The organism is Kitasatospora sp. NPDC041988, assembly GCF_055588525.1.
Map to the genome: position 1 here is coordinate 151806 of NZ_JBVJCO010000009.1, position 55631 is coordinate 207436.

The 55631-nt window shown below is 74.0% G+C and carries 53 protein-coding genes (1 of these 53 only partly in view); 27 read left to right on the forward strand and 26 right to left on the reverse strand.

What is annotated here, in order from left to right; all coding sequences use genetic code 11:
* Nucleotides 1-178: 178 nt before the first annotated feature.
* From ACZ6NC_RS12090 to ACZ6NC_RS12125, 8 genes are all read right to left on the reverse strand, one after another.
* Complete coding sequence (locus ACZ6NC_RS12090; RefSeq protein ID WP_465731603.1) at nt 179-1123, reverse strand: ABC transporter substrate-binding protein; 945 nt, start codon at nt 1121-1123, stop codon at nt 179-181.
* A 34-nt stretch (nt 1124-1157) separates the two neighbouring features.
* Nucleotides 1158-1835, reverse strand: a complete 678-nt coding sequence (locus tag ACZ6NC_RS12095; RefSeq protein WP_465731605.1) for an ABC transporter permease — start codon at nt 1833-1835, stop codon at nt 1158-1160.
* A complete protein-coding gene (locus tag ACZ6NC_RS12100; RefSeq protein WP_465731607.1) occupies nt 1832-2500 on the reverse strand; it encodes an ABC transporter permease in 669 nt (222 codons plus the stop codon). Before ACZ6NC_RS12100 ends, ACZ6NC_RS12095 begins: the two co-directional genes overlap by 4 nt.
* The gene (locus ACZ6NC_RS12105; RefSeq protein ID WP_465731609.1) at nt 2490-3689 is read right to left on the reverse strand and encodes an ABC transporter ATP-binding protein; all 1200 of its coding nucleotides are present in this window, start codon (nt 3687-3689) and stop codon (nt 2490-2492) included. The genes ACZ6NC_RS12100 and ACZ6NC_RS12105 overlap by 11 nt, the downstream gene beginning before the upstream one ends.
* A gap of 272 nt (nt 3690-3961) precedes the next feature.
* Complete coding sequence (locus ACZ6NC_RS12110) at nt 3962-4348, reverse strand: rhodanese-like domain-containing protein (protein ID WP_465731611.1); 387 nt, start codon at nt 4346-4348, stop codon at nt 3962-3964.
* Nucleotides 4342-4893 (reverse strand): cysteine dioxygenase, encoded by a 552-nt coding sequence (locus ACZ6NC_RS12115; protein ID WP_465731613.1) that lies wholly within the window; start codon nt 4891-4893, stop codon nt 4342-4344. The genes ACZ6NC_RS12110 and ACZ6NC_RS12115 overlap by 7 nt, the downstream gene beginning before the upstream one ends.
* 191 nt (nt 4894-5084) lie before the next feature.
* Complete coding sequence (locus ACZ6NC_RS12120) at nt 5085-5162, reverse strand: putative leader peptide (protein WP_107086570.1); 78 nt, start codon at nt 5160-5162, stop codon at nt 5085-5087.
* A gap of 47 nt (nt 5163-5209) precedes the next feature.
* Nucleotides 5210-8371, reverse strand: coding sequence for a hypothetical protein (locus ACZ6NC_RS12125; RefSeq protein ID WP_465731615.1), 3162 nt, complete (start codon nt 8369-8371; stop codon nt 5210-5212).
* A gap of 313 nt (nt 8372-8684) precedes the next feature.
* Between ACZ6NC_RS12125 and ACZ6NC_RS12130 the strand changes: the two genes are divergently transcribed.
* From ACZ6NC_RS12130 to ACZ6NC_RS12145, 4 genes are all read left to right on the forward strand, one after another.
* Nucleotides 8685-9527, forward strand: a complete 843-nt coding sequence (locus tag ACZ6NC_RS12130) for a nitrilase-related carbon-nitrogen hydrolase (RefSeq protein WP_465731617.1) — start codon at nt 8685-8687, stop codon at nt 9525-9527.
* A gap of 14 nt (nt 9528-9541) precedes the next feature.
* Nucleotides 9542-10957, forward strand: a complete 1416-nt coding sequence (gene hydA, locus ACZ6NC_RS12135; protein ID WP_465731619.1) for a dihydropyrimidinase — start codon at nt 9542-9544, stop codon at nt 10955-10957.
* Nucleotides 10958-11090: 133 nt separating this feature from the next.
* The gene (locus ACZ6NC_RS12140) at nt 11091-12122 is read left to right on the forward strand and encodes a TIGR03842 family LLM class F420-dependent oxidoreductase (protein WP_465731621.1); all 1032 of its coding nucleotides are present in this window, start codon (nt 11091-11093) and stop codon (nt 12120-12122) included.
* A gap of 5 nt (nt 12123-12127) precedes the next feature.
* Nucleotides 12128-13654 carry an NCS1 family nucleobase:cation symporter-1 gene (locus ACZ6NC_RS12145; RefSeq protein WP_465731746.1) on the forward strand — a complete coding sequence of 509 codons (1527 nt, stop codon included), beginning with the start codon at nt 12128-12130 and terminating at the stop codon, nt 13652-13654.
* 119 nt (nt 13655-13773) lie between these two features.
* Here the strand turns inward: ACZ6NC_RS12145 and ACZ6NC_RS12150 are convergent, their stop codons facing one another.
* Nucleotides 13774-15012 (reverse strand): glycosyltransferase, encoded by a 1239-nt coding sequence (locus ACZ6NC_RS12150; protein ID WP_465731623.1) that lies wholly within the window; start codon nt 15010-15012, stop codon nt 13774-13776.
* A 145-nt stretch (nt 15013-15157) separates the two neighbouring features.
* On the opposite strand from ACZ6NC_RS12150, the gene ACZ6NC_RS12155 reads away from it, so the two are divergent.
* A complete protein-coding gene (locus ACZ6NC_RS12155; protein WP_396320145.1) occupies nt 15158-15424 on the forward strand; it encodes a GlsB/YeaQ/YmgE family stress response membrane protein in 267 nt (88 codons plus the stop codon).
* Nucleotides 15425-15637: 213 nt separating this feature from the next.
* Here the strand turns inward: ACZ6NC_RS12155 and ACZ6NC_RS12160 are convergent, their stop codons facing one another.
* The 5 genes from ACZ6NC_RS12160 to ACZ6NC_RS12180 form a co-directional block, all read right to left on the reverse strand.
* Nucleotides 15638-16237 carry a TetR/AcrR family transcriptional regulator gene (locus ACZ6NC_RS12160; protein ID WP_465731625.1) on the reverse strand — a complete coding sequence of 200 codons (600 nt, stop codon included), beginning with the start codon at nt 16235-16237 and terminating at the stop codon, nt 15638-15640.
* Nucleotides 16238-16397: 160 nt separating this feature from the next.
* Nucleotides 16398-17411: an aldo/keto reductase gene (locus tag ACZ6NC_RS12165; RefSeq protein ID WP_465731627.1), complete on the reverse strand. Its 1014-nt coding sequence runs from the start codon at nt 17409-17411 to the stop codon at nt 16398-16400.
* A gap of 143 nt (nt 17412-17554) precedes the next feature.
* The gene (locus ACZ6NC_RS12170) at nt 17555-18010 is read right to left on the reverse strand and encodes a (4Fe-4S)-binding protein (protein WP_465731629.1); all 456 of its coding nucleotides are present in this window, start codon (nt 18008-18010) and stop codon (nt 17555-17557) included.
* Nucleotides 18011-18072: 62 nt separating this feature from the next.
* Nucleotides 18073-18312 (reverse strand): GNAT family N-acetyltransferase, encoded by a 240-nt coding sequence (locus tag ACZ6NC_RS12175; RefSeq protein WP_465731631.1) that lies wholly within the window; start codon nt 18310-18312, stop codon nt 18073-18075.
* 48 nt (nt 18313-18360) lie between these two features.
* On the reverse strand, nt 18361-18714 hold the full coding sequence (locus ACZ6NC_RS12180; RefSeq protein WP_465731633.1) for a hypothetical protein: 354 nt from the start codon (nt 18712-18714) through the stop codon (nt 18361-18363).
* Nucleotides 18715-19342: 628 nt separating this feature from the next.
* On the opposite strand from ACZ6NC_RS12180, the gene ACZ6NC_RS12185 reads away from it, so the two are divergent.
* From ACZ6NC_RS12185 to ACZ6NC_RS12195, 3 genes are all read left to right on the forward strand, one after another.
* Nucleotides 19343-21034 carry a sensor histidine kinase gene (locus ACZ6NC_RS12185; protein ID WP_465731635.1) on the forward strand — a complete coding sequence of 564 codons (1692 nt, stop codon included), beginning with the start codon at nt 19343-19345 and terminating at the stop codon, nt 21032-21034.
* The gene (locus ACZ6NC_RS12190) at nt 21031-21690 is read left to right on the forward strand and encodes a response regulator (RefSeq protein WP_465731637.1); all 660 of its coding nucleotides are present in this window, start codon (nt 21031-21033) and stop codon (nt 21688-21690) included. The genes ACZ6NC_RS12185 and ACZ6NC_RS12190 overlap by 4 nt, the downstream gene beginning before the upstream one ends.
* A 670-nt stretch (nt 21691-22360) precedes the next feature.
* Nucleotides 22361-23881: a M20 family metallopeptidase gene (locus tag ACZ6NC_RS12195; RefSeq protein ID WP_465731639.1), complete on the forward strand. Its 1521-nt coding sequence runs from the start codon at nt 22361-22363 to the stop codon at nt 23879-23881.
* 164 nt (nt 23882-24045) lie between these two features.
* Here the strand turns inward: ACZ6NC_RS12195 and ACZ6NC_RS12200 are convergent, their stop codons facing one another.
* On the reverse strand, nt 24046-24738 hold the full coding sequence (locus ACZ6NC_RS12200; RefSeq protein WP_465731641.1) for an ArsR/SmtB family transcription factor: 693 nt from the start codon (nt 24736-24738) through the stop codon (nt 24046-24048).
* Between the two features lie 372 nt (nt 24739-25110).
* Here ACZ6NC_RS12200 and def point away from each other — a divergent pair, with 372 nt between their 5' ends.
* The 8 genes from def (at nt 25111) to ACZ6NC_RS12240 (ending at nt 31178) form a co-directional block, all read left to right on the forward strand.
* Complete coding sequence (gene def / locus ACZ6NC_RS12205) at nt 25111-25746, forward strand: peptide deformylase (RefSeq protein ID WP_465731643.1); 636 nt, start codon at nt 25111-25113, stop codon at nt 25744-25746.
* Nucleotides 25747-26103: 357 nt separating this feature from the next.
* Complete coding sequence (paaA, locus tag ACZ6NC_RS12210; protein WP_465731748.1) at nt 26104-27186, forward strand: 1,2-phenylacetyl-CoA epoxidase subunit PaaA; 1083 nt, start codon at nt 26104-26106, stop codon at nt 27184-27186.
* Nucleotides 27183-27476 (forward strand): 1,2-phenylacetyl-CoA epoxidase subunit PaaB, encoded by a 294-nt coding sequence (paaB, locus tag ACZ6NC_RS12215; protein ID WP_218199217.1) that lies wholly within the window; start codon nt 27183-27185, stop codon nt 27474-27476. Before paaA ends, paaB begins: the two co-directional genes overlap by 4 nt.
* Nucleotides 27477-27493: 17 nt before the next feature.
* Entirely contained in the window at nt 27494-28468 is a 975-nt protein-coding gene (gene paaC / locus ACZ6NC_RS12220) for a 1,2-phenylacetyl-CoA epoxidase subunit PaaC (protein ID WP_465731645.1), read from the forward strand.
* Entirely contained in the window at nt 28462-28965 is a 504-nt protein-coding gene (gene paaD, locus ACZ6NC_RS12225) for a 1,2-phenylacetyl-CoA epoxidase subunit PaaD (RefSeq protein ID WP_465731647.1), read from the forward strand. Before paaC ends, paaD begins: the two co-directional genes overlap by 7 nt.
* Nucleotides 28966-30102: a 1,2-phenylacetyl-CoA epoxidase subunit PaaE gene (gene paaE, locus ACZ6NC_RS12230; RefSeq protein ID WP_465731649.1), complete on the forward strand. Its 1137-nt coding sequence runs from the start codon at nt 28966-28968 to the stop codon at nt 30100-30102. It begins immediately after the preceding gene.
* A gap of 77 nt (nt 30103-30179) precedes the next feature.
* Nucleotides 30180-30377 (forward strand): hypothetical protein, encoded by a 198-nt coding sequence (locus tag ACZ6NC_RS12235; RefSeq protein WP_465731651.1) that lies wholly within the window; start codon nt 30180-30182, stop codon nt 30375-30377.
* 3 nt (nt 30378-30380) lie between these two features.
* A complete protein-coding gene (locus ACZ6NC_RS12240; protein ID WP_465731750.1) occupies nt 30381-31178 on the forward strand; it encodes a YaaC family protein in 798 nt (265 codons plus the stop codon).
* A 128-nt stretch (nt 31179-31306) separates the two neighbouring features.
* Here the strand turns inward: ACZ6NC_RS12240 and ACZ6NC_RS12245 are convergent, their stop codons facing one another.
* Entirely contained in the window at nt 31307-32401 is a 1095-nt protein-coding gene (locus ACZ6NC_RS12245; protein WP_465731752.1) for an NAD(P)-binding domain-containing protein, read from the reverse strand.
* A gap of 250 nt (nt 32402-32651) precedes the next feature.
* On the reverse strand, nt 32652-33023 hold the full coding sequence (locus ACZ6NC_RS12250; RefSeq protein ID WP_465731653.1) for a YbjQ family protein: 372 nt from the start codon (nt 33021-33023) through the stop codon (nt 32652-32654).
* A gap of 228 nt (nt 33024-33251) precedes the next feature.
* On the opposite strand from ACZ6NC_RS12250, the gene ACZ6NC_RS12255 reads away from it, so the two are divergent.
* The 4 genes from ACZ6NC_RS12255 (at nt 33252) to ACZ6NC_RS12270 (ending at nt 37425) form a co-directional block, all read left to right on the forward strand.
* Nucleotides 33252-34187, forward strand: a complete 936-nt coding sequence (locus ACZ6NC_RS12255) for a hypothetical protein (protein ID WP_465731655.1) — start codon at nt 33252-33254, stop codon at nt 34185-34187.
* A 145-nt stretch (nt 34188-34332) separates the two neighbouring features.
* Nucleotides 34333-34833 carry a hypothetical protein gene (locus ACZ6NC_RS12260; RefSeq protein ID WP_465731657.1) on the forward strand — a complete coding sequence of 167 codons (501 nt, stop codon included), beginning with the start codon at nt 34333-34335 and terminating at the stop codon, nt 34831-34833.
* Nucleotides 34834-35107: 274 nt separating this feature from the next.
* The gene (locus tag ACZ6NC_RS12265; RefSeq protein ID WP_465731659.1) at nt 35108-36433 is read left to right on the forward strand and encodes a preATP grasp domain-containing protein; all 1326 of its coding nucleotides are present in this window, start codon (nt 35108-35110) and stop codon (nt 36431-36433) included.
* Between the two features lie 41 nt (nt 36434-36474).
* A complete protein-coding gene (locus ACZ6NC_RS12270) occupies nt 36475-37425 on the forward strand; it encodes a quinone oxidoreductase family protein (RefSeq protein ID WP_465731661.1) in 951 nt (316 codons plus the stop codon).
* A 214-nt stretch (nt 37426-37639) separates the two neighbouring features.
* Here the strand turns inward: ACZ6NC_RS12270 and ACZ6NC_RS12275 are convergent, their stop codons facing one another.
* From ACZ6NC_RS12275 to ACZ6NC_RS12285, 3 genes are read right to left on the reverse strand one after another with little or no spacing between them, the layout of a single operon-like run.
* Nucleotides 37640-38170 carry a MaoC family dehydratase gene (locus tag ACZ6NC_RS12275; protein WP_465731663.1) on the reverse strand — a complete coding sequence of 177 codons (531 nt, stop codon included), beginning with the start codon at nt 38168-38170 and terminating at the stop codon, nt 37640-37642.
* A 19-nt stretch (nt 38171-38189) separates the two neighbouring features.
* Entirely contained in the window at nt 38190-39434 is a 1245-nt protein-coding gene (locus ACZ6NC_RS12280; RefSeq protein WP_465731665.1) for an aminotransferase class I/II-fold pyridoxal phosphate-dependent enzyme, read from the reverse strand.
* Nucleotides 39431-40411: an HpcH/HpaI aldolase/citrate lyase family protein gene (locus ACZ6NC_RS12285; protein WP_465731667.1), complete on the reverse strand. Its 981-nt coding sequence runs from the start codon at nt 40409-40411 to the stop codon at nt 39431-39433. The genes ACZ6NC_RS12280 and ACZ6NC_RS12285 overlap by 4 nt, the downstream gene beginning before the upstream one ends.
* Nucleotides 40412-40611: 200 nt before the next feature.
* On the opposite strand from ACZ6NC_RS12285, the gene ACZ6NC_RS12290 reads away from it, so the two are divergent.
* The 3 genes from ACZ6NC_RS12290 to ACZ6NC_RS12300 all read left to right on the forward strand — a co-directional run bounded on the left by ACZ6NC_RS12290 (nt 40612) and on the right by ACZ6NC_RS12300 (nt 44856).
* Nucleotides 40612-42450, forward strand: a complete 1839-nt coding sequence (locus tag ACZ6NC_RS12290) for an ATP-binding protein (RefSeq protein ID WP_465731669.1) — start codon at nt 40612-40614, stop codon at nt 42448-42450.
* A 461-nt stretch (nt 42451-42911) separates the two neighbouring features.
* Entirely contained in the window at nt 42912-44003 is a 1092-nt protein-coding gene (locus ACZ6NC_RS12295) for an inosamine-phosphate amidinotransferase 1 (RefSeq protein WP_465731671.1), read from the forward strand.
* Nucleotides 44004-44142: 139 nt separating this feature from the next.
* The gene (locus tag ACZ6NC_RS12300) at nt 44143-44856 is read left to right on the forward strand and encodes an aminoacyl-tRNA hydrolase (RefSeq protein WP_465731673.1); all 714 of its coding nucleotides are present in this window, start codon (nt 44143-44145) and stop codon (nt 44854-44856) included.
* 245 nt (nt 44857-45101) lie between these two features.
* Here ACZ6NC_RS12300 and ACZ6NC_RS12305 read toward each other — a convergent pair whose 3' ends face one another.
* From ACZ6NC_RS12305 to ACZ6NC_RS12315, 3 genes are all read right to left on the reverse strand, one after another.
* Nucleotides 45102-45842 carry a hypothetical protein gene (locus tag ACZ6NC_RS12305; RefSeq protein ID WP_465731675.1) on the reverse strand — a complete coding sequence of 247 codons (741 nt, stop codon included), beginning with the start codon at nt 45840-45842 and terminating at the stop codon, nt 45102-45104.
* Nucleotides 45843-45933: 91 nt separating this feature from the next.
* A complete protein-coding gene (locus ACZ6NC_RS12310) occupies nt 45934-46686 on the reverse strand; it encodes a hypothetical protein (protein WP_465731677.1) in 753 nt (250 codons plus the stop codon).
* The gene (locus ACZ6NC_RS12315; protein WP_465731679.1) at nt 46683-47591 is read right to left on the reverse strand and encodes an ABC transporter ATP-binding protein; all 909 of its coding nucleotides are present in this window, start codon (nt 47589-47591) and stop codon (nt 46683-46685) included. Before ACZ6NC_RS12315 ends, ACZ6NC_RS12310 begins: the two co-directional genes overlap by 4 nt.
* A 225-nt stretch (nt 47592-47816) precedes the next feature.
* Between ACZ6NC_RS12315 and ACZ6NC_RS12320 the strand changes: the two genes are divergently transcribed.
* Entirely contained in the window at nt 47817-49091 is a 1275-nt protein-coding gene (locus tag ACZ6NC_RS12320) for a sensor histidine kinase (protein ID WP_465731681.1), read from the forward strand.
* Complete coding sequence (locus ACZ6NC_RS12325) at nt 49091-49753, forward strand: response regulator transcription factor (protein ID WP_465731754.1); 663 nt, start codon at nt 49091-49093, stop codon at nt 49751-49753. Before ACZ6NC_RS12320 ends, ACZ6NC_RS12325 begins: the two co-directional genes overlap by 1 nt.
* A gap of 157 nt (nt 49754-49910) precedes the next feature.
* Here ACZ6NC_RS12325 and ACZ6NC_RS12330 read toward each other — a convergent pair whose 3' ends face one another.
* From ACZ6NC_RS12330 to modA, 3 genes are read right to left on the reverse strand one after another with little or no spacing between them, the layout of a single operon-like run.
* Nucleotides 49911-50978 (reverse strand): ABC transporter ATP-binding protein, encoded by a 1068-nt coding sequence (locus ACZ6NC_RS12330; protein ID WP_465731683.1) that lies wholly within the window; start codon nt 50976-50978, stop codon nt 49911-49913.
* Nucleotides 50975-51829, reverse strand: coding sequence for an ABC transporter permease (locus ACZ6NC_RS12335; RefSeq protein ID WP_465731685.1), 855 nt, complete (start codon nt 51827-51829; stop codon nt 50975-50977). The genes ACZ6NC_RS12330 and ACZ6NC_RS12335 overlap by 4 nt, the downstream gene beginning before the upstream one ends.
* Nucleotides 51826-52674 carry a molybdate ABC transporter substrate-binding protein gene (gene modA / locus ACZ6NC_RS12340; protein ID WP_465731687.1) on the reverse strand — a complete coding sequence of 283 codons (849 nt, stop codon included), beginning with the start codon at nt 52672-52674 and terminating at the stop codon, nt 51826-51828. Before modA ends, ACZ6NC_RS12335 begins: the two co-directional genes overlap by 4 nt.
* A gap of 434 nt (nt 52675-53108) precedes the next feature.
* Between modA and ACZ6NC_RS12345 the strand changes: the two genes are divergently transcribed.
* Together ACZ6NC_RS12345 and ACZ6NC_RS12350 are read left to right on the forward strand one after the other, a co-directional pair.
* Nucleotides 53109-54176 (forward strand): RNA ligase (ATP), encoded by a 1068-nt coding sequence (locus ACZ6NC_RS12345; protein ID WP_465731689.1) that lies wholly within the window; start codon nt 53109-53111, stop codon nt 54174-54176.
* A 133-nt stretch (nt 54177-54309) separates the two neighbouring features.
* Nucleotides 54310-55631 carry the 5' portion of a cytochrome P450 gene (locus ACZ6NC_RS12350; protein WP_465731691.1) on the forward strand. 46 nt of this gene lie beyond the right edge of the window, so the window shows 1322 of its 1368 coding nt (coding positions 1-1322); its start codon is at nt 54310-54312; the stop codon falls past the right edge of the window.

Genomic DNA, 55631 nt, shown 5'->3' on the forward strand with positions numbered 1-55631 from the left:
CAGGGGGGGGGGGGGGGGGGGGGGGGGGGGGGGGGGGGGGGGGGGGGGGGGGGAAGGAGGAGGGGGGGGGGGGGGGAGGGAGGAGGAGAGGGGGGGGGGGCCATCCGGTCCCCCCCCCCCCCCCCCCCCGCCCCGCACCTGACCGGGCCCGGCCTGACCAGGCCCGGCCCGACCGGGCTCAGCCCAGCCCGCTGGCCTTCAGCCACTCCTTGGCCACCGCCGACGGGTCCTCCTTGTCGATGGCGACCTTCCGCATCAGCGACAGCAGCCCCGCCGTGTCCAGCTTGGCCGACACCGCGTTGAGCGCGGCCGTCGCCGTGGCGTCCACGCCCGCCTTGTTGACCAGGGGTGTGACGTTCTGCGCGCCGAACAGGCCCTTCGGGTCGGTCAGCGGCACCAGCTTCAGCTGGGCGATCTTCGGGTCGGTGGAGAACACGTTGCCGACCTGGATCGAGCTGTCCTTGATCGCGTTGGCAGTGGTCTCGCCGGTCGGCTTCCACTCCTTGAAGGTCAGCCCGTAGACGTCCTTGAGCGCCTGCTCCTGGCGGGACTTGAACTCCGGCGGGCCGCCGATGGTGAACTCGCCCGCCTTGCCGGCCAGGTCGGCGATGCTCTTCAGGCTGTACTTGTCGGCGGTCTCCTGGCTGATGCTCAGGGTGTCCTTGTCCTCGGCGGGCGAGGAGTCCAGGAGCCCCAGCGAGGCCGGCAGGGTCTTCGCCAGCGCGGCGTTGACCTCCTCCTTGGTCGGCGCGGTCGCCGTGCCGCCCAGGTAGGTGAGGAGCGCGCCGTTGTACTCGGGCAGCACCGTCAGGCTGCCGTTCTGCAGCTGCCCGTAGAGCACCTCGCGGCTGCCGATGTTGAACTTCTCCTCGACCTTGACGCCCTTGGCCTTCAGCGCCTGCGAGTAGATCGAGCCGAGCAGCACGTTCTCGGGGAAGTTCGCCGAGCCGACCACCACGGTCGAGCCGGAGCCTCCCGCGCCGGACGCGGCGGCCGACGAGGAGCCGCCGCCGAGCGGGTCGCCGCCGGAGGACGAGCAGGCGGTGGCGCCGAGGGCGAGCGCGGCGAGGGTGCCGAGAGCCAGGGCCCGGCGGCCGCTTCTGCGGCGTGCGGAAGTCGACATGGTGATGTGTTCCTTTCGAGTGCGTGAACGAGGATCAGTCGGCCCGGCGCTGGGCACGCAGCCCGGGCGGGAGCGCGTACCGGGCGAGCAGGGCGAAGAAGAGTTGGACGCCGACCGCGAGCAGCACCACCAGCAGTGCGCCGCCGGCCGTGACGGCGTAGTTCCGGGTGGCCAGCCCGTCGATGACGTACCGGCCGAGGCCGCCGAGGCCGACGTACGCGGCGACCGTCGCCGTCGCGATCACCTGGACGGTCGCGGTCCGGAAGCCGGCCAGCAGGGTCGGCAGCGCGGATGGCAGGCAGACCTGCCGGAGTACCTGCGGGTGCGTCAGCCCGACGCCGCGCGCCGCGTCCCGGACGTCCGGGTCGGTGCCGCGGACCCCCTCGACGGCGGCCACCAGCAGCGGCGGCGCGGCGAGTGCGACCAGCGGCACCAGGACGGCGGTGTCGCCGACCCCGGCCAGCAGCACCGCCAGCGTCACCAGCCCGAGCGTGGGCAGCGCGCGGGCGGCGCCGGCCAGCGAGGTCACGGCGGCGGCGCCGCGTCCGGTGTAGCCGATCAGCAGGCCGAGCGGGACGGCCAGCAGGGCCGCCCAGAGCAGCGCCTCGCCGGACAGCAGCAGGTGCTCGGTGACGCGGTGCACGATGGAGTCCGGGCCGCTGCGGCGGTCCGGGGAGGAGAAGAAGTCCCCCAGCCAGGAGAGCCAGTTCACCGGACGGCCTCCTTCTCCCGGACGGCCCACGGCGCGAGCAGCCGCCGGGCGCCGAGCAGCAGCAGGTCGACGGCCAGCGCCAGCACGACGATCAGCACGATGCCGGCCACGATCGGCGTCGGGAAGGTGCGCTGGAAGCCGTCGATGAACAGGTAGCCCAGCCCGCCGCGGCCGATCAGCGCGCCGACGCTCGCCAGGGAGATGCTGGAGACCGCCGCCACCCGCAGCCCGGCCACCAGGTACGGCACGGAGGCGGGCAGTTCGACGGCGGCCAGCCGGTGCCACGGCCCGTAGCCCATCGCGGTCGCCGCCTGCCGGACCGGTTCGGGGACGGCACGCAGCCCGTCCACCGTGGTCGGCAGCAGGACGGCCACGGCGTAGAAGGTCAGCGGGATCATCACGGTCGCCTGGGTGGCCAGCCCGGTGTAGGGGATGAGCAGCACGAAGACGGCCACCGAGGGCAGCGCGTAGACGACGTTGAAGACGGCGGCGAACGGCTGGTAGAGCCGGGGGAACCGGGCGCAGAGCAGGCCGAGCGGGACGGCCAGCAGCAGGCCGATCAGCACCGGGAGCAGGGCGATCACCGCGTGGTCGGCGAGCAGGTCGCCGAGGTAGCCGAGGTGGTCGCCGATCCAGTACCAGCGGACGAGCGGTTCATCGTCCACCGACGACTCCGTCCGCCACGGTCGAAGCGGCTCCGTCGGCCGTGGTGGAGGTGGTGCCGTCGGTCGTGGTCGAACCGGCTCCGTCGGCCGTGGTCGAGGTGGCGCCGGTCGCGGGCCGGGGGGCCGCGTCAGGTCCGGCCGTCTTCGCGGGGGCGGGCGCTCCCGCCAGCGCGGCGAGCACGGCCTCACGGCTCGCCGTCCCGGTGGCCCGGCCGTCGGCGTCCAGCGCGACGGCGGCCCCGGCGGGGGAGAGGACGGCGGCGTCGAGCGCGCTGCGCAGGGTGTCGGCCTCGGGCCGGTAGCCGGCCGCCGGGTGCAGGGTGGCGGTGGCCGCGTCGCGGTCGATCCAGCCGATCGGGCGGCGCTCGTCGTCCAGCGCCAGCTCCCAGCCGCCGTAGCGCAGCCCGTCGGCCACCGGGCGGACGGTGACGGCGGTGGCGGGGCGCAGCCCGAGGCCGCGCAGGCCGCGGTCACGGCCGAGGAAGGCGGCCACGCCGTCGTCGGCGGGCGCGGTGAGCAGCGTGTGCGGGTCGGCGAGCTGGGCGATCCGGCCCTGTTCGCGCAGGACGACGACCTGGTCGCCGAGCCGCACGGCCTCCTCGATGTCGTGCGTCACGAACAGCACCGTCTTGTGCAGCTCGGACTGGAGCCGCAGCAACTCGTCCTGGAGCCCGGCGCGGACCACCGGGTCGACGGCGCTGAACGGCTCGTCCATCAGCAGTACCGGCGGGTCGGCGGCCAGTGCCCGGGCCACGCCGACGCGCTGCTGCTGGCCGCCGGAGAGCTGGAACGGGTACCGCTTGCCGGTCTCGGGCGCCAACCCGACCAGCTCCAGCAGCTCGGCGGCCCGGGTGCGGGCCGTCTTCCGGTCCCAGCCGAGGAGGTAGGGGACGGTGGCGATGTTGTCGATCACCCTGCGGTGCGGGAAGAGCCCGGCCTGCTGGATCACGTACCCGATGCCGCGGCGCAGCTTGGCGGGCTCCAGCTCGGCGACGTCCGTGCCGTCCAGCAGCACGCGGCCCGAGGTCGGCTCGACCATCCGGTTGACCATGCGCAGCAGGGTCGTCTTGCCGCAGCCGGAGGGGCCGACCAGCACGGTTATCCGGCCGGTGGGGACGTCGAGGTCCAGGCCCTCGACGGCGATGGTGCCGTCGGGGTGGCGCTTGCCGGCGCCGTCGAATCTGATCACGGGGAGTTTCCTCGTCTCGGCGCCCCGCGGTGGCGGCGCCGATGGTGGCGGTCTGTCGGTCGGTGGCGGTTTGTCGACACTTGACGGTGCGTGGTGCAGCCGTCGGTCTGTCATATCAACTGCCCGGACGTTCTTCCGCCCGCGTGGCTGCCCATCATCGGACCGGCGGAAACTCCGATCAGACTATGACCTGGATCATCTCCTGTCTCCGACGTACCACGGGGCGGGTGCGCCCGGCCTCGTTCCGGCCGCGTCCGGCTGGGCCCGGGGCCTCAGCCGCCGGGCCGGGTCGGCAGGCCCGCGGCGGCCCAGCCGACGAAACCGCCGTCCAGATCGGTCGCCCGGTGCAACCCCAGCTCACGCAGCGAGGCGGCGGCCAGACTGGAGGCGTAGCCCTCCGAGCAGACCACGACCACCTCCACGTCGTACCCCGTCGCCTCCGGGATCCGGTGGCTGCCGGTCGGATCGAGCCGCCACTCCAGCACATTGCGCTCGATCACCAGCGACCCCGGGATCTCCCCCTCGGCCGCCCGCTGTGCCGCCGGGCGGATGTCCACCAGCAGCGCGCCGTCCAGCTGCGCCTGGTAGGCCTCCCGGGCCCGGGGTCGGTGGACGCCCTCGCGGGCGCGCTCCACCAGGTCGTCAATGGTGGTCACCACTGCTCCGGTCCTTCCTGTGAGGTGCGGACCAGGCCACCGGCCCGCAGGTCGTAGTGCGCCATCGAGCTCAGCGGCGGCGAGTAGGCGTGCAGGGTGACGGCGGGGCCGGAGGCCGTGTTGCGGACGTCGTGCACGTACTCGGGGCCGAACGCCCGGGCGGTGCCGGCCGGCACCCGGCGGATCAGCAGGCCCTGCTCGGGCCCGCCGAGCGAGAGCTCCTCCAACTCGCCGAGCGCCACGGTGAACGCGCCGCGCGAGCCGCCGTGGTCGTGGAACCCGGTGGACTGGCCCGGCAGCCAGCTGATCAGCCAGACCTCGTGGTCGTCGTCGGCCGCCAGCCGCCGGTACCAGCGCTCGTCGGTGGAGAGCCGGACGTGCGGGATCCACTGGTCGGGCTGCCCGGCCAGCTCGCGGACGATCGTGCGCAGGGCGTTGGGCGTGAGCGGGGCGCGGGTCTCTTCGGTGGCGGCGGGTGCCGCCTCTGCGGTCGTGGTGGCGGTGGACGGCGTGGTGTCTGCGATGGCGGCTGCGAGGTCCAGGCTCATGTGGGCGTCCTCGGGGAAGGCGGAGCGAGCGGAGGGCGGGTGGCCGTGCCCGGTCGTGGATGCAGGTGTGGCCGCGGACGTGCGGGGCGGGCACGGGTGCGCCGGGCGGGGCGCGTCAGGAGTGCGGGTGCGGGTGCGCGGCGCGGGCCCTGGAAGACGTCACAGGGCGGGACCGGCGGGGAAAGGCAGGGTCAACAGGCACAGATGGAACTGGCCTGGCGTCGCAGATCGACGTGCAGGCGGCAGACCAGAGTGGCGCCGGAGTCCATGGGCCGGATCCTTCCCGACGGGACGGGCACGAGTCAAGCGAGCCTCGTCACCCCTGCGTGGCGCGCCGGGGTGCGGGCGGGGCCGGCGCCGGGACGTGCGACGGGGTGGCCGGGCTCGCCGTGCCCGGGGACGCCGGGCCGGGGGCCGCTGCGCCCGGGCGCCTACCCGCCAGTGCCGCCTTGATCACGGGCGCGGCCTGCTCGCCCAGGTGGCGGCCCAGCGTCTGGTACGCGTCGAACTGCCGGTGGTCGAACCACTGGTCGCTGGTGGAGTCGTTGGGGAAGGCCGGATTGGCCACCGCGTACGAGTGCAGCTCGTAGGGCATGTCGGCGGTCAGCACGGCCTGGACGACGATCAGCGTGCCGATCTTCCCGCCGTCCCCGCCCTCCCTGCCCTCCCTGCCCTCATCGTCCCTGTCGCCCCCGCCGTCTTCGCTGCCCTCGCCGTCCTCGCCGTCCTCGTCCGGGATGGTGAGGGCGTCCGGGTAGTGGATGGACCCGGTGATCACCGTTCGGGCGGAGAGCCGGTCGGCCAGCCGCGCCGCGAGGCCGTGCAGCGGCTGCCCGTCCGCACTGCCGGGGATCAGCAGCTCGGGCTCGTGGAGGGTGATGGTGATGCCCAGCTCCTCGCGGGCGAGTGTGATCGCCGCCGCCAGGGTGGCCGCGTAGGAGGTGTCCCCGCTGGCGTCGATGCAGACCGCGGTGCGGACGCCGTGCCGGAGCAGCTCGACCAGCCCGAGGTTCTCGTAGTGGCCGCCGTCGGTGGTGAGCAGGAACCGGTCCTCCATCGGGAACCGCCCGCACAGCTCGCGCAGTTGGTAGGGGAGCCGTCGGACGGCGGGCTGCGGCGCGCGCCGCCAGTCGCGGTCGGGCGCCCAGAGCGGTCCGAGGACGGCCGGGTTGGGCAGCCAGCTGCCGAGCCGGGCGTTGGTGACGGCGAACAGGCCCTGGTAGGCGCGGGACTGACGCCCCATCGCCGAGGAGAACGCGGCGCCCGAGACGGCCATCGCGGACTGCACGGTGAGGTCCCGGGCGATGTGCCGCCGGGTACGCCGCTCCAGCAGGTCCGTCCGGGCGTAGCCGACGTCCGGCCCGCCCACGTAGTCGTGCGAGAAGGTGAACGAGACGGCCCGGCGCCCGGGCGGCGTACGGGAGTTGCCGGACAGGTTGGCCGCCGCCGCGAACACCACCTGAGGGAAGCCGGGGTGCCGGGCGCCGTAGTGGCTGAGCCGGGTCTGCTCGCGGAAGAAGTGGTACGGCCGGGCCAGCACCTCGCCGTCCTCGGTGGCGCGGCGGACGGCGAACGCGGAGGCGAGCCGGCGCCGGTAGAACGGGTGCAGTCCCATCCAGGTCTGGTCGAGGTTGAGCCCGACCGACCCGAGAACGAGCGGCAGCAGCACCTGGGCGGCGGCCGGCCAGGCGTGCCCGGTGGCGACCGCCCAGCCGAGGGCGAGCAGCGCGCCCGCCGACAGCGCGGCCAGCGCCGACCAGACGAGCAGGTACTCGGTGATGCGGCCGCCGAGCCCGCCGCCGAGGCGTCTGGCGCCGTGCACCAGCCCGCCGAGCGCCGCCGCGCCCTGCTCGACGGCCCGGCGCCCGTGCCAGAGGATGCCGAGCAGCAGGGCCAGGTAGCTGAGCAGGACGGTGAGGCTGATGCCCGCGCCGGTCTGGCGCGCGCCGACCGCGAGCGCCTCCTGGAGCCGGACCGCGCCCCAGGCGAGCCCGGGCACCACCAGGACGCCGGCGGCCAGCAGCGCCGCCAGCGCCAGCGCGCCGTGGGAGAGCCGGCGCAGCGTGCGCGGCAGCAGGGTGTTCCAGCCGAGCAGGGAGAAGGCCAGCAGCCAGAGCAGCCAGCAGGCGACGGCGGCCGCGAGCAGCCCGAGCAGGGCCAGTACGGCCGGCGGGCGGACGGTGAGCGGGCCGGGCGGGCCGGCCCCGCCGGTGCGCAGGCCGGCAGCGGCCAGGCCGTCGATGTCGGCCAGCGGTACGAGGTGGTAGAAGCGGCTGAGCCCGAGGCCGATCACCAGGACGGTGGCGAGCAGCAGGGTGAGTGCCGCGACCAGGCCGCGCAGCAGCGTCCCGAGGGCGACCAGCCACTGCCCGGCGCCGTCCGCCAGGTACTTGGCGTGCCGGCGCAGGTGGTCCTCCTCCGGGGAGCCGGGCTCCAGGACGTTGTCCGCCGTCAGGCCGGAGACGGCGTGCACCGGGCCGCCGGGCGCCGCGTCGCTGAGCGCCAGTTGCAGCGCGCCGACGGTGTAGCCGCCGCCGGAGACGGAGACCAGGTAGCGGGCCTGTTTCAGCCAGGGCCGCAGTTCCTGGAGGGCGCCGAGGGTGATGCAGGCGGACCGGATGCCGCCGCCGGAGACGCAGAACCCCAGCCGGGCGTGCTCCCGCCCGGGCGGCACCACGGCGCCGTTGCGCCAGCGGGCCCGGTGGTCGAGCGGGGGGTGTGCGCGGCGGCCGGGCGGCCAGCGCCCGCCGCGGGCGGTGGCCACCGGCCAGGGCGGGACCAGGGCGGGCGCCTCGGGGGTTGCGGGGGGATCGGCGGCGGCCTCGGGCGGGCGCCGCAGCAGGGCGCGCAGCGCGCGGTGGAGGGTGACGGCGACGACGACCAGGGCGATCGCCGCGGCCGGCAGGAGCAGCAGCCACATGACGGTGGCGAGCGCGGACGCGGCGGCGAAGGGGGCGTCGGAGCCGGCGGCCTCCAGCGCGTCCAGCCCCGCGCCCAGCAGGGCGTTCCCCGTGAGGCCGCAGGCGCCCGCGAGCAGCCCGGCGCCGCCGCCGGCGAGCGCGGTGAGCCGCCAGTGCGGCCGGGTGAGCACGTAGCGGCCCAGCAGCCCGGCCGCCGCGAGTGTCAGGGTGCAGCCGCCGAGCAGCCACCAGCCGGCCGCGAGGGCCGAGCGGTACGCCGCGAGGTGCCCGCCGGCCACGGCCTCGGCGGCCTCCCGGGTGCCGGCCAGCTCCAGCGCCACGCCCCGCACCGCCGGGGCCCAGTGGCGGAAGAGCAGCCACCCGAGCGCGAGCGGGACGGGCACGCCGAGCGCGAGCAGCACGCCGGCCCACGGCGGCACCGGGCGGCGCGGAACGGGTGTGGAGGGCTCCCCGGACTCCGCCACCACGACCACCTCCCCGTGCACCCCGGGCCCGGCCGCCCTGGCGGCAGGGATCACTGTCGGCCACCGCCCGGTGACGTACCGGAGCAGCATCATGGCGCGTACTACCCCGATACGCAGTACCTCGCACAGGATTCACCCGAATGAGTAAGGAGAGTCCTGGCGGGGTAGATGACCGTTTCATCCCATCTACTCGCTCCTGCGTGTCCGCGTAACAAGATCGCCCCAGCCGCGTTACGCCCGACGTATTGTCAGGCCACCGAGGCCGGGCCTACGGTCTACGCACCACGTTCTACGCACGTAGATGCGTTGGTCGGCACACGCGTGAACCCGCAGCAAGAACCACCCCGTCAACCCTCAGACCGCAGGCCCGCCGCCCCGGCCGGGCCACGGAGTTGCGGAGGTACCCATGTCGCAGATCGTCCGCGCCGCCCTCGTCCAGACCCGGTGGACCGGGGACCAGGAGACGATGATCGCCCTCCACGAGCGGTACGCCCGTGAGGCCGCCGCCCAGGGCGCGAAGATCATCGGATTCCAGGAGGTCTTCAACGCCCCCTACTTCTGTCAGGTCCAGGAACCCGAGCACTACCGCTGGGCCGAGGCCGTCCCCGACGGCCCCACCGTCCGCCGGATGCAGGACCTCGCCCGCGAACTCGGCCTGGTCGTGGTCGTCCCCGTCTACGAGGAGGACCAGCCCGGCGTCTACTACAACACCGCCGCCGTGATCGACGCCGACGGCCGCTACCTCGGCAAGTACCGCAAGCACCACATCCCCCAGGTCAAGGGCTTCTGGGAGAAGTACTACTTCAAGCCCGGCAACCTCGGCTGGCCCGTGTTCGACACCGCCGTCGGCAGGGTCGGCGTCTACATCTGCTACGACCGCCACTTCCCCGAGGGCTGGCGCGCCCTGGGCCTGGCCGGCGCCCAGATCGTCTACAACCCCTCCGCCACCAGCCGCGGCCTCTCCGCCTACCTGTGGCAGCTCGAACAGCCCGCCGCCGCCGTCGCCAACGAGTACTTCGTCGCCGCCATCAACCGCGTCGGCACCGAGGAGTACGGCGACAACGACTTCTACGGCACCTCCTACTTCGTCGACCCGCGCGGCCAGTTCGTCGGCGACGTCGCCTCCGACAAGGAGGAGGAGCTCGTCGTCCGCGACCTCGACCTCGACCTCATCGAAGAGGTCCGCCAGCAGTGGGCGTTCTACCGCGACCGCCGCCCCGAGGCCTACGGACCCCTGACCGAGGCGTGAGAGGGGCCCGCACCATGACCACCCGTACCGTCATCCGCGGCGGCCTCGTCATCACCGCCGCCGACGAACTCCACGCCGACGTCCTCGTCGAGGGCGAACGCATCGTGGCCCTCGCCGCCACCGGCAGCGACGCCGCCCTCGCCTGGACCGCCGACACCGTCATCGACGCCACCGGCCACTACGTCATCCCCGGCGGCGTCGACGCCCACACCCACATGGAGCTGCCCTTCGGCGGCACCGCCGCCTCCGACACCTTCGAGACCGGCACCCGCGCCGCCGCCTGGGGCGGCACCACCACCATCGTCGACTTCGCCGTCCAGCCCGTCGGGGGCTCCCTGCGCGAAGGCCTCGACGCCTGGCACGCCAAGGCCGACGGCAACTGCGCCGTCGACTACGCCTTCCACACCATCGTCTCCGACGTCAACGACGGCGTCCTCAAGGAGATGGACGCCCTCGTCGACTCCGGCGAGTCCACCTCCTTCAAGCTCTTCATGGCCTACCCCGGCGTCTTCTACAGCGACGACGGCCGCATCCTGCGCGCCATGCAGCGCGGCGCCGCCAACGGCGGGCTGATCATGATGCACGCCGAGAACGGCATCGCCATCGACGTGCTGGTCGAACAGGCCCTCGCCGCCGGCCGGACCGCCCCCCGGTACCACGGGGAGGTCCGCCGCGAGCTCCTGGAGGCCGAGGCCACCCACCGCGCCATCAAGCTCGCCCAGGTCGCCGGCAGCCCCCTCTACGTCGTCCACGTCTCCGCCGCCTCCGCGCTCGCCGAACTCACCCGCGCCCGCGACGACGGCCACAACGTCTTCGGCGAGACCTGCCCCCAGTACCTCTTCCTCTCCACCGACAACCTCGCCGAGGAGGGCGCCGACGGCTTCGAGGGCGCCAAGTACGTGTGCAGCACCCCGCTGCGCCCCCGCGAACACCAGGCGGCACTCTGGCGCGGCCTGCGCACCAACGACCTCCAGGTGGTCTCCACCGACCACTGCCCGTTCTGCTACGTGGGCCAGAAGGAGCTCGGCCGCGGCGACTTCTCCAAGATCCCCAACGGCCTGCCCGGCGTGGAGAACCGCATGGACCTCCTCCACCAGGCCGTGGTCGACGGACACCTCACCCGCCGCCGCTGGATCGAGATCGCCTGCACCACCCCGGCCCGGATGTTCGGCCTCCACCCGCGCAAGGGCACCATCGCCCCCGGAGCCGACGCCGACCTGGTCGTCTACGACCCCACCGCCGTGCAGACCGTCTCCGCCGCCACCCACCACATGAACGTCGACTACTCGGCCTACGAAGGCCGCCGACTCACCGGCCGCGCCCGGACGGTGCTCTCCCGCGGCACCGTCGTCCTCGACGACGGCCGGTGGCTCGGCCGCGCCGGCCACGGCACCTTCCTGCGCCGCGACACCTGCCAGTACCTGGTCTGACCTCCGCCGTCGCCCGGGGCCGGGCCTCACCGGCCCCGGGTCCGGCGTTCCCCGGGCGCACCCCGCACCCGAGCCCGGCATTCCCCGGGCAGCCCCGGCCCTCCCGGGCCGCCCGCCACCTTACGGAGCCCTCATGGACATCGGCCTCGTCCTGCAGACCGACCCGCCCGCCCGCCTCCTCATCGACCGCATGATCCGCGCCGAACAGGCCGGCTTCACCAACGGCTGGACCTTCGACTCCTGCGTCCTGTGGCAGGAGCCCTTCGTCATCTACAGCCGCATCCTCGCCGAGACGACGAAGCTGACCGTCGGCCCGATGGTCACCAACCCCTCCACCCGCACCTGGGAGGTCACCGCCTCCCTCTTCGCCACCCTCAACGACATGTACGGCAACCGCACCGTCTGCGGCATCGGCCGCGGCGACTCCGCCATGCGCGTCGCCGGCCGCCACCCCGCGACCCTCGCCCGGCTCTCCGAGGCCATGCACGCCGTCAAGGAGCTGGCCGAGGGTCGCACCGTCGAGGTGGACGGCACCGAGATGCACCTGCCCTGGGTCCGCCCCGGTGCCCGGCTGCCCGTCTGGATGGGCGCGTACGGACCGAAGGCGCTCAATCTGACGGGGCGTCAGGCCGACGGGTTCATCCTCCAACTGGCCGACCCCTACCTCACCGAGTTCATGATCAAGGCCGTGCGCAACGCCGCCGCCGAAGCCGGCCGAGACCCCGCCGACGTCACCATCTGCGTCGCCGCCCCCGCCTACGTCACCGCCGACGACTCCCCGCAGGTCCTCGCCCACGCCCGCGAACAGTGCCGCTGGTTCGGCGGCATGGTCGGCAACCACGTCGCCGACCTCGTCACCCACTACGGCGAACACTCCGCCCTCGTCCCCGACGCCCTCACCGACTACATCAAGGGCCGCCAAGGTTACGACTACAGCCACCACGGCCGGGCCGGGAACCCCGACACCGCCTTCGTCCCCGACGAGATCGTCGACCGCTTCTGCCTCATCGGCCCGGTCGAGGCCCAGCGCGAACGCCTCCGCCGGCTCCGCGCCCTCGGCGTCGACCAGTTCGCCGTCTACGCCATGCACGACGCCGTCGAAGCCACCATCGACGCCTACGGCACCGACGTCATCCCGCAGTTGCGCGAAGGTACCCGCCCGTGACCGGGATCGCCGAGATAGGGGACGGCTCCGCGGAGCCGGCGCGCCAACTCCAGCACGCCGACGGCCGGGTCGAGTTGGACCCGGCCGCCCCGGCCCTGCCCGCCAACGGCTACACCAACGACGACCTGCGCCCCGTCCCCGTCGGCCGCCGCACCTGGACCACCTACAACTTCCTCGCCCTCTGGGTCGGCATGGCCCACAACATCCCGTCCTGGACCCTCGCCTCCGGCCTCGTCGCCCTCGGCATGGACTGGAAACAGGCCGTCCTCACCATCGCCCTCGCCAACCTCATCGTGCTCGCGCCGATGCTGCTCACCGGCCACGCCGGCACCAAGTACGGCATCCCCTTCCCGGTCTTCGCCCGCGCCTCCTTCGGCCTGCGCGGCGCCAACCTGCCCGCCCTCCTGCGGGCCGCCGTCGCCTGCGCCTGGTTCGGCATCCAGACCTGGATCGGCGGCGAGGGCATCTTCCTGCTCGCCGGCAAGCTCCTCGGCGAATCCTGGCGCACCGCCGCCGAGTTCGGCGGCTACCCGTGGACGCAGTGGCTCTCCTTCCTGCTGTTCTGGCTGATCGAGATGGCCGTCATCGCCCGCGGCATGGAGACCCTGCGCCGCTTCGAGAACTGGGCCGCGCCCTTCGTCATCGTCGGCGCCCTCGCCCTGCTCGTCTGGATCACCGTCAAGGCGGGCGGCTTCGGCCCGCTGCTCGACCAGCCCTCCCGGCTCGGCTGGGACGGCGACTTCTGGAAGGTCTTCTTCCCCGCCCTCATGGGCATGATCGGGTTCTGGTCGACCCTCTCCCTCAACATCCCCGACTTCACCCGCTTCGGCGGCAGCCAGCGCGCCCAGATCCGCGGCCAGGCCCTCGGCCTGCCCACCACCATGACCCTCTTCGCGCTGCTCTCCGTCCTCGTCACCTCCGGCTCGCAGGCCGTCTACGGCGAACCCGTCTGGGACCCGATCGCGCTCGCCGCCAAGATGGAGAACCCGGTCGGCATCCTGTTCGCCCTGCTGACCGTCCTCGTCGCGACCCTCTCCGTCAACATCGCCGCCAACGTGGTCTCGCCCGCCTACGACCTCGCCAACCTGATGCCGCGCCTCGTCAACTTCCGTACCGGGGCGCTGATCACGGGCGTCGTCGGGATCGCCATCTTCCCCTGGAAGCTGATCTCCGACCCGCACGTCTACATCTTCACCTGGCTGGGAGTCGTCGGCGGGCTGCTCGGCACCGTCGCCGGCGTCCTCATCGCCGACTACTGGCTCCTGCGCCGTACCCGCCTCCACCTCGCCGACCTCTACCGCCCGCACGGCGCCTACTGGTACACGGCCGGTTGGAACTGGCGTGCCGTCACCGTCCTGCTGGTGGGCGGCCTCCTCGCGGTCGGCGGCTCCCACGGCGGCCCCTTCCCGGCGGACGGCCTCGTCCCGCTCCTCGAACCGCTCGCCGACTACGGCTGGGCCGTCGGCCTCACCTCGTCCCTGGCGCTCTACACGGCGCTCACCGTGACGACGGGGCGCGGCCCCCGGGGGTGACCGGAGCGGCGCCGCTCGCCAGGGCGGTGCCGTCGGTGGCGGGCGTTGGCGGGGGTGTCGTCGGTGGGGGTGCCTGGGGTGCTGTCCGCGGGGGTGTCCGTGGGAGTGTCCGGCGGGGCTCAGCCGCCGAGCCGCTCGATGGCGGCGAGGACCTTCGCCGTGCCGTCCTCGGCGGCGAGGGTGGCGGCGACGGAGCGGGCGCGGGTGCGGTAGTGGGGATCGTCGAGGGTCTGCCGGATCGCGCCGGCCAGGCGGGCCGGGGTGAGGGCGGGGAGGGGAACGGGCCCCGGCGTGGTGCCGAGGCGGGTGAGGCGGGCGGACCAGAACGGGGCGTCCAGCTGGGCCGGGACGGGAACGGCGGGCGTGCCGGCGCGGAGCGTGGCGGCGGTGGTGCCGGCCCCGGCGTGGTGGACGACGGCGGCCGTGCGGGGGAAGAGCCACTCGTGCGGGGCGTCGTCGATGGTGAGGACGGTGTCGCTGTCGGGCGCGGCGAGGCCGCTCCAGCCGGACTGCAGGACGACGCGGACGCGGGCCGCCCGCACGGCGGCGAGGACGGTGGCGGTGACACGCTCGGGGTCGGGGACGACCAGGCTGCCGAAGCCGACGAAGACGGGCGGCGGGCCGGCGGCGAGGAAGTCGGCCAGCCGGGGCGGGGGTTGCCAGCCGGGGTCGGTGCGGGGCCACCAGTAGCCGGCGACGTCGAGGCCCGGGCGCCAGTCGGCGGGGCGCGGGACGACGGCGGGGGAGAAGCCGTGCAGGACGGGGTGATGACGCCGGGCCCGTGCGATGCTGCGCGCCGGCAGGCCCAGCCGGCGCCGGAGCCGGCGCACCGCGGGGGCGAAGAGACGGTCGGTGGCGGCCTGGACGGCGTGGCCGGCGAGCAGGTTCCCGGTGCGGCCCAGTGACCTGGTGCCGGTGACGGCCGGGGCGAACTCCCGCGTGGGGGAAAGGGGCTGGAGGTAGAGGCCGAGGGTGGGGATGCCGGCGGCCTCGGCGGCGACCTGGCCGAGCGCGGAGGTGGTGCTGGTGGTGAGGAGCAGGTCGGCGCCCAGCTCGGTGGCCGAGGCGATGCCGTCGCCGAGGGCTGGCAGGAAGGCGCGCCCGAGGCGCAGGAGTCGGAGGATTCCGAGCGGTCCGGCGCCGGCCCGGAGGAGGCGTTGGCCGCGGGCGGAGGCGAGTTCGGCGCGCGGGTCGACGGGGAGGGCGCGGAACTCCAGCCCGGCCGCGTGGACGGAGTCGGCGAAGGTGGTGTGGGTCGCGACGGCGACCTGATGGCCGGCCGCGTGGAGCCGGGCGCCGAGTCCGGTGAAGGGGGCGACGTCGCCCCGGGAGCCGGCGGTGGCGATCAGGATGCGCATGGCCGCAGTATCGCTGCGCGGGCCGTCCCGGCGGCCGGTGCCACGCCCGGCGCACCGGAACCGGAGGGGCGCACCGGCGCGTCCTTCGCAGCAGAGCGGCCCGGACGGGACCGCCGTCGCGGAGTCGTGGAGGGTGGGAGGACGCATGGGTATCGTCGCGTGGATCGTGCTGGGCCTGGTGGCCGGGGCCCTGGCCAAGCTGCTGCTGCCGGGGAGGGACCCGGGAGGCCTGGTGGTGACCACCCTGATCGGCATCGCCGGGTCCTTCGTCGGCGGCTGGATCTCCTCGCACTTCCTGCACCGGCCGGTGGCCGCGCACTTCTTCGACCTGGCCACCTGGGCGTCGGCGATCGGCGGGGCGCTGGTGCTGCTGATCCTGTACCGGATCCTCTTCGGCAACTCCCGCCGCTGACGCGGGCCGCTGACGCCGGCTGCGGACCGGGCCCGGCCGTTGCGGACCCGGCCCCGGTCTGCGGGGCCGTGCTGCGGGTCGGCGAGTGGATTGACGCCCCGGGGTGGGGGCGGAGTGGGGCCCGGTGTCCTGGCGGGAGGTTCTGCCAGACGCCGTGCTCGGCGCCTGCTCGGCGTCCTGTCGGACGTCCTGTCGGACGTCCTGTCGGACGTCCTACGGGGTGCGCAGGCCGCCGAGGATGAGCTTCCAGAGGGCCTCGAAACGCTCAGGGGCGTGCGGGTCGGCCCACTCGGAGGCGTACGCGGGGTCGTGGAAGTGGGCGGTGGCCTCGAAGACGGCGCGGGCGGTCGATTCGATCTGGGTGAGCCTGAACTCCTCGGTCTCGACGCCGTTCTGGATGATCTGGCCGATCTGGCCGACCAACGTGTCGAGATGCGTCTCGACGGTGCTGCTGGTCTCGGAGACCAGCGTCATGTAGGTGGCGAACAGCTGCGGATCGTCGAGCGCCTTCTTCCGCTTGGCGGCGAACAGCGTCTCCAGCCAACGGTGCAGCCGTTCGACGGCCGGGCCTGGCTCGGCGGCGATGTGCTGCAGGTCCTCGTGGGCCTGGTCGAGCCAGCGCTGGGTGACGGCCTCGCGCAGCGCCGCCTTGCTCGGGAAGAAGCGGTAGACGCTGCTGTGGCTGACGCCGAGAGTGCGGGCGACGTCCACGACCGTGGCCTTGGCCGGCCCGAACCGCCTGAGGACGTCCTCCGTCGCGCTCAGGATCTGCTCGGGGGTGAGTGCGCTGTCCGTGGTCACGGGGAGGTACATCCTTACGGTGGTGCGCCGGCCGGGACGGCGGACGGTGCTGCGGCTGACAGGGGTGGTGCGTGCTGCGTGCCGGCGGGGTGCTGCGGTTGTCGTGCTGCGGTTGTCGGGCCGGCCCGGCCCGGCCCCGGCCGCCGTGCGTCGGCCGGGGCTGGTGCCGCGGTCAGCGCTCGCTGTCGAGGTGGGCCATCTGAGCGGCAGCGTACCTCTCCCCGGCGGCGGACCCGGCGGGGACGGCGGCCTCGATGGCGGCCAGGTCGGCCTCGGTGAGCGTGACGTCCAGGGCGCCGAGGGCCTCGGCCAGCCGGTCGCGGCGGCGGGCGCCGACCAGCGGGACGATGTCCTCGCCGCGCGAGGCGACCCAGGCGATCGCGACCTGGGCGACGCCGGCGCCCCGCTCGGAGGCGACCGCGCGCAGCGCCTCGACCAGCTTGAGGTTGTGGGTGAGGTTGTCGCCCTGGAAGCGCGGGCTGTGGCCGCGGAAGTCGGCCCCGGCCAGGGCGCGCTCGTTGTCCCAGTGGCCGCTGAGCAGGCCGCGCGACAGCACCCCGTACGCGGTGACGCCGATGCCCAACTCGCGGGCGGCGGGCAGGATCTCGTCCTCGATCGAGCGCGAGATGAGCGAGTACTCGATCTGCAGGTCGCTGATGGGGTGGACGGCGGCGGCGCGGCGCAGTGTGTCGGCGCCGACCTCGGAGAGGCCGATGTGGCGGACGTAGCCGGCCTTGACGAGGTCGGCGATCGCGCCGACGGTCTCCTCGACCGGGACGTTCGGGTCGAGGCGGGCCGGGCGGTAGACGTCGATGTAGTCGGTGCGCAGGCGGCGCAGGGTGTAGGCGAGAGCGGTCTTGGTGGCGGCCGGGCGGGCGTCGTAGCCGAGCCACTGGCCGTCGGGGCTGCGCTGGGCGCCGAACTTCACGCTGATCTGGACGCTCTCGCGGTCGCGGCCGCGCAGGGCGTCGTGGACCAGCAGCTCGTTGTGGCCCATGCCGTAGAAGTCGCCGGTGTCGAGCAGGGTGACGCCGGCGTCGAGCGCGGCGTGGATGGTGGCGATGCTCTCCGCCTCGTCGGCCGGGCCGTAGAGGTCTGACATGCCCATACAGCCGAGGCCGAGGGCGGAGGTGGTGAGGCCGGTGGAGCCGAGGGCGCGCTGGTGGATCCGGGGGGTGGACGGCATGGGGTGCTCCTGACGGGGAGGGGCGGCGGGGTGTGGCCGAGGTCAACCATGACACGACGACTAACAGAATTCAAAATCTGTCAGTCATCATCTGTTATCTGTTTTCTGTTACCTGTCGGGCGGCCGCGCGCCGCTCGCCCCCCTCAGCCCGCCGCCCCGCCGCACACCCCACGCCGGTCGCAGTACGGCTGCCCGGCGCTGCGCCCGCAACCGCACAACATCGCCCTCGGCGTCTCCCGCACCCCACCCTCGGCATCCACCACCCTCAGCTCCCCGCGCACCAGAAGCCGCCCGTCCGGCATCCGCCGCACCGACGTCGGCCGCTCCGGCTGCTCCGTCCCGCCATCCGCCAGCCGGTAGCGGAGCGCACCCGTCGGACAGCGCCGCACCACCTCGGCGATCACCCCCGGCTCCGCCCCGTCCGGCGTGATCCACGGCCGCCGCGCCGTGTCGAACACCGACGGCAGCCCGTGCACGCACTCGGCCGCGCGCCGGCAAACCTGCGGGTCGAAGGTCACCGCGATCCCCGCGGCCTCGTACGTCCTCGCACCCGGCCGGCCGGGTCCGTCGGCCCTCTCGGCGCCCTCCCCGCCGCCCATCAGTCACTCACCCGGCTGCGGTTCTCGTACGCGAGGTCCGCGTACTCGGGGTGGCGCAGCATTTACGCCTTGATGAACGGGCACGTCGCCAGCACCGGCAGCCCGCGCTCGCGGGCGTCGTCCAGGGCCGCCCGGGCCAGCGCGCCGCCGATCCCCTGCCCCTCGAAGGCCGGCTGCACCACCGTGTGCGGGTACACCACCAGGTGGTCGCTGCGCATGTACTCGGCGAAGCCGGCCAAGGCGTCGTCCGCCCAGGCCTCGAAGCGGCTGCTCAATTCGGCGTCGCGTACCGTGACGGTCATCGGAGGCTCCTCGCTGCCGGACACGGAGCCGGGGCCGGCCCCGGTCCATCATCGAGCGCCGTCCACCGCCCCGCCCGTCGACCCGGCCGGCAGCGGTACCCGCCCGGCGCCCGGCGCGCGCAGCAGGTGGGCCCGGGCCGGCGGCAGGTTGCGCCACACCGTCCGGCTCCCCAGCCCGTACGCCGCCTCGAACCGTCGCAGCAGCCGCACCACCGCCCGGTGCCGCGCCCCGTGCCGGGCCCCCGACAGCAGCGTCCGGGCGGCCGTGGTGCCCAGGTACCCGAAGTAGGTGAGCTCGCCCCCCGGCACCAGCAGCCGCAGATAGAGGTCCAGGACGTGCCGCACCTGCGCCGGCTCGAAGTTGGTGAACGGCAGACCGGAGATGATCACGTCGTACCTCACCCCCGGTGCCGTCGACGGCACCCCCGTCACCCCCGCCACCGTTCCCGCCCCGGCTCGACACCTCCGGCCGGACCTCCGGAAGCTCCTCCACCCCGCAGACGGACAGCCGCAACCCGACCTCCGGCCCGCGCCGGGCCAGCTCCGCGTCGGCCAGCAGCCGATCGGCGAACCGCGGGTTCGCCTCGACCACGTGCAACCGGTCGCCCGGACACAGCACTTGGGCCAGCCGCCGGGTCACCACCCCCGTCCCGGCGCCGACCTCCAGCACCGACAGCGGCCGGTCCGGACGGCTGGTCATCGGGACCACCAGGGCGTTCACCAACTCCGGCCCGCTCGGCGCCAGTGCGCCCGTACTGTGGAACGTGCGCAGCGCCTCGCCGAGGAACAGCAGCCGGTCACCGGCGAGCCGGCCGGGACCGTCACACCAGGGCCGTGCAGGGGAGTGGGGGCGTGAGCCGAGCTGATCCGTCGTCATGACACCGACGCTAGAGACGCCCGACCCCGCCCGAATCGGCCGATCCGCGACGCCCACCCCCGACGAAAGTCGAGGGTGGCGTTGGTCTTTGGACGGGGGACCGGCGTCATGGGCGGCCCATACCATCGGCCCAGGCCGACGGGAGGAGACCGCGTGACCACAGGCCACCAGCAGCCCGCCGACCACCCCGACCAGCCAGGCCACCCGAACCGCCCCGACCACTCAGGCCCCCCGCACCACCCCGACCCACGCCCGCCCGCCACCGCCCTGCTCGGCTGGTACGCACCCGGCCGCCGCCGCTGGACGGAGACCCTGCTCCTGCTCACCGTCCTCGCCCTCGCAGCCGAGGAGACGTACGCCCAGTGGGCCGTCACCGACGCGTCCCTCCGGCCGCTGCGCACGGCCGCCGCCGCCCTCTCCGCCCTCTCCCTCGTCCTCGCCCGCCGCCACCCGGTCGCCTCCGCCGTCCTCCCCGTCGCCACCGCAGGTCTGCTCAACCGCGCCTTCCCCGGCCTGTTCAGCGTCTTCTACCTCGCCTCCACCGGCCGGGCCGGGCCCGCCATGGCCGGCGGAGCCGCCATCGCCGTACTCAGCTCGGTCCGCGCCGACTCGCTCCTCGGCTGGGCCGGAACCACCGGATCACAACTGCTCGTCGAAGCCGCCGCCCTCTCCCTCGGCCTCTGGCTGCACGGCCGCCGCGTCCTGATCCACACCCTGCACGCCCAGGTCGACGCGCTGCGCCGCGAGCGCGAACTCCGCGCCGAACAGGCCCGCTCCGCCGAACGCGCCCGGATCGCCCGGGAGATGCACGACGTCCTGGCACACCGCCTCAGCCTGCTCGTCCTGCACGCCGGCGTCCTAAGCGACCAGGCCGTCGCCGGCACCGTCGCCGCCGACCCCGACCGGCTCGCCCACCGGCTGGAACTCCTCCGCTCGACGGCCGCCCGCTCGCTCGACGACCTGCGCGACGTCCTCGGCGTCCTCCGCTCCGACCCCCGGCTCCCGGACGATCCCCATCCGCCGGACACGCCCCACCTGCCTGCCGCACCCCTCCCGCCTGCTGCGTCCCACCCGCCGGACGCGCCCTACCCGCCTCCTGCGCCCCATCCGCCGGGCGAGACGCGCCTCCTGGCCGTACCCACCTTGCCGCCCGGACTCCGGTCACCGGGCCGGTCCCGGCCACTCGACCGATCCGGGCCACTCGTCGCCGGCCTCCGGCACGTCGCGGCCACCCCGCCGGCGCACCGCGCGGCCGAGGCCGTACCACCCCGGTCGAACTCCGTGCACAGGCCCGAGCCCGCCTGCACACCCGCGCCCGCGCCGGTACCCGCGCCCGCCCTGCGGGACCTCACCGAACTCGTCGGAGAGGCCGCCGTAGCCGGGCAGACGGTCGAACTCGCCCTCGACGGTGACCCGGAGACCGTACCGACCACCCACCGCCTGGCCGTCCACCGCCTGGTGCAGGAGGCGCTGACCAAGGCCCGCAAGTACGCGCATGCCGCACCCGTCACCGTCCGCGTCCGCTACGGCGCCCCGGCAACCACCGTCGAGGTGCGCAACGGCCCGGGCCAGCCGGCACCGTCCGGGGCCTGCACCGGCGGTGGCTACGGGCTGGTCGGGCTCGCCGAACGGGTCGGCGCGCTCGGCGGACACCTCGACGCCGGCACCGACGGCCACGGCGGCTTCCGCCTCGCGGCCCGCCTCCCGTCGCCCGAGCGCCCGCCCACCCCGCCACCCCGGGCCTGGCAGGCCCCGCAGCCGCGCACCGGATCACAGACCGGACCACAGACCGGGCCGCACACCCGGTGGGACAGTTCACCGACACCACCCGGAGAGGGCACATGATCCGCACCATGGTCGTCGACGACGACGCGCTGGTCCGCCTCGGCCTCGTCGACCTGCTCACCCAGGACCCTGCCCTCACCGTCGTTGCCGAAGCAGCCGACGGGCTCCAGGCCGTGGAGCTGGCCCGCCGCCAACGCATCGACGTCGCCCTGATGGACATCCGGATGCCCCGGCTCGACGGCATCGCCGCCACCCGTCGCCTGCGCGAGCTGCCGGACGGCCCGCGCGTCATCGCGCTCACCACCTTCGACCTGGACGAGTACGTCTACCAGGCGCTCGCCGCCGGCGCCGACGGCTTCCTGCTCAAGGACACCCCGCCCGCCGAGATCGCCCGCGCCGTCCACATCGTGGCGGACGGCCAGGGCATGGTGCATCCGGCCGCCGCCCGCCGCCTCATCGACCGCTACCACCGCAGCGGCGCACCGCGTTCGCTCACCGCCCGCAGCCGCGTCGCCGGGCTCACCCCGCGTGAGACGGACGTGCTCCGCGAACTCGCCCGCGGACTGTCCAACGCCGAGATCGCCGGCGTGCTCGGGATGCGGGAGAGCACTGTCAAGGCCCATGTCAGCCGGATCCTCACCGCACTCGAGGTCGGCAACCGCGTCCAGGCCGCCCTGCTCGCCCGCGACGCCGGAGTCGTCGACGACCGCGACTGACGGCGGTGGCTGACGACCGCGACCGACGACCGCGACCGACCGCGGCGGCCGAAGACACCGGCAGCCGGGCACCGGCCGACGACACCGACCGCCGCCCATCCGGTCGGGACCCTCTGCTGCCACCACCCGCGACCCGCCGCCTGGTACCGAGCGTTGAGCCGAAGTCACCCATCCGGCGTGGAAATGCCGTGCCTTGGCCGTTTGCGCTGCCGAACCCGGGCGCGGGGTCCATGGTGGAGATGGGCGCGATCCGGCGACCGCGCTCGCGCGCCGACCCAGGCCCGCGCGCCGTACGCCTGCCACCGTTCTCCGGCGGGCGCCCGAGGCGGGCCCGGCCTCCGGCACGCTGGGAACAGGGCCACCTCGCAGGAAACCGAACGGTTCTTCTAGGCTCACATCTCGGCTTCCCTGCGGCGGTGCAGTCACTGCGCCCACCGCATCGAAGCCGCCGTCCACGGGGCTCCGGGCCGACCGGGGCCACCGGATCGAGCGAGGAGGACGCAATGCCAAGCATGCCGCCCAGCCGTTCCACCGCACTTGGGCCAGACGGGCCGCCCTGGCGGACCCTACGTCTGGCCGGGGCCGCACGCCCCGGCTGGTCCGGGCACCCGGGCTGGTCCGGCCGGCCGGTGCGGCCGCTGAATACCGGCGGCGGCCGCGGAGGCGAGCGTTGAGTCCCCAAGCCGTCCGGCCGCCCGTCGCGCCGACCGTGACCACCGAGCCCGCACTCACCCCGGCCGACACCACCGCACCGGCCGCCGCGCCCGCGCCCGTTCCCGCCCTCGGCACAGGAGTCGGCGCCGGCACCGGAACCGCCGCCTCCCCGGCCACCCCACCCGCCACCGCCGCGGTCACCATCACCACCACCGCCGGCGTCACGGCAACCGTCACCACCACCACGGCAACCGTCGCCGCCACCACAACCGCCACCGCCCTCGTGCTGCCACCTCTCCCGGCGAACGCCCCCGCCGCCGCCCCACCCGCCACCGACAGCGACAGCCAGCCCAGCCCCACCGCCGCACTCCCCGGACTGCCCCAGGCCCTCAGCTCACGCGCCCGCACCCTGGCCGGCGCCGTCCGCCGCCGCTGCGCCGACCTCGCCCGGATCGAGTCACCCAGCGGCGACGCCCCCCGACTCAACGCCCTCGCCGAGGAGTTGGCCGCCGGGTTCCGCGCCACCGGCGCCACCGTCCACCGCGAGCCCGGCCCGGCCGGCGACCACCTCGTCCTCCAGTGGGCCGGCCAGGACGAGACGCTGCCGCACCTCCTCCTGGTCGGCCACCACGACACCGTCTGGCCGGCCGGCATCCTCAACGACTGGCCGGTCACCGAACAGGACGGCACCCTCAGCGGCCCCGGCGTCGTCGACATGAAGGGCGGACTCGCAGCCCTGGAAGGCGCGTTCGCCCTGCTCGCCGACCTCGGCCAGCGCCCGCACCGCACCGTCCGGCTGGTCGTCGTCTCGGACGAGGAGGTCGGCAGCCCCGACGGCCGCCGCCTGGTCGAACGCCAACTGCGCGGCGCGGCCGCCGTCCTGGGCCTCGAACCACCCCACCCGGACGGCCGGCTCAAGACCGCCCGCCGTGGCAGCACCCGGGTGCGGCTCACCGTCACCGGACGCGAGGCGCACGCCGGAAACGACGCCGCCCAGGGCGTCTCCGCCGTCGACGAACTAGTCGACCAGCTGGTCGCCGTCCGCGGACTCGCCGGCCGGCCCGGCACCGAACTCAACGCCGGGCGGATCAGCGGCGGCACCCGGGCCAATGTCATCGCCGGCCGCGCCGAGGCCGAACTCGGCCTGCGCTTCGCCACCGCCGAGGCACAGCGCCGCACACTCGACAGCCTGGCCCACCTCACCGCGCTGCGCCCGGGTGCGCGGGTGCGGACGGAGGTGCTGTCCAGCCGGCCGGCCTGGCAGGAGCGCTCCGCCAACCCGCTGCTGCGGCACGTCCGTTCCCTCGCCGCGGTGCTCGGGCAGCAGCTGGACGGCGCCCCGGCCGGCGGGGCCGGGGACACCAACCTGCCCGGATCGCGCGGGCTGCCGACGCTGGACGGCTTCGGCGCGGTCGGAGCCGGGGCACACGCCCGGCACGAGCACATCCGGATCGACCAGCTGGCCCCCCGGATCGCCCTGCTGGCGGCGCTTCTCGCCGTACCGCTGCCACGCCTGCGGGACCGGTCGGAGGGCTGACGCGGTTCCGTATCCGGAGTAGCGGGCCCGTCGTCCGGCGCAGACCGGGCGGCGGGCCCGCGCCATCGTGCGGTTCTGCCGGGGAGCGGGGCCGGTGGCACCCGGCTACTGGTCACCGGCTAGCGACTTCCGGTCACCGGCTAGCGGCTTCCGGTCACCGGCCGCTATGGCAGGCCGCCGCTCTCGGACGGGTGGTCGAGCAGAGGGAACAGGCGGGTCACCGCGGCCACCGGGCGAGTGCCGGGGGCGGGCCCGCGGCGCCGGTAGGGGGCGAGCAGCGCGCGGACGGCGGCGCCGAGATCGGCCAGCTCCTCGGGGGTGAGGTGGAGGACGTCGCTGGACGCCTCGTCGCGCCGCCACTCGGCGGGGGCCTGCGCCCGGTGGGCGAGCCACTGGCGGTAGCTGGTGTCCTCGAGATCCTCTGCGAGGTCCTCCGCGAGACCGGCGGCCAGGCCAGGGGCGAGCCGCCGCGACGACGGCGAAGCCGGGACGGGGGAGCCCGGCGAACCTGCCGGCTCGGTGGCACTGCCGGGGGGCATCAGCGACCCCTCCCACCGGAGCCGCCAGGGGCGCGACCGGCCGTCGACGGTGGGCGCCTCCTCGATCAGGCCGTAACGGGCGAGCTGGCGCAGGTGGAACGAGCAGGTGCCGGAGCTCTGGTGCAGATGCTGGGCCGCCTGGTTGGAGGTGATCTTCCCGCACTCGGCGATCAGGTCGAGCAGCGCCAGCCGGATCGGGTGGTGCGGCAACGGCCGGTTCGGCGGCATCTCCAGCGGCTTCGGCCCCCGAGCCTCCGCAGCGCTCGCGGCATCCAGCGGGCGCGTGGGCTCGGTCGGCGGCGTCTCGTCGGTGGTCACTTTGCAAAGATGCCTGTTTGCAAAGTGACTGGCAAGTCATCGATGGAGAAATCACCCCAGGTCGCCATGATTCCCCCTACCTGCTATTTGCAAAGTCACACTTTGCAAAGTATGGATTGGCGCACGCACCGAAAGCTCTGAGAGGGGAGTCCGGCCATGGCCGAACAGTCGCCCATGCAGGCACCACAGGCACCACAGGCGCCACAGGCACCACAGGCGCCACAGGCATCACAGGCACCGCGGGCGCTAAAGGCGCCACGCGCACTGCAGGCACCGCGGGCGCCACAAGCGCCACAGGTAGGGGAGGCAGCCCAGGCGCCACACACGGCGCGGGGGACCAGGGCATCGCGGGCGGCCCGCGGGGCGGTGCGGGTGCGGGGCGAGTGGGTGGCGGCCTATCCGGAGGTGCCGCCGGAGGCGCTGCGCGGGGAGGTGCGGCGGATCACGGTGGTGGGGGAAGAGGTGCTGCACCGCCGGTGCCGGGCGGTGAGGGAGGAGGAGTTCGGCGCGCCCGAGCTGTCCCGGCTGGTGGACGACATGTTCGCCGCGATGTGGGTGGCCGAGGGCGCGGGCCTCGCCGCGAACCAGATCGGCGTGGACCTCCAAGCCTTCGTCTGGGACTGCTTCGACGAGGACGGCGTCCGGCACGTCGGCCACATCTTCAACCCGGTGCTGGACGAGCTGCCCGCCGATGCCCGCCGGCTGGCCGAGGCCGAGGAGGGCTGCCTCTCCGTCCCCGGCCCGTACCTGGAGCTGGCGCGGCCGGACTTCGCGGTGGTGCGCGGCCGCGACCTGGACGGCCGCCCGCTGGTCGTGGAGGGCCGGGGCTACTTCGCCCGCTGCCTCCAGCACGAGACCGACCACCTCTACGGCGGCCTCTACATCGACCGGCTCTCGCACCGGGGCCGCCGCACGGCGCTTCGCCGGATGGAGGACCGCACGGAGAAGGTCTTCGCCAAGCGCGCCGCCCGCGCCGAGGAGCTGGCCCGCCTGCGCGCGTCGGTCTAGGCGCACGGGGGTCCGGTCGCGCGAGAGGTCATACGAGGGGCCGGGCGGGCGGCCGGGGCCCCACCTCGGGCTGGCTCCCGGCCGCCTCCCGGCCCACCTCGCGCCCCCGCCCGCGCCCCCGCCCGAGCCCCGGTCCGGAGCCCCGGTCCGGGGTCCGCGTCGCACGGCGGCCTGATTCCCTTGTCAGGCCGCCGTCTCACCACGCACAATGGAACCGACCGAACGGTCAGTCGGTAGCGCGGGCGGCAGCGGAACCAGCCGCCACCCGGCCCGCGCCGCACGACAGCAGGCGGCACGCAGCAAGGCGGTAAGCCGGCAGGCCGCAGGACGCGAGAGGGGACCGTGGTGACAACAGAGGTGGCCGAACCGGTCCCAGTGCAGGTGCAGGAGGAGCGGTTCGAGGCGGTCGTCGCCGCCGAGCAGCGGATCGAACCCCGGGACTGGATGCCCGACGCCTATCGGGCCACCCTGATCCGCCAGATCGCCCAGCACGCCCACTCCGAGATCATCGGCATGCAGCCCGAGGGCAACTGGCTCACCCGGGCTCCGTCGCTGCGCCGCAAGGCGATCCTGCTCGCCAAGGCCCAGGACGAGGCCGGCCACGGCCTCTACCTCTACGCCGCCGCCGAGACCCTCGGTGTGGACCGGGCCGAGCTGACCGAGAAGCTGATCTCCGGACGGCAGAAGTACTCCTCGATCTTCAACTACCCGACCCTCACCTTCGCCGACGTCGGCGTGATCGGCTGGCTGGTCGACGGCGCCGCGATCTGCAACCAGGTGCCGCTCTGCCGCTGCAGCTACGGCCCGTACGCCCGCGCCATGGTCCGGATCTGCAAGGAGGAGTCGTTCCATCAGCGCCAGGGCTACGAGCTGCTGATGACGCTGATGCGCGGCACCGAGGCCCAGCGCCGGATGGTCCAGGACGCGGTGGACCGCTGGTGGTGGCCGTCGCTGATGATGTTCGGCCCCTCGGACGGGGACTCGCCGAACACTGCCCGCTCGATGGCCTGGCGGATCAAGCGGCACACCAACGACGAGCTGCGGCAGCGCTTTGTCGACATGACCGTCCCGCAGGCCGAGCACCTCGGCGTCACGCTCCCCGACCCCGAGCTGCGGTGGAACGAGGACCGCGACGGCTGGGACTTCGGTGAACCGGACTGGTCCGAGCTGACCCGGGTCATCCACGGCCAGGGCCCGTGCAACGCCCAGCGGATCGACCGCCGCCGCGCCGCCCACGAGGACGGCGCCTGGGTCCGCGAGGCCGCCACCGCCTACGCGCAGAAGCGCCGCGCCGAAGCCATGCCCGGCACCGAAGCCGTGTCCGGCACCGAAGCCATGCCCGGCACCGATGCCCAGCACCACGCCGGAGCTCAGCACCACGCCGACGCCCCGAACCACGCCGATGCGCAGCGCCACGCGGAACAGGAGAACGGAAAGTGACCGAGTCCAAGGCCGGCTGGCCGCTGTACGAGGTGTTCGTGCGCCCCCGGCGCGGGCTGAACCACGTCCATGTCGGTTCGCTGCACGCGCCCGACGACCGGATGGCGCTGCTCGCCGCCCGCGACCTCTACACCCGGCGCAACGAGGGCGTCAGCCTCTGGGTGGTCCGTTCCGACGCGATCACCGCCTCCACCCCGGACGAGCGGGACCCGTTCTTCGAGCCGAGCGGCGACAAGGTCTACCGCCACCCGACCTTCTACGACATCCCCGAGGATGTCCCGCACATCTGACGGGGAGCAGCAGAACCATGACCGACGACACCGTGACCGGCCGCCACACCGGGCGTGACAACCACGCCGGCCCTGACAGCCACGGCCACCTCAGCGGCGACGGCCACGACGGCCACGACGACCACGTCTACCTGAGCCTCTCCGAGGCATCTCCCGGGCCCGAGGGCGAGGGCCGCTGGGCCTACGGGACGGGCTTCGCCGACCCGCTGCTCGGTGTGGACACCGCCGTCCCGGCCGGCCTGGACGGCGCCGACCTCGCCGCCTACTGCCTGATGCTCGGCGACGACGCGCTCGTCCTCGCCCAGCGGCTGATCGAGTGGTGCACCCGGGCGCCGGAGCTGGAGGAGGAGGTCGCGCTCGCCAACCTCGGCCTCGACCTGCTCGGTCAGGCCCGCCAGCTGCTCACCCGGGCCGGCCAGGCGGACGGCTCCGGCCGCACCGAGGACGACCTGGCCTACTGGCGCGAGGAGCACGACTTCCGCAACGTCCGCCTGGTCGAGGCGCCGAACGGGGACTTCGCCTACTCCATCGCCCGGCTGCTGCTTTTCGCGACCGCGCGCGGCGCGCTGTACGAGGCGCTGGCCGGGCACCGCGACCCGGTGCTGGCGGCGGTCGCCGCCCGAGGCGTCAAGGAGCTGGCCTACCACCGCGAGTACGCCACCGCCTGGACGCTGCGGCTCGGCGACGGCACGCCGTACTCGGCGCAGCGGATGCAGGCCGGGCTGGACGCGGTCTGGCCGTTGATGGACGAGCTGTTCACGGCGCATCCGGTGGAGCTGCGGGTCGGCGTGGACCCGGCGACGCTGCGCGAACCGGTGCTGCGGGAGCTGGCCGCCGTGCTCGGCGAGGCCGGGCTGACCGTGCCGCAGGCGCCGGCGCTGGCCACGGTCGGCGGCCGGGCCGGGCGGGACGGCGTGCACACCGAGGCGTTCGGCCCGCTGCTGGCCGAGCTCCAGGTGGTGGCCCGCGCACACCCGGGGGCGACGTGGTGACCGTACTGAGCGACGCCTGGGAGGTCGCGGCCACCGTGCCCGACCCCGAGCTGCCGATGCTCACGCTGGCCGACCTCGGGGTGCTGGCGGAGGTCGAGGTGGGCGGCGATGTCGTGACCGCCTGGCTGACCCCGACCTACTCGGGCTGCCCGGCCGTCGCCGAGATGGCGGCCGACGTGGACCGCCGGCTGCGCGCGGCCGGCTATGCGGACGTCCGGGTCCGGCTGCGACTGGACCCGCCGTGGTCCACCGACCTGATCACCGCGGAGGGTCGCCGCAAACTCGCCGAGGCCGGCATCGCCCCGCCCGGGCCCGCCGCCGGGCGCCGGACGTCCGCGGGCCTGCTGGCCCTCGGCCCGACCCGCCACCTCGTGGCCTGTCCGCTCTGCGGCGGCACCGACACCGAGGAGCTGTCCCGTTTCGGCTCGACCGCCTGCAAGGCGCTGTGGCGCTGCCGCGACTGCCGCGAGCCCTTCGAACGCGTCAAGGAGATCTGAATGGCCGCCGCCCCCGCCGATGCCGCCGCCCCCGCCGATGCGCCCTCCCCGGCGGTCCGCCCCGCCCGTCGCCCGGCCTTCCACCACCTGCGGATCGCCGAGGTGGAGCGGCTCTGCGAGGACGCCGTCGCGGTCACCTTCGAGGTGCCGGACGGGCTCGCCGCGGAGTTCGCGTTCCGGCCGGGGCAGACGCTGACGCTGCGCCGGGTGGTGGACGGTGCCGACGAGCGCCGCTCGTACTCGATCTGCGCCCCCGTCGGCGGTCCGCTGCGGATCGCCGTCCGTGAGGTGCCGGGCGGTCTGTTCTCCCGCTGGCTGGTGCGTGAGGCGGCGCCGGGCGAGGAGGTCGAGGTGCTGACCCCGTCCGGTCTCTTCACCCCCGAGCTGGGCGAGCCCGCCGACCACGTGCTGCTCGCGGCCGGCTCCGGCGTCACCCCGATGCTCTCCATCGCCGCCTCGGTGCTGGCCGCCGACCGCACCTCCACCGTCACTCTGCTCTACGGCAACCGGCGCAGTGACACCGTGATGTTCGCCGACGAGCTGGCCGACCTGAAGGACCGGCACCTCGGCCGGTTCCAGCTGGTGCACGTGCTCTCCCGGGAGACCAGGGACGCGGAGCTGCTGAGCGGCCGGCTGGACCCGGAGCGGGTCGGGGCGCTGCTGAAGGCGCTGGTGGACGTGGAGCGGGTCGGCCACTGGTGGCTCTGCGGCCCGTTCGGGATGGTCGCCGGGGCGAAGGACCTGCTGGCCGGGCTGGGCGTGCCGGGCGAGCGGGTGCACCAGGAGCTGTTCCACGCCGAGGACGAGCCGGTCGCCGACCGCGACGACGAACGGGAGCCGGCTGCGGCCGACGACGGCGCGCACAGCGAGGTCACCGTCGTCCTCGACGGACGCGGCAGCACACTCACCCTCCCGCGCGACCGCTCCGTCCTGGACGGCGCGCAGCGCTCCCGCCCGGACCTGCCGTTCGCCTGCAAGGGCGGCGTCTGCGGCACCTGCCGCGCCCTGGTCACCGAGGGCGAGGTGGAGATGCGCCGCAACTTCGCCCTGGAGGAGAAGGAGCTGGCCGCCGGCTACGTGCTGACCTGCCAGGCCCGCCCGCTCACCGACCGGGTGACGGTCGACTACGACCGCTGAACGAGTGGGTGCGCGGCGGGTTCCAGGCGCCGAAAACGCCGTGATCCGCCGGCCCCGCCGGCTCTAGACTGCGCGGCATGAGGGACTCGGACGATCGGTCGACAGTCTCGGCGGCGTGGGCGGAGCTGCGGGCGACGCGATACGCCCCACCGGGGCAGGCCGCCCGCAGCGGGAAGCGGAGAGCCACCTATGTCGCCGCGCTGGAGCAGGCCGAACAGCTGTTCCGGACGGCGGGCCAGGTCGGGTACGAGGCCCGTCCGCTGCCGCTGTTCTAGGGGCTGAGTCAGGCGGGTCGGGCGATCGCCGCCGTGGCCCCGGCAGGCAAGGGCGCCGGGTGGGAACTGCGCTCCCACGGCTTGCAGATGCCGGACCTCTCGGCTCCTCTGCCGCACCTGCCGATCGTTCAGACCGGCGGGGCGGACGCCAGCTTCGTGGGCCTCAGCAGAATCCTCGGGTCTCCCGCGATCCCGACCGAGTCGGCGGGTGGGCCACTGACATTCGCGGAGCTCTGGACCACCGTCCCGGAGACGAGCGGTCGGCCGCTGTTGCCCGGCCAGGCGCGGCCGCTGTCCTACCGTCCGCACCCCGACAGGGCCAGGGCCGAACAAGGCTACGGGGACCTGGTCCGGGTGCCGCCCTCGCTGCTGGAGGAGGGCGAGCGCTGGCTGCGACTCAGTGCGGAGTTCCCGCATGCGCGGCGCTACCGCCTCGTGCCCGTGGCCGAGGACGGCTGTGACGTGCCGGCCTGGCCGCACACCCGCTACATGCTGCTCAAGGTGGACGGCGAGAGCCCCGAGGAGTACCTGGCGGGATTGCGGTCCGTCCTCACCTGCTACCGGGAGGAGTGGTACCTGATACCGGCCGTGGCGGGCAATGACCGACCTCTGCACCCGTTGATGTCGTGGTGGGCCCTGCTCTTCGCCCTGTCGATGCTGGCCCGGTACCAGCCAGTGGAGTGGCTGGCCTCCCTGGACGTCGACACGAGCCCGTATGCGGTGGCCCTGGAACTGCTCCTGGACGAGGCGGTGCTTGTTGTGCCGAGTCTCATCCACGCGGCCATCGCCGAGGTCAGCTGACGCGTTCGGCCGGCGGGTGCCGGCGGGGCGCGGCAGGGTGGGCAGTCGGTGCGCGCGGACGGTCCTCGGGTCGCCGGGTCGCCGGGTCGCCGGGTCATCGGGTCATCGGGCGACCGGGTGACGATCGACTATGACCGCTGACCCGGCACGGTGGCCTTCTGAGCCGGGGTGCCGAGCAGGGCGACGAGGTCGTTGACGGCGGCCCGGCCTGCCCGGTTGGCGCCGACGGTGCTGGCCGACGGGCCGTAGCCGACCAGGTGGACGCGGGGGTCGGCGGTGGCGGCGGTGCCGGTGAGGGCGATGCCGCCGCCGGGGGAGCGCAGGCCGAGCGGGGCCAGGTGGCCGACCTCGGGGCGGAAGCCGGTGGCCCAGACGATCGCGTCGACGGCCAGCTCGTCCGTCCCGGGCCCGTCACCCCAGGCGACGCCGTGAGCGGTGAGGCGGTCGAACATCGGGCGGCGGTGCAGTGCGCCCAGCTCCTCGGCCCGGCGGTAGGCGACGGACGGTCCGAGCCCCGTCACGCTCACCACGCTGCGCACCGGCAGGCCCTGGCGGACCCGCTCCTCGACCTTGGCCACCACCGCGCGGCCGTACTCGGGCGTGAACGGGCCCTCGTGGTAGACGGGCGGGGTGCGGGTGACCCAGACCGTCTCGCCGACGGCCGCGACCTCCGACAGGACCTGGATCGCCGAGGCGCCGCCACCGACGACCAGGACGCGCTTGCCGGCGAACTCCTGCGGCCCCCGGTACTCGGCGTAGTGCAGCTGACGGCCGGCGAAGTGGCCGGGGTAGTGCGGAAGGAAGGGGCGGGTCCAGGTGCCGGTGGCGTTGATCAGCGCCCGGGTGGACCAGGTGCCGTCGTCGGTCTCGACCAGCAGCCGGGCGTCCCGCCGGTCGGACCCGGAGCGCACCGCCCGGACGCGCACGGGGCGCACCACCGGGAGCGCGTGTTTCGCCTCGTACGCCGCGAAGTACCCCGGAACCACCTCGCGGGCGGGGGCGTCGGGATCGGGCGCGGGCAGCTCGAAGTCGGGCAGGTCGTGGAAGCCGTGCACGGTGGCCATCCGCAGGGACGGCGAGCGGTGCGCCCAGGCGCCGCCGGGGGCGTCGTCGGCGTCGAGCACGACGAAGCCGCCGTCGGCGTCCGCCCGGTAGGGGGCGAAGCCGCGGCGGCGCAGGTGGTAGGCGGCGGACAGGCCCGCCTGCCCGGCGCCCACCACCAGGACGTCGACCCGCCGCGCTGCTGCGGCCGGGGCCGTGACGGCGGCTGGGGCTTCGGCGGCGGCGGTGGTTTCGCCGGCTGCCGCGCCCTCGTTGGTTGCACCGTAAACAGTCACGCCGGTGAAACATCGGACGGTAGTGGAGTGTTCCCCGCAGCGCGGGCGGCCGGGCAGCGGGGCGGCGGGGCCAAGCGGCGGGTCGCAGGCGGCCGGGTCGGGCAGTCGGGGCGGGTAGCCGGGCCGGGCGGCCGGCTCAGGTGGCCGGGGAGATCACCACGGCGGTGCCGTAGGCGCAGACCTCTGTGCCGATGTCAGCGGCGTCGCTGACGTCAAAGCGGAACATGAGTACCGCGTTGCCGCCGCGCGCCTTGGTCTGCTCGACCAGCCGCTCCATCGCCTCGTTGCGGCTCTCCACCAGGGTCTTCGTCAGACCCCGCAGCTCACCGCCGACCAGCGACTTGAGCGAGGCCCCGATCTGGCTGCCGATGTGCCGGCTGCGGACCGTCAGGCCGAAGACCTCGCCGATCACGTGGTCGACCCGGAAGCCGGGGATGTCATTGGTGGTCACGACCAGTACCTGGGCGTCCGGGCGCTGCCCGCCGCCGAATTCCTCGATGTTCGCCATGGGCTCATCCTGCGGGCCGGGCGGCCCCCGGGCCCAGAGGCGTGGCCGGAACCAGGCGGAGAAGGGTCCGAAGAAGCCACCGGGCAGGCAGGGGAGGGGATGTGGAGGGCCGGCCAAGGCGTGCGGAGAAGCCGGGAAGCGTGGGGGAATGGCCGGGAAGGGCGGGGGAAGGAGGGGAAGCTCGGACAGACCGGTGATCGGGCGCCCGAAAAGCCGTACCGTAGCCCCATGGGCGAGCGAAGCGATCATCCACAGGGGCCGGGCGCGGCGGAGGACTCCGGCGCGCAGGAGATCGAGGCGACGGTGGTGCTGGGCCTGCGGATCAACGACTGGCCGGCGTTGCGTGCGGCCGCGATCGCGGCCGTGGAGGCGTTGGACTTCGACGGCATCGACCCGGCCGGCCAGCGCCGCGAACTGCTGCGCGAGGTGGCCGAGGACGCCAACGCGGCCCTCGGCGCGCTGCTCCACCCGGACCGGCTGGTCGCCGCGATCCCGGGCGTCGAGGCGATCGGCGGCACGCTGGAGATCAGCGTCACCGAGGACTTCGCGCCGGACTTCGCCGAGCTCTTCCCGCTGGACGGCGGCGAGGACGAGGACGGTGGCGGCGGGACCGGCGACTGGACCCTCACCCCGCGCACCGCCTGCCTGCTCCACGCCCAGCTGCTCGGCCTGGCCGACGCCGCCTACGACGACCTGGAGGAGCACGAGGACGAGCCGGTCACCGACGGCGAGGAGGCGGACTGGACGGTCTTCGGCCGGCTGCCGCAGCGCACCTGGCGTCTGCACCGGGGCTGGCGCCGCACGATGGCCCGCGCCTTCGACGACCTCGCCGACGACCTCGCGCTCGGCGAGTGGCCGCTGCCGCGCTGCCTGGCCGAGGAGATCGGGCTGCGGATGGCCCTGGTGGACGCCCGCGCGCTGCTCGGTGCGCAGCCCGAGTCGGTCGCCGACATGATGGGGGACCTGCCGGCCGACCTCTACGACTACGACTGGGACGGCTGCCACGACGAGCTGTTCGGCGTCTTCGGGCCGGACGACGGCGATCCGGAGCTGACCGCCGAGCAGCGCACCGAGCTGCTGCTCGCGGCGACCCACCCGGAGGGCTGGTTCCTCGTGTACGAGGACGCGGAGGAGCGGGACCCGCAGCGCGGCTTCCGGCGCTGACGGCGGGCGGCCGGGCGGCGGGGCTGCCTGGTAGACCGGGCGGCGGGGCTGCCTGGTGGGTCGGGCGGGTCGGGCGGGTTGGGCGTCTGCGCGGGCGCCATCCCGGTGCGGCGCGGGGGAGACGGCGGGCGGCTAGGCTGCGGGCATGTCCGATATGTCCGATGTTGATGTGCCCGGTGGCGAGCTGGAGGCGGCCGACGATCCGGTGCTGGCCCGGATCGCGCTGGGCCTCGACGGCGTCCAGGCCGCGCAGCGCGGGCGGACGGCGCAGGCACGGGAGAGTTTCGAGCGGCTCTGGGAGGCGCTCGGCGAACGCGACGTGTTCCACCGCTGCGTGCTCGCCCACTACCTGGCCGACCTGCAGGACGACCCGCGCGCCGAGCTGGAGTGGGACCGGCGGGCGCTGGCCGCCGCCGACTCGCTGACCGCCGAGCGGGCCCAGACCTACGAGTCCGCCCTCCAGGTCCGCGCCTTCTATCCGTCGCTGCACCTCAACCTGGCCTCCGACCACCTCAAGCTCGGCGAGCCCGACCGGGCGCGCGAACAGTTGGAGCGCGCGGTGCGGAGCCTGGACGCGCTGCCCGAGGACGTCTACAGCGCCGGCATCCGGTCGGCCGTCGACGAACTGCGGCAACGTCTGCGCTGAAGTACCGAGGCGTTGAGGTACCGGGGCGCTGAGGTTCTGAGGTGCTGAGGTTCTGCGTTGAGGCGCCGAGATGCCGAGACGCCGAGATGCCGAGATGCCGAGACGTCGAGGCTTGCGCCTGTCTGCCCGGTGGCGCGTGTGCCGAATGGTCCAGGGGGGTGGGCGGAGGCGGTTGTTCACCGTTTTTGTTCAATGACCGAGCCCCGAACCCGAACAACCCCGGTGCGCTACACCTGGAGCGCTGTACCGACCGGCGATGGGGAGAGTTCGGCAGATGACGACGCTGTGCATCGGAAACAACCGCACCGAGGAGATGGTCGGGGACCTCACCGGGATGACGCCGCTGGAGCGGCTCTTCGCCGGGTGCGGGGCCCAGCGGATGCTCTGGTTCGCGGAGGACGACGACGTCCTCGTGCTGCCCTGGGTGCCCGACCCGTCGTACCTCGCGTATGTCGCCGGACTGACCGGCACCCGGGCGGAGAGCCTGACCGTGGTGGTGCCGCCGTCGGGCGGCGAGGGTGACGACATCCTCACCCCGGACCGGCTGGCCGACCCGGGCTTCCGCAAGGAGCTGCGCCGGGTGCTCGCGGGGCGGTCGGTGGGGAAGGTGCTGGCGATCTCGCCGAACGCCGCCGTGGCCGACCTAGCCGTCGCGCTCGGCGCCGAGCGCGCCGTGCCGGGGCACGCGTTCGCCGCGCAGGGCGGCAACGCGCTGGTCAACAGCAAGGCGGTGTTCCGGGCGCTGGCCGCCGGTGCCGGGGTGCCCGTCCCACCGGGGACGGTCGCCACCTCGCCGCAGCAGGTGGAGGCGGCGGTCAACGGCCTGCTGGAGCAGGGCCACAGCGTGATGATGAAGGTCGAGTACCAGGCCGGCGGCTTCGGCAACGAGATCCTCAGCCGGGACGAGCAGGTCACCCCGGCCGGTGCGCAGCGGGTGGTGCCGCTGGCGGACCGGGCTGCGGTCGCCGCGTACGTCGCGGAGCGCTGGGCCTGGCTGACCGGAGGCCGCAGCCAACGCGTCGTCGTGGAGCGGTACTTCACCGATGCGGTGCCGCTGTACGCGGAGTTCGCGATCGGCGAGCAAGGCTCGGTGCTGTCGGGCTGCGGGGAGATGGTGATGGACCCGGTGGTGGTCGGCGAAATCACCCCGCCGGTCACCCCGGATGCCGGCACGCTGGCCGAACTCGTCGACCAGGCTGCCCGGTTGTGCGAGTCGCTGCGGGTGCTCGGCTACCGCGGCACACTCAGCGCGGACGCTTTTCTCACGCCCAAGGGCGAGCTGTACTTCAGCGAGACCAACGGGCGGCTGACCGGTTCGACGCACCTGCACGACGCGCTGTTCGCCCGCCTGGTCGGTGCCGAACACCGTGCCGCCCGGGTGATCCTGGAGCTGGCCGGCCTGCACGTGCCGTCCTTCCCGGAGGCCGTCGCGGCGGTCGAGCGGGCCGGACTGGCCTTCGACCCCGCGACGCGAACCGGCGTGGTGTTCAGCGCCGACTTCGGCCCCGCCGACGGCTCGGTGATGTACTGCGTGATCGCCGAGGACGCAGCCGCGGCCCGGGCGGCGGAAGGCCGGCTGCTCGGACTCTTCGCGCAGTGACCGGTGATGCCGCTGTTGGGCCGCCAGGGATGCGGGCAGCGGTGATCCACCGCTACGGCGGGCCGGAGGAGTTCCGGGCCGAGACCGTGCCCGAACCGGCCGCCGGGCCCGGTCAGGTGCTGATCGATGTGACCTTCGCCGGCCTCAACTATGCGGACCTGCACTGCCGTGCGGGCGAGTACCAGCAGTACCCGCTGCCTGCCGTACTCGGCGCGGACGTGGTCGGCCGGCGGCGCGGCGACGGCCGTCGGGTCGCCGCCCTGCTCCGCTCGGGTGGCGGCTACGCCCAAGTGGCCTGCGCCGACGAGGCGTTCACAGTGGAGGTGCCGGACGGGGTCGGCGACGAGCAGGCGTTGGCGCTCCTGGAGCAGGGGGCCACGGCCTACGGCGCGCTGACCCTGCTCGGTCGGCTGCGGCCGGGCGAGCGGGTGGCCGTGACGGCGGCAGCCGGCGGGGTCGGACACCTGGCGGTGCAGCTGGCCCGGGCGCTGGGCGCAGGGCGGGTCGTGGGCCTGGCCTCGACGGAGACCAAGCGGGAGTTCGTCCGCAGGCTCGGTGCGGACGCCGCACTCGACCCGGCCGACCCGCAACTGGCCGGCCGGTTGGGCGAGTCGGGGGGCGTGGACCTCTTCATGGACACGGTCGGCGGCGCGGTGCTGCGCTCCGGCCTGGCCGCGCTGGCGCCGTTCGGCCGGCTGCTCTGCGTCGGGACCCGCGGCGGCCCGGAGGAGTCCTTCTCGGTGGACGAGTTGGCGGATGGCTCGGCCGGCGTGCTCGGCTTCTGGCTGCAGCACGTGCTGGACGACCGGGCGCTGTTCGCCGGCGTCGCCGAGCACCTGTTCCGGCTGGCGCAGGAACGGCGGCTGGTCGCGCGGATCGACCGGGTCGTCCCGCTCGACGGGCTGGCCGGCGCGCACCGGGCGATGGGTGCGCGCGAGACGATGGGAAAGGTGCTGGTGGACGTGCGGCGGGAGTCCCGTGACCAGGGATGATGGGTGTCGGGTGAGCCCGTGAGCCCGTGAGCCCGTGAGCCCGTGAGCCCGTGAGCCCGTGAGCCCGTGAGTCCGTAAGCCGATAGGCCCGTAGGCCGATGGCATATGAGAGCCGACAACTGACAACTGACAACTGACAGCTGGTGGAGGCCGTCAGCTGCCAGTTGTCATTCGTTGCCCGTTGCCCGTCATGCGCCACCCGCTGCGCGCCGTCTCAGTAGCCCGTGAGCTCATCCAGGCCATGGCCGCGCAGCGGGACCAGGAAGCTGCGTTCGAAGACCACCACGACCTCGCCGGTGGACTTGGTCCCGGTGGTGCGGCAGCTGACGATGCCCTGCCCGGTGCGACTCTTCGAGAGCCGCTTCGCGAGCGTCTCGGTCTCCGCGTAGAGGGTGTCCCCGGTGAACACCGGATGGGTCATCCGGATGTTCTCCCAGCCCAGGTTGGCGATGGTGCGCCCGCTGGTGGAGCGGGCGGTCATCCCGCCGACGATGCTGAGCGTCACCAGACTGGAGACGATGGGCCGCCCCCAGGGCGTGTGTTCGCTGTACGCGGCGTCGATGTGCAGCGGGGCGTCGTTCATGCTGAGCATGCTCATCAGCACGTTGTCCAACTCGGTCACGGTCCGGCCGGGGCGGTGCTCGATCACGTCGCCGACCGTGAACTCCTCGTAGTAGCGGCCGACGACCTCGCGGTAGCGCCGCTCGCCGATCAGCCGGTAGCCGGCCGGCTCGGGTTCGTCCATGATGCGCTGCTCCCAAGTATCAGAGGTCGGAGGTGAGTTCCCTGACGTGGCCGGCGAACTCGGTGATCAGGCGTTCGTCCATGTCGGAGCGGAGCATCAGCCGCAGGCCGGCCTCGCCCTTGGGGACGATCGGGAAGAACACCGCCGAGCTGTAGAAGCCGCGTTCGAAGAGCTGGGCGGAGAGCTTGACCGCACGCTCGGCGTCACCGACGTCGACCCGGCGCACCGGCAGGCCGTTGCCCGCGAAGGTGGTCGGCAGCAGCTCGTCGAAGAGGTCGATGTTGCGGTTCAACCTGGTCTGGAGTTCGCAAAGTTCGGGCGACCGGTGGATGGCGGCGCTGCCCAGCGAGGCGCCGACCAGCGGCAGTGCGACGTTCTGCGACCAGCCGACCGGCCCGGCGTGCCGGTGCAGGAACTCGAACTGTTCGCGGTTGCCGAGCATCGCGATGCCACCGCCGGTGCCGAAACCCTTGCCGAGGCTGGCGGCGATGACGGTCAGCGGGTTCATCTCCAGCCGGGAGCGGACGAATCCCTCGCCGCGCTCGCCCATGATGGAGAGCGAGTGCGAGTCGTCGATGTAGAGGAACAGGCCGTAACGGTCCTGGAGTTCGAGCAGGCCGTCGAGGGCCGCCGCGCCGCCCATCGAGTACGCGCCGTCGGCCACGTAGGCGACCCGCGGGTACTTGCGGCAGATGTCCTCAAGGTAGTTCAGGTCGTTGTGCGGGCAGTTGAGCACCAGCGACTCGTCCGCGCAGATCGGCTTCACGTACGCCATGCAGAAGTGGCAGAACCGGTCGAAGACCATCACCCGGGGCCCGCCGCCGGCGCCGTCGCAGGTGCCGTCGAGGTGACCGGAGGCGATCAGCGGCAGGATGCCGGCCGTCAGCGCGGTGCAGGAGGCGCCCGGCAGGATGTGCGCGCCGAACAGCTCGCCCAGTTCCTCCTCCAGCTGGACCAGCAGGTTGTGCCGGATCCGGGTGGTGGAGGTGACCAGCCAGGTGCTCCGGGACTCCGTGAGCGCGTCCACCGCACCGGCCGCGACCTGCGGGTGGTTGTTCAGGCCGAGGTACGCGCAGGAGACCATGTTGGCGAACTCGTGGCCGGTCTCCCGGACGATCAGCCGGTTGTTGGACTCCGAGTCCACCTTGATGCCGATCAGGCCGTTGGCGCCCGCCGCCTGCCAGACCGGGTCGGCGGTGGCGAGCATCGCTTCGGCGTTGCGGTACCGTCGCGGGCCCTGGATCGATTCGGCTGCTGCGGTCATTGTCGCTTCTCCCTGCTATCAGTTGGTGCAGCTGGTGCAGTCGGTATGGCTGGCGCGGGGAGCCCGGGCGGCGCACCCGGGCCACCCCGCCCGGCCGGCCCGGGTGGCCCGGGCGGGGTGGGCGGTACGGGCGGCTCCGGCGGGGCGAACTGCTCGATCAGGCGCTGGGCGGCCTCGAAGAACGGCATGCCGACCATCACCCCGTCCACGACGGTGACCGAGCGACCGTTCTCCCGTCCCGCCTCGACCACCCGCCGGGCCCGCTCCAGCAGTTGCTCGTCCGGGCTGAACGCCTCGTTGATCAGCGGGAGTTGGCGCGGGTGGACGGCGATCTTGCCGCTGAAGCCGAAGTCCCTGGCGAGCGCGGCCTCCTGGCGCAGCCCGTCGAGGTCGGCGACTTCGAAGAACGGCGCGTCCATCGCCTCCACCCCGGCGGCGCGGGCGCTGTTGACGACCCGGCCGCGGGCGTGCGCCAGTGCCTCCCAGGAGAGCCGGGCGCCGACCGCGAAGGCGTAGTCGGCGGAGCCGAAGACCAGCCCGCGGAGCCGGTGCCCGGCCGCCGCGACGGCGGGCGCGCGCTCGATCCCGAGCGGCGTCTCGACCACGGCGAGGAACTCCGTCTCCGGGCAGTCCGGCCCGAGCGCGCCGGCCGCGATCTCGATGTCGCGGGGGGATTCCGCCATCGGGATCAGGACGATGTCCGGCTTCACGCGGTAGCGCGTGATGGCGATCAGGTCGCGCAAACCGTCCGGGCCGGAAAGAGAGTTGATACGTACCGCGCTCCGGGCGAGTTTGCTGGACGGCAGGGCGAAGAACTCCTCGGCGAGCCGGCGGGCCTCCTCCTTTCGTGCGGGCGGGACCGAGTCCTCCAGATCGACCATGGCGATATCGGCCCCGGACTGGTGGCTCTTGGTGTACCGCTCCACCGCCATCGCGGGTGTGGACAGCAGGGAACGGCAGTACCGCGTGAACTTCATGGAAATCTCCGAAGTCAGCGAAGTCTGCGGGTCCCGGTTCTATCCCACCGGCTTTGTTCGGCGCCGAGTGGCTGGACATTGAACATCAACTCGGAACAACCGGCCCGAAGGTCCCATTGTTTGGCGCCAACTGTCCTGCGCATGATGAATCTTGGGGGATGGACGTGAAGGTCACCACTTCAACGGAGAAGGGGACTGCTGTGCCGCGTCGGGAGAGTCCACTGGACCAGGGGGACGGGCCGCTGCTGCGGTTCGCCGGCGACCTACGGGCGCTCAGGGAACGCGCCGGAACGCCGCCCTACCGCCAACTGGCCGTCCGGGCGCACTGTTCGGCCGCCAGCCTCTCGGTGGCCGCCGGCGGGCGCCGACTGCCCAGCCTTGCCGTCACCCTCGCGTACGTGCAGGCGTGCGGCGGCGACGTCCGCGAGTGGCAGCACCGCTGGCAGCTGCTCGCCGCCGAACTGGCCGCCGACACCGCCGCCCGGCGCCGGGCCCAGGACGCCGGACGAGCCCCGTACCCGGGGGCGGCCGCGTACGAGGCGGCGGATGCGGAGCGGTTCTTCGGGCGCGAGGCGCTGCTGGAGCGGTTGGTCGGACTGCTGGGCGAGCGGCGGCTGGTGCTGGTCACCGGGCCGTCCGGGGTGGGCAAGTCCTCGCTGGTCAGGGCGGGGCTGCTGGCCCGGGTCGGGGGCCTGGGCGGAACCGGTGGCCCGAGCGGAAGCGGCGGCCCCGGTGGCGGCTCGGGGCTTCGCGGTGGGACGGGCCCTCGCGGTGGGGCCGGTGTGGGGAGGCCGGGCGCCGGCGTGGTGCCGGTGGCGCTGCTCACCCCCGGGGAACGGCCGATGGAGGCGTACGCGCCGGCGATCGCCCGGCTCGGGCAGCGAGCCGGGGAGACGCGGGGCGTGCGCGGGGACCTGGAGGCCGAGGGGTGCGAGAGGTACGAGCGGGCGCGGGGCGGCGATCCGGTGCTCGTGGTGGACCAGGGCGAGGAGCTGTGGACGCGGTGCGGGGACGCCGGTGAGCGCACACGCTTCCTGGACGCCCTGGTGGCGGCCACGGACCATGCGGCCCGGGGGATCGGGGGCGGGGAGGGCTTCCGGTGCCGGGTGGTCCTGGTGGTCCGGTCCGACCGGAGCGATGCGCTGCGGGCCGAGCACCCCGGCCTGGCCGCTGCCTGCCACGACGCCGTGCTGACCGTCGGCGCACCCGCGCCGGACGAGCTGCGTCGGGCGATCACCGAGCCGGCGCTGCGGGCCGGCTGTACCGTCGAGGGCGCGCTGCTCGCGGTCCTGATCTCCGCCGTGGCCCAACAGCCCGGTGCACTGCCGCTGTTGTCGTCGGCGCTGCTGGAGACCTGGCGGCGGCGCAGCGGCAACGCGCTCACGCTGGCCGGTTTCCAGGCCACCGGCGGGTTCGAGGGGGCTCTCGCGCGGACCGCCGAGGCGCTGTTCGACGGGCTGGGCGCGGCCGACCGGGAGCGGGCCCGGGCGGTCTTCCTTCGACTCGGTGGGGAACCAGCCCCGGGTGCCGGCGGTGAGGGTGCGCGAAAGCCGGTCGGGCGGGGCGAGTTCGACGACCCGGGAGTGCCCGAGATGCTCGAACGGCTGGTCCGGTCCCGGCTGGTGGTACTGGACCGGGAGACCGTGGAGCTGTCCCACCACGCGCTGCCGCAGGCCTGGCCCAGACTGCGGGACTGGCTGGCCGAAGGCCGGGAGGTGCTCGGCGAGCAGCGGCGGCTCACCGTGGCCGCGCGCAGCTGGTCCGCGGCCGACCGTGACCCCGAACTACTGTACCGAGGTGCCCGGTTGGACCAGGTGCGTCGGCGGGTGGCGGCCGGTGAACTGCCCTCGGGCGGGGTCGAGCGGGCGTTCTTGGCGGCGGCTGTACGCGCGGCCGCCGCCGACCGACGCCGGGCCCGGCGGCAGAGTCTGGCGCTGGCCGGGCTGGCGGCGGCCGGCGGGGCGTTGCTGACGCTGGCGGGCGGCCACCGGATCCGGCGCGCCAAAGGCTTTGATCAGCTTCGGGGAAAAGGGAGTTGAACAAAGGATTTGTCGATCGGCGGGCCGATCGGCCGGGGCCGGGAATGTCGATCACCTGCTTGCGCGGCTGTCCGGCAGCCGGGTAGCTTGGCGATCGATCCCGGCTCAGGCGACTGTGAATTCGCCGGCCCGGCCGGGATTTCCTTGTCCATCGCGGTCGGCCGGCGCCGGTCCGGTGGTCTGCCGGCATTCGACGTCATTCCACCGCCGGAGCGGCGTTTTCGGTGGTCGCTTCCTGCGGCTGTTCGCTCTGTGCCCTGCTGTCCGCTCTGCGCACTGCTGTTTCCGTTGTTCCTGCGGTCCTCGCCCTTTCCTGCCGTTCCTCGCGCTTCCTCGCCGGCGGTTGCCGTTCTTCACTGGTGCCTGCCGTTCTCCGCCGTTCGGAGCGGTTCCTGCAGTTCGGTCCCGACCCGGCGTTCCAGCAGTTCTTGCCAATCCCGTATCCGCGTCAAGGGGGAGTCATGTCCAATTCGGCCAGTCCGGCCCCGCCGGCCCGTCCGGTGCACAGTTGGGACGAGTTCACCACGCTGCGCGAGGTGGTGGTCGGCACCGCGGTGGGCGCACGGCTGCCCGAGCAGTCCGACCCGTCGTCGTGGCTGTCCTGCTTCCCGAAGACCAGCGCCGCCGAGCTCGCCGCGATCCCGGTCGGCGCCTACCCGCAGCAGGTGATCGAGGAGACCGAGGAGGACCTGGACGCACTGGTCGCCACCCTGCGCGGGCTCGGCGTCACCGTGCATCAGCCCGAAGTCATCGACCACGGGGCCGAGTTCGCCGCACCCGAGTGGCGGGCCGACGGCGGCTTCCACTCGTACTGCCCGCGTGACCTCACGCTGGTCGTCGGCGAGACGGTGATCGAGGTGGCGAGCCCGATGCGTCACCGCTACTTCGAGGTGTTCGGCCTGCGTGAGCTCTTCCAGGAGTATCTGCGAGGCGGGGCCCGGTGGTTGGCCGCACCGCGTCCGCGACTGGACGACAGGCTCTTCGAGTTCGACGCCGACGGGCTGCCCCTTCTCGGTGAGGCCGAGCCCGTCTTCGACGCCGCCAACGTGCTGAGGCTCGGCCGCGACGTGTTCTACCAGGTCTCCCGCAGCGGCAACGAACTCGGCCTGAAATGGCTGGAGTCCACCCTCGGACTGCTCGGTGACCTGCGCCTCCACCCGCTGCGCGGCATCTACGGCTACACCCACATCGACAGCACCATCGCGCTGCTCCGGCCGGGCCTGGTGCTGCTCAACCCGGAGCGGATCAGCCCCGAGACGGTGCCCGAGCCGCTGCGTGGCTGGGACATCCTCTGGTGCCCGCCCGCCGAGCCGGCCGCGGACTCGCCCGAGCATGCGCTCAGCGAGAGCTGGATCAGCATGAACCTGCTGATGGTCAGCCCCGACACGGCCATTGTGGAGTCCGGCCAGCAGAGCCTGATCAAGCAGCTGGAACACGCGGGCATCACCGTCCTGCCGCACCGGCTGCGCCACTCACGGGTGCTCGGCGGGGGCTTCCACTGCGTGACCCTGGACATCCGGCGCGACGGCGGGCCGGAGGACTACCTTTCCTGACCCCTGCCGGTCCTGGTCTCCCGGGTCAGCGCCGTCCTCCCGGTCCTTCTCCCGCTCCTCCCGCTCCTCCTCATGCTCCTCCCGCAACGACCTCGACCTGGCGTGATCGCGGCGGGGCGGGGGCTGGCATGCTTGACGGGTGACTTCTCCGTTCGACGCCCCCGTCCCTGATCCCGCCCCCGAGGACCGCGACGCCCGGCCGCAGTACGTGCTGCCGCTCGTCGTCCGGCTGGAGCGGGCCACCCCGCCCGGGCGGACCGACGCGCTGGAGACCTCGGCGCGAGCCGTGCTCACCCTGCTGGCCGACCCCCGGGTCACCGAGCCGGACGGCGAGTGGGCGGAGCTGGTCGCGGCCTGGGAGGACGCCCGGATCCGCAAGGTGGTCCGGCGGGCGCGGGGCGGCGAGTGGCGCCGGGCCGGCGAGCTGCCGGGGGTCACGGTGAGCGGGTGCGAGGCGGAGGTGCGGGTGTTCCCGCCGATCCCGCTCGACGGCTGGCCCAAGGACCTCGTCAAGCTCCAGGTCTCCGGCACCGACCTGGAGGAGACCGGCCCGGTCGGCGCTCCCGAGCCCGGCGTGCCCGTGCTCTGGCTCAACCCCGAGCTGGAGATGAGCGCCGGCAAGACCATGGCCCAGACCGGTCACGCCGCCCAGCTCGCGTGGTGGCGGCTGGACGACGCGCAGCGCAAGGAGTGGGCCGAGAACGGCTTCGCGCTGGCGGTTCGCACGGCCGACCCGGCGGCATGGGCGGAGCTGGTCGCGAGCGGCCTGCCGCTGGTCCAGGACGCGGGCTTCACGGAGATCGCCCCGGGGAGCTGCACCGTCGTAGCGGAGCACCCTGCCCTGCGCGGGTGAGCGAGAAGTGTCGGCGGAGGACGGCAGGGGGACGGCCGGCCGCCGACGCCTTCCTGGCTCAGGGGCCGACGTAGTCGTACCCGCCTCCCTGGGGTGCCGCGGCACCGCCCGGTGACCGCCGGGGGTGGGCTGCGCCGGCCACACCGGGTCTACGAGAGGTTCAGCCGTCGCCACGGCCCGCCCGGCTGCCCCGCGGCCGTGGCGTGCGCCCGACCGAGAAGTCTCTCCCGCTCCGTCATCCTGGTTCAGGCCTCGTACCGGCGTATCGAGCGCAGGCCGCCGTATGCCGCGGTGGCGGCCCAGAGGGTCATGATCAGCAGGCCGGTCCAGTGCCCGTAGTGGACGGTGGGATCCGGCTGGGTGCGCATCGCGTACAGGCCGGCCCGGTCGGGCAGGTACTGGCCGGCCTCCCGTACTCCGGGGATCGCCGCCAGCACGGTGGTGCCGAGGAAGGCCATCGGCGTGAGCAGGCCGAGTGCGGCCGTGAAGTTGCGAAGCATGGCGGTCAGGCCGAGGCAGAGCACCACCAGTAGCGGGTGGTAGAGCACGCCGGCGAGGAAGCTGCGCCCCATGCCGGGGACGGAGAGGTCCAGGCCGGCGGTGGCGGCGACCGCGAGGAACGAGCCCGCCGTGGAGACCAGCCCGAGCAGCAGGCCGAGCCCGGCGCCGAGGGCCAGCTTCGCGCCGTAGAGCCGCCCGCGCTGTGGCACGGCGGCGAGCGAGGCGCCGATCATGCGGGTGTTGAACTCCTGCCCGATCAGCAGGATGCCGAGGCAGGCGACGGCGACGTGACCGAACAGCAGGCCGTAGTAGATTCCGCCCGCCTGATCCTCGCCCGGGGTGTGGTCCACCTCCCCGTATGCGGCGTTGACCGCGAGGGTGATGCCGACGGTGAGCCCGACGGCGACGAGCGGGGCGATCCACTGGGAGCGGAGCGTGGTGAATTTGATCCGCTCGGACCGGAGTACGGCGGTGGCGGTGGTCATCGGGGGCTTCCCTTCCCCGGACGCCGGAGGGCGCAGGAGGGTGTAGTCGCGGCAGGTGGCAGAACGAGGTGCGGTCGCGGGCCCGCCTGCTTCAGGCCTCGTACCGGCGTATCGAGCGCAGGCCGCCGTACGCTGCGGCGGCGGCCCAGAGGGTCATGATCAGCAGGCCGGTCCAGTGCCCGTACGCGATCTTCGGGTCGTCGGCGTAGTGCAGCGCGTACTGGCCGGCCCGGTCGGGGAGGAACTGGACCACGTGGCGGACGCCCGGCACACCGCCGAGGAGCGGGGAGAGCAGGAAGACCGTTGGCACCAGCAGGCCCATCGCGGCGGTGAGGTTGCGCAGCATCGCCGTCAGGCCGAGGCAGAGCACCACCAGCAGCACCGGGTAGAGCACGCCGGCGGTGGCGCTGCGGGCGAAGGCGGGCCCGCCCCAGTCGCCGGGGGCGAAGGCTGCGTACCCGGCGAAGGAGCCGGCCGTCGCGAGCAGGCCGACACCGAGGGCGGTCAGCGTGCCGAGGGCGAGCTTTGCGGCGTAGAGCCGCCCGCGCCGGGGGACGGCGGTGAGGGAGACGCCGATCATGCGGGTGTTGAACTCCTGGCCGATCAACAGGATCCCGAAGCAGGCCAGGGCGGCCTGGCTGAAGTTGAGGCCGTAGTGGATGCCGGTGCCCGGGTCGTCGGTGAGGTTCTGGTCCTTGTCGCCGAGCGCCGCGGCGACGGCGGTGCCGAGACCGGCGGTGAGCAGGACGGAGAGCAGCGGGGTGAGCCAGAGCGAGCGGAGGGTGGTGAGCTTGATCAGCTCGGACCGGAGGACCGCCCCTGCGGGGGTGGCGGAGGCACTCATGCCGCCACCGCCCGGTACTCGACGCTGTCGGCTGTCATCCGCATGAACGCCTCTTCCAGGGAGTCTTGTTGGACGGCGATCTCGTACAGCACCACGCCGTTGGCCGCCGCCAGCGCGGCGATCTGCTCGGCTTCGGCGCCGGTGATGTCCCAGGCACCGCCGTCCACCGGTTCGGCTGCCAGGCCGGAGCCGCGGAGCAGCGCGTCGAGCTTGGCCGCGTCCACCGCGCGCACCCGGATCCGGGTGCGGCCGTGCTGGTCGATGAAGTCCGACGTCGCGGCGTCCGCCAGCAGCCGGCCGCGGCCGATCACCACCAGGTGGTCGGCGGTGAGCGCCATCTCCGTCATCAGGTGCGACGAGACCAGTACCGAGCGGCCTTCGGCGGCCAGGTCGCGCAGCAGCGTGCGGATCCAGCGGATCCCTTCCGGGTCGAGGCCGTTGACCGGTTCGTCCAGCATGAGGACCGGCGGGTCGCCGAGCAGTGCGGCGGCCACACCGAGGCGTTGGCGCATGCCGAGCGAGAAGCCGCGGATCCGGCGGCCGGCCGCGTCGGCGAGGCCGACCTGGGCGAGCACCTCGTCGACCCGCCGGTCGGGCAGGCCGTTGCTGGCGGCGAGCCAGCGCAGCTGGCCGCGGGCGGTGCGGCCGCCGTGCACGGCGTGGGCGTCGAGCAGCGCGCCGACCTGCCGCAGCGGGTCGGCCAGCCCGGCGTACGGGCGGCCGCCGACCAGGGCGCGGCCGGCGGTGGGCCGGTCCAGGCCGAGGACCAGCCGCATGGTGGTGCTCTTGCCCGCGCCGTTCGGCCCGAGGAAGCCCGTCACCACCCCGGGCCGGACCTCGAAGCTGAGGTCGTCGACCACGCGCGTCCCGTCGTACTCCTTGGTGAGGCCCTGAACCTGGATCACGGCTGCCCTCCCTTTCCTGTCTTTTGCCGGTCCCGCTGCCGGTGACCCGCTCATGGTTGAGCAGGCCGTGGTCGGTGCGGTCCGGGCCGGCCCGTGAGCCGGTCCCGATGTCGATGGCCCCATTCGACCGGAGCGGACCGACCCGGCGGATCCCGCCCGGGAGGGGACTTGCCTCCCTCTCGGGAGGGAGGGCCCTGTACTGCGCTGACCTGGCAGGATGGCGGGATGCCCCGAATATTCACGCCCCTGCTGAGCGCCGCGACCTACGCGCGGTGGCTGCACCTGGCCATCGGATGGATCTTCGCCGGGGTCGTCCTGATGATCTATCCGGGGACGTACGGCTTCAGCCTCGGCGGGATCCTGTCGCGGGCGGTCCCGGCGGACGTGACGCTGCTGGTGCTGGCCGCCCTGCTCCCGGCGATGCGCCGCGCGGAGGGTGTGCAGGCGCGGCTGCTGCTGATGCCCGAGCACGAGCAGGACATCGCCGCCGAACCCGCCCGCAGCTGGGCTGACCGTCGCCGGACGGCGGCCTGGCTGGTCGGACGGGTGGCCCTCGGCTCGCTCGTCGGGATGCTCTCCGTGGTGGTGCCGGCCGCCGCCTTCGACCTGCTGCTCCGTCCCGCGCCGCGCCTGCCGGGCGGCCTCCAACTCCCCGCCGGGGACGGGATGTCGTGGTACGCGCTGCTGGCGCCGGTGCTGCTGTTCGCCCTCGGCTGGCTGGTCGTCTGGGCCGGTCGCCTCCAACTCGCGATGGCCCGGAGGCTTCTGGGGCCGTCCCCGGCCGAGCGCCTGGCCGCCGCCGAGCTTCGGGCCGAACGCCTGCTCGAGCGCAACCTGTTGGCCCGTGAGTTGCACGACTCCATCGGCCACGCCCTGACGGTGACGGTCATTCAGGCCGGTGCGGCGCGCGAGGTGGGCGACGCGGCGTTCGTCGCCAGAGCACTCGAAGTCATCGAGGAGACCGGGCGGCAGGCGATGGAGGACCTGGAACGCACCCTCGTCCTGCTCCGGGACACCGGCGAGTCAGGCGGCCCCCATGACGTCGGCGGTACCCGCGGCATCGGCGGGGCACACGGCGCGCCCGGGGCCGACGACGCCCGCGAGCGGCCCGGCATCGAGCAGCTGCCCGCACTCCTGGACACCGCGCGCTCGGCCGGTAGCCCGGTCGAGGCGTGGATCGACGTGCCGTCCGGGAAGCTGCCCGGAGTGCTCTCCCGCGAGGGCTACCGCATCGTCCAGGAGGCCGTCACCAACGCCCTCAAGTACGCACCCGGCGAGCCGATCAGCCTCCGGGTCGCGTTGCGGGACGGCCGGTTGGAGCTGCGCTGCGCCAACGCGCTGGCCACGGCGGCGCCCGCCCGCGGCACACCGCGCCGGGGCGGCAAGGGACTTCGCGGCATCCGGGAGCGGGCCGTGCTGCTGGGCGGCGAGGCCTCGGCCGGCGCGGAGTCCGGCGAGTGGGTGCTGGCCGTGCGGGTACCCCTACGCTTGGGCGCGTGATGATCGACATTCTGCTGGCCGACGACGAGGAACTGGTCCGGGCTGGCCTGCGGGCCGTACTGGAGGCGCAGGGCGACCTGCGGGTGGTCGGCGAGGCGTCCGACGGGGCCGAGGCGGTGGCCCTGGCCCGCGAACTGCGGCCGCAGGTGGTGCTGATGGACGTCCGCATGCCGGGGGTGGACGGTCTGGCGGCCACCCGCGAGCTGGTCCGGGACGGCGCCACGCCCGGCGGGCAGGCGCCGAAGATCCTGGTCGTCACCACCTTCGAGATCGACGACTACGTCTACCAGGCGCTGCGCGCGGGCGCCGACGGCTTCCTGCTGAAGCGCTCCCGGCCGGCTGAGATCGCCCACGCGGTCCGGTTGGTCGCGGCGGGCGAGTCGCTGCTCTTCCCCGCCGCGATCCGCCGCCTCGCCGCCGGCCAGGGCAACCGGGCGGCCCGCGACGCGATGGCCCGCGCCGCCCTGACCGAGCGCGAGGCCGAGGTGCTGCGCCTGGTGGCGCGCGGCCTGACCAACGGCGAGATCGCCGATCAGCTGTTCCTCGGCGTGCAGACGGTGAAGACGCACGTCAGCAGCGTGTTGGCGAAACTCGGTGCCCGGGACCGCACCCAGGCGGTGATCGCCGCGTACGAGTCCGGCTTCGTCGAGCCGGCTGAGTAGCAGCCCTGCGGACCGGGGCCGCCCCGCAGGCCAGGGGCGCCCCTCGGAGCCGGCGCGGTAGCCCGCGGACCGGGCGCAGTGGTGCCGGGCCGGCCTTGCGAATGCGGATGCGAATGCGGGAGGACCGCAGGCATGCAGGCAGGCAGGCCCGGCAGCCTCAGGCCGGGTACGCGTGCGTCTGGGCCGCCTTGACCGTCGCCCACACGATGGTGCCGGGGGCGAGGTCGAGTTCGGCCGCGGCGGCGGGGGTGAGGTCGGCGGCCATCCGGAGGGCCCCGGCCAGGTCGGCGCGGACCTGGTCGCCGTGCCGGTCCAGGCCCGCGACCTCCACCTCCCACACGTTGCGCGCGCTGGACTGCGGCTTCTCCCGGTGAAGCGTCACGGCGGACGGCGGGAAGGCCACGAAGGCGGGACCGGTCAGCTCTTCGGTCGTGGCCAGTTCGGTGCCGTCCGCCAGCGTGACGCGGTGGCCGTCCGCGCTGCCCTGGTACAGGTTGAGGCCGACCAGGCGGGCGATGTAGTCGGTGCGCGGCCGGCGGGCGATCTCGGCGGGGCTGCCGGACTGCACCTCGCGCCCGTTCTCGATCACCACCAGCCGGTCGGCCAGCACCATCGCGTCCAGCGGGTCGTGCGTCACCAGGACCGCGACCGCCTCGAACTCTGCGAGGTGTCGGCGTAGTTGGGATCGGACGTCGAGCCGGGTGCGGGCGTCCAGGGCGGCCAGCGGCTCGTCGAGCAGCAGGAGCCGGGGCCGGACGGCCAGTGCCCGGGCGAGCGCCACCCGCTGCGCCTGGCCGCCGGAGAGGCGGCCGGGGCGGGCGGCGGCGTGCTCGGCCAGGCCCATCCGCTCCAGCCAGCCGGCCGCCTCGGCGCGGGCCTCGCGTTTGGGGCGACCCTGGCAGCGCGGGCCGAAGGCGACGTTGTCGAGCGCGCTGAGGTGCGGGAAGAGCAGGTAGTCCTGGAACACCACGCCGACCGGGCGCTCCTCGGCGGGTGTGTGCAGGCGCTCGGCCGGCTCCTCCAGGACGCGGCCGTCCAGCCGGAGGTGGCCGCCGGTGAGCGGGAGCAGCCCGGCGAGAGCGCGCAGGGCGGTGGACTTGCCGGCGCCGTTCGGGCCGAGCAGGGCGACCACCTCGCCGGGGGCGGCGGCGAGTGCGAGGTCGAGGCTGAAGGCGGCGCGGTCCACCCGCAGCCGGGCGTCGAGGGCGGGGGCGGCGGCGCTCACGGGGTGGACATCCAGCGCTCGCGCAGGCCGACCAGCACGGCGATCGACACCACCAGCAGCACCAGCGAGAGGGCGATCGCCGCCTCCGGATCGGACTCCATGGCCAGGTAGACGGCGAGTGGCATGGTCTGCGTCCGGCCGGGGAAGTTGCCGGCGAAGGTGATCGTCGCGCCGAACTCGCCGAGCGCGCGGGCCCAGGCCAGTACGGCGCCGGCGGCGATGCCGGGCGCGATCAGCGGCAGGGTCACCCGGCGGAAGGCGGTCAGCCGGGAGGCGCCCAGGGTGGCGGCCGCCTCCTCGTAGCGCGGGTCGGCGGCCCGCAGCGCGCCCTCCACGCTGATCACCAGGAACGGCATCGCCACGAACGCCTCGGCGATGATCACACCGGTGGTGGTGAACGGCAGGGTGATGCCGAAGGCGGAGTCCAGCCAGGAGCCGACGATGCCGCGCCGGCCGAGCACCAGCAGCAGTGCCACACCGCCGACCACCGGCGGCAGCACCAGTGGCAGTGTGACCAGCGCCCGGACGAGCCGCCGGCCGGGCAGTTCGGTGCGCGCCAGCAGCCAGGCCAGCGGCACCCCGAGCACCAGCGACACCCCCGTGGCCGCTGTGGCGCAGACCAGCGAGAGGCGCAGTGCTTCCCACACCTCGGTGCTGGTGAGCTGGTCGGAGAGGCTGCTCCAGGGTGCCCGGACCAGCAGTCCGACCACCGGCAGGATCAGGAACGCCAGCCCGAGCAGCGCCGGGAGCAGCAGCGCGACCGGGACGCGGTTCGCGCGCCGCCGCCGGGGCGGCAGGTCCGCCCCCGGGGCTGCCACCCCGGCGGCGGACCGGCTGGTGCGACGGCTCACGGTGCCTGGAACCCCGCCGCGGTCAGGGCCTGCTGGGCCTCGGGGGACTGGATGTAGGCGACGAAGGCGGCGGCGCCGTCCTTGTTGGGCGCCTTGGCCAGCGCGGCGATCGGGTAGTCGTTGACGGCCTTGTCGGCCTCGGGGAAGTCCACGCCGTCGATCTTCGCAGCATCGGCCTTCACATCGGTCTTGTAGACCAGCGACGCGTCGACCTCGCCGAGCTCGACCTTGGTCAGCGCGCCCTTGACGTCCTGCTCCAGGGTGACCGGGGTGAGGTCGACGTCGGCCGCCTTGAGCGCCGTCAGGGCGGCGGCGCCGCACGGCACCTCCTTCGCGCACAGCGCGACCTTGGTGCCCGGGGCGGCGAGGTCCTTGAGAGCGGCGACGTGCTTGGGGTTGCCCTTGGGGACGGCGATGGTGAGCGTGTTCTTGACGAAGGTCTTGGGTGCGCCGGTGGCGCCGCCCGCGTCGGTGACCGTCTTCATGGTGGCCGGGCTGGCGGCGGCGAAGACGTCGGCCGGGGCGCCGGAGTTGATGCTGGTGGCGAGGGCGGAGCTGCCGCCGAAGTTGAACTTGACCTTGGCGCCGGGGTTGGCGGCCTCGAACTTCTTGCCGAGGTCGGTGAAGCTCTCCTTGAGCGAGGCCGCGGCGAAGACGGTGATGTCGCCGGTGGCCTTCGGCGCGGTGGTGCTGCCGGTGGAGGCGCCCGTGGACGCGCTGCCCGTGGAGGTGCCCGAGGCCTTGGTGTCGCCGTCGCTGCCGCAGGCGGTGACCCCGAGGCTGAGAGCGAGGGCCGCGGCGGCGGCGACGGCGAGTCTGCGGGGGTGGGCGGTGCGGGTGCTCATCGGTGTTTCCCCTCCTGGGCGCGCCGGAAGGGGCGCGGGGATGCAGCCGCAGCTGCGGCCATTACGGCGATCATAGTGCCGCAAATACCAGCTGAAAATCGCCTGTCGCATTGCACAGGCAAGGGGTGTCACCGGTCGCCGCCCGGCTGTCGGAAGGCTCAAACCGCGTGGGTGCCGCTGGGCCGGCGCGCCCCGGGCGCCGCCGCGGCCATCGGAGGCAGGCCCGCCGGAAAACCCTTCGCGCACAGGTACCCCGAGAGGTCAGAGTGGTCACCGTCCGTACGCGCGCAGGTCATGGGTATGACTCGCGCGCACGGTCAGTCGGTACGGCTTGCCGCACCTGATCCGCACCGGGTGTGGCAGGTATGCACGTCGTACGGCACCTGGTACGCACCGCCGGCCGACCGGCCGAGCCAAAGGGGAGGAGCACACCCATGTCCACACTGCGCGTCACCGCCGAGCGGCTGACCATCCTGGCCCATCCCAACGCGGACGCCCTCGAACTCGCCCAGGTCGGCCTCTATCGTGCCGTGGTCGCCAAGGGTGCCTACCGCACCGGCGACCACGCCGTCTACATCCCCGAGCAGGCCGTGCTGCCCGCCGGGCTGATCGAGGAGCTGGGCCTGACCGGGCGGCTGGCCGGGAGCAAGGCCGACCGGGTCAAGGCGGTCCGGCTGCGCGGTGAGCTGTCGCAGGGCATCGTCTGCCGGCCCGGCGCGCTGGCCGGCACCGACCTGGCCGCCGCCGCCGAGAGCGGCGAGGACTTCGCCGAGGTGCTGGGCGTCACCAAGTGGCAGCCGCCGATCCCGACCTCGATGAACGGCGAGGTGGTCCGCGCGCCCGACCTGCTGCCCTGGGTGGACATCGAGAACCTCAAGCGCTTCCCCGGCATCTTCGAGCCCGGCGAGCCGGTCGTGCTGACCGAGAAGCTGCACGGCAGCTGCTGCCTGGTCACCTATCACGCCGCCACCGGCGAGGTGCAGGTCTCGTCCAAGGGCATCGGCGCCCAGGGGCTGGCCCTGGCCGAGGACGAGCGCAACCTCTACTGGCGGGCGGTTCGCGCGCACCGGATACCGGAGGTGGCCGCCCGGCTGGCGGAGCGGCTCGGGGCCGAGCGGGTCGGCGTCTTCGGCGAGGTCTTCGGCGCCGGCGTGCAGGACCTCACCTACGGCGAGTCCGGCCGCACCGAGCTGCCCGGCTACGCCGCGTTCGACGTGTCGGCCGTGGTGGAGGGGCAGCTGCGCTGGCTGCCGGCCGCCGAACTGCTGGACGGCGAGCTGCCGGTGGTGCCCGAGCTGTGGCGCGGGCCGTTCGATCCGGACACCGCGCTGGCGTTCGCCCAGGGGCGGGAGACCGTCTCCGGGCGCGAACTGCACCTGCGCGAGGGCGTCGTGATCCGCCCGGTGGCCGAGCGTTGGAGCCCGGTGGTGGGCGGGCGGGCGATCGCCAAGGTGGTCAGCGACGCCTACCTGACCCGCAAGGGCGGCACCGAGTACGAGTAGCCGGGCCACCGCCGGCGCCGCCGGCGGGTGGGCGGGGTGGTCGCGGACGGCCCGCGACCGCCCTGGACGCCCCCTTCTCCGGTGACGCCGTGTCAGTTAGGTTGGTGGGTCGCCATTGGAGGAGGCCCCCCTTATGACCCCTGTGAAAGCCGGGGTGCCCGGCCCGTCCGGACACCCGCTGATCGGCTCGATGTTCGACCTCACCCGCCGACCGCTGCGGACCTACCTGGCCGCCCGGCGCGACTACGGCGACGTGGTCCGGTTCACCGCGGGGCCGCCCGGGCTGCGGGCCGAGTTCTTCGCGGTCTTCTCCCCGGAGGGCGCCCACCAGGTACTCGGCAGCGAGGCGGCCAACTTCCGCAAGGAGAGCGCCTTCTACGACGAGCTGCGGACCAGCGTCGGCAACGGCCTGCTCACCAGCCAGGACGACGACTACCAGCGCCAACGCCGGCTGATCCAGCCGCTGTTCACCCGCCGCCGGGTCGACGGCTACGTGGACGCGATCGCCCTGGAGGCGCGGGCGCTGACCGAGCGCTGGAGGGCCGTGCCGGACGGCGTGGTGGACGCGGCGGACGAGATGTCCCGGTTCGCGCTGCGCACGGTCTCCCGGATCCTGTTCGGAGCCGACGTGGAGGCGGCGGTGGACGTCGTGCACCGCAGTTTCCCGGCGCTCGGCGAGTACCTCCTGGACCGCGGGTTCTCACCCGTCCGCACCCCGCGCAACTGGCCGACACCCGCCAACCGGCGCGGCGCCGAGGCGCAGCGGGACCTCTACGGGATCTGCGACCGGATCATCGCCGAGCGCGCCCTGCGCCCGGACGACGCCGGCGGCAAGTCCGACGACCTGCTCGCGCTGCTCACGCTCGCGCGCGGCGAGGACGGCGAACGGCTCGACCCGGACGAACTGCGCGACCAGGTGCTGATCTTCCTGCTGGCCGGGCACGAGACCACGGCCACCTCGCTCGCCTTCGCCCTGCACCTGCTGGCCGGGCACCCGGAGCAGAGGCGCCGGGCCCAGGAGGAGGCCGACGCGGTGCTCGCCGGCCGCGAGCCGACCGCCGCCGACCTGGAGGCGCTGCCGTACATCACCCGGGTGCTGAAGGAGGCGATGCGGCTCTACCCGGCGGCCTCGGTGATAGGACGGCGGGCGGTGGCCGAGACGGTGATCGGCGGGCACGTCATCCCGGCCGGCGCGCAGGTGATCCTGGCGCCGCTGGTCACCCACCGGCACCCCGACCACTGGGAGCAGCCGGAGCGCTTCGACCCGGACCGCTTCCTGCCCGAGCGGGAGAAGGAGCGCCACCGGTACGCCTGGTACCCGTTCGGCGGCGGCCCGCGCGCCTGCATCGGGCAGCACTTCTCGATGCTGGAGTCGGTGCTGGCCCTGGGGGTGCTGCTGCGCGACTTCGACTTCGAGGTGATCGACCGCCGGGTGCTGCTCGGCCAGGGCATCAC

Excerpts from the sequence above, each read along its gene's own strand:
- modA (WP_465731687.1), bottom strand. The coding sequence starts at position 52,674 with ATGAGCACCCGCACCGCCCACCCCCGCAGACTCGCCGTCGCCGCCGCC.
- paaE (WP_465731649.1), top strand. The coding sequence starts at position 28,966 with ATGGCCGCCGCCCCCGCCGATGCCGCCGCCCCCGCCGATGCGCCCTCC.
- ACZ6NC_RS12280 (WP_465731665.1), bottom strand. The coding sequence starts at position 39,434 with ATGACCGCAGCAGCCGAATCGATCCAGGGCCCGCGACGGTACCGCAAC.
- paaC (WP_465731645.1), top strand. The coding sequence starts at position 27,494 with ATGACCGACGACACCGTGACCGGCCGCCACACCGGGCGTGACAACCAC.
- ACZ6NC_RS12265 (WP_465731659.1), top strand. The coding sequence starts at position 35,108 with ATGACGACGCTGTGCATCGGAAACAACCGCACCGAGGAGATGGTCGGG.
- ACZ6NC_RS12260 (WP_465731657.1), top strand. The coding sequence starts at position 34,333 with ATGTCCGATATGTCCGATGTTGATGTGCCCGGTGGCGAGCTGGAGGCG.
- ACZ6NC_RS12115 (WP_465731613.1), bottom strand. The coding sequence starts at position 4,893 with ATGAGCCTGGACCTCGCAGCCGCCATCGCAGACACCACGCCGTCCACC.
- ACZ6NC_RS12235 (WP_465731651.1), top strand. The coding sequence starts at position 30,180 with ATGAGGGACTCGGACGATCGGTCGACAGTCTCGGCGGCGTGGGCGGAG.
- ACZ6NC_RS12275 (WP_465731663.1), bottom strand. The coding sequence starts at position 38,170 with ATGGACGAACCCGAGCCGGCCGGCTACCGGCTGATCGGCGAGCGGCGC.
- ACZ6NC_RS12190 (WP_465731637.1), top strand. The coding sequence starts at position 21,031 with ATGATCCGCACCATGGTCGTCGACGACGACGCGCTGGTCCGCCTCGGC.
- ACZ6NC_RS12130 (WP_465731617.1), top strand. The coding sequence starts at position 8,685 with ATGTCGCAGATCGTCCGCGCCGCCCTCGTCCAGACCCGGTGGACCGGG.
- ACZ6NC_RS12310 (WP_465731677.1), bottom strand. The coding sequence starts at position 46,686 with ATGAGTGCCTCCGCCACCCCCGCAGGGGCGGTCCTCCGGTCCGAGCTG.
- ACZ6NC_RS12325 (WP_465731754.1), top strand. The coding sequence starts at position 49,091 with ATGATCGACATTCTGCTGGCCGACGACGAGGAACTGGTCCGGGCTGGC.
- ACZ6NC_RS12250 (WP_465731653.1), bottom strand. The coding sequence starts at position 33,023 with ATGGCGAACATCGAGGAATTCGGCGGCGGGCAGCGCCCGGACGCCCAG.
- ACZ6NC_RS12285 (WP_465731667.1), bottom strand. The coding sequence starts at position 40,411 with ATGAAGTTCACGCGGTACTGCCGTTCCCTGCTGTCCACACCCGCGATG.
- ACZ6NC_RS12125 (WP_465731615.1), bottom strand. The coding sequence starts at position 8,371 with ATGATGCTGCTCCGGTACGTCACCGGGCGGTGGCCGACAGTGATCCCT.
- ACZ6NC_RS12170 (WP_465731629.1), bottom strand. The coding sequence starts at position 18,010 with ATGGGCGGCGGGGAGGGCGCCGAGAGGGCCGACGGACCCGGCCGGCCG.
- ACZ6NC_RS12155 (WP_396320145.1), top strand. The coding sequence starts at position 15,158 with ATGGGTATCGTCGCGTGGATCGTGCTGGGCCTGGTGGCCGGGGCCCTG.
- ACZ6NC_RS12255 (WP_465731655.1), top strand. The coding sequence starts at position 33,252 with ATGGGCGAGCGAAGCGATCATCCACAGGGGCCGGGCGCGGCGGAGGAC.
- ACZ6NC_RS12175 (WP_465731631.1), bottom strand. The coding sequence starts at position 18,312 with ATGACCGTCACGGTACGCGACGCCGAATTGAGCAGCCGCTTCGAGGCC.
- ACZ6NC_RS12305 (WP_465731675.1), bottom strand. The coding sequence starts at position 45,842 with ATGACCACCGCCACCGCCGTACTCCGGTCCGAGCGGATCAAATTCACC.
- ACZ6NC_RS12295 (WP_465731671.1), top strand. The coding sequence starts at position 42,912 with ATGTCCAATTCGGCCAGTCCGGCCCCGCCGGCCCGTCCGGTGCACAGT.
- ACZ6NC_RS12160 (WP_465731625.1), bottom strand. The coding sequence starts at position 16,237 with ATGTACCTCCCCGTGACCACGGACAGCGCACTCACCCCCGAGCAGATC.
- ACZ6NC_RS12320 (WP_465731681.1), top strand. The coding sequence starts at position 47,817 with ATGCCCCGAATATTCACGCCCCTGCTGAGCGCCGCGACCTACGCGCGG.
- hydA (WP_465731619.1), top strand. The coding sequence starts at position 9,542 with ATGACCACCCGTACCGTCATCCGCGGCGGCCTCGTCATCACCGCCGCC.
- ACZ6NC_RS12120 (WP_107086570.1), bottom strand. The coding sequence starts at position 5,162 with ATGGACTCCGGCGCCACTCTGGTCTGCCGCCTGCACGTCGATCTGCGA.
- ACZ6NC_RS12150 (WP_465731623.1), bottom strand. The coding sequence starts at position 15,012 with ATGCGCATCCTGATCGCCACCGCCGGCTCCCGGGGCGACGTCGCCCCC.
- ACZ6NC_RS12140 (WP_465731621.1), top strand. The coding sequence starts at position 11,091 with ATGGACATCGGCCTCGTCCTGCAGACCGACCCGCCCGCCCGCCTCCTC.
- ACZ6NC_RS12165 (WP_465731627.1), bottom strand. The coding sequence starts at position 17,411 with ATGCCGTCCACCCCCCGGATCCACCAGCGCGCCCTCGGCTCCACCGGC.
- ACZ6NC_RS12345 (WP_465731689.1), top strand. The coding sequence starts at position 53,109 with ATGTCCACACTGCGCGTCACCGCCGAGCGGCTGACCATCCTGGCCCAT.
- ACZ6NC_RS12090 (WP_465731603.1), bottom strand. The coding sequence starts at position 1,123 with ATGTCGACTTCCGCACGCCGCAGAAGCGGCCGCCGGGCCCTGGCTCTC.